Genomic DNA, 55,329 nt, shown 5'->3' on the forward strand with positions numbered 1-55,329 from the left:
GGGCAGCAACCACGAGTGCGCCCAGTCCGACCGGGCGAGCGCACGACAACAAAGGTTTGAACATGTGGGCGGTGCGGATGAAGGAAACCACCGGTGCGCACAACCGCACACCGTACTATGATGCAAGCCATTGTAGCCCTAGCCACCCAAGGCAGCCCACCCGCAGCATTCGCATGAGCAACATCGACGAACTCAAAAGCACCGGCCTCAAAGCCACCCTGCCACGGCTCAAGATTCTAGAGATCTTTCAAACCGGCCGCCAGCGCCACATGACGGCCGAAGACGTGTTCCGGGTGCTGCTGGCCGACCACGCCGACATCGGCTTGGCCACCGTCTATCGGGTGCTGACGCAGTTCGAGCAGGCCGGCTTGCTGGTGCGCAGCAACTTCGAGTCCGGCAAAGCCGTGTTCGAGCTCAACGAAGGCCAGCACCACGACCACCTGGTCTGCCTCGACTGCGGCCGGGTAGAGGAGTTTTACGACGCCGAGATCGAGCAGCGCCAGCACGCAGTGGCCGAGCAGCGCGGCTATACGCTGCAAGAGCACGCTTTGTCGTTGTACGCGAATTGCGTCAAAGACGCGTGCGAGCACCGCAGCAAGCTCAAACGCGGCGCCTGAGACTCAATCCCCGCGCTGCATCGCCGCACGCTGGCGCTGCGCGAATTCTTGGTAGGTGTCGATGCCGCGCAACTGCAAGATGGTGTTGCGCACGGCGGCCTCCACCAGCACCGCCATGTTGCGCCCGGCCACCACCTGGATCACCACCTTGCGCACCGCCACATCCAGCACTTGCTGGTACAGCGGCTCGTGGGGCAGGCGTTCGTAGTCGCGCTCCAGCGTTTCCTTGCGCACCAGATGCACGATCAGGCGCAGCCGCATCTTGCGCCGCACCGCGGTTTCGCCAAAAATGGCCTTGACATCGAGCAGCCCGATGCCGCGCACTTCCAACAGGTTTTGCAGCAACTCGGGGCAGCGCCCCTCGAGCACGGTCTGGTTGATGCGGTCGATATCGACCGCGTCGTCGGCCACCAGCCCGTGCCCGCGCGAGACCAGCTCCAGCCCCAGTTCGCTCTTGCCCAGGCCCGATTCGCCGGTGATCAGCACCCCAAGGCCGAAGATGTCGAGAAACACCCCGTGCAGGGTGTGGCGGTCGGCAAACAGGCGCGACAGGTGCGCGCGCAGCACGTCGATCACGAAAGCGGCCGAACAGTCGGTGGCAAAGAGCGGAATGTGGGCGCGCTCGCACATCGCCACCAGCTCGGCCGGCGGAGGCGCGGCGTCGGCCAGCACCAGCGCCGGCGGCTCCAGTTCCACGATGCGCGCCACGCGGCGGCGGCAGTCTTCGGTGGTGGCGTTGAGCAGGTAGTCGATCTCGCGCCGACCCAGTATCTGCACCCGGTAGGGGTGGATGTAGTTCAGGTAGCCGACCAAGTCCGCCCCGGAACGTGCCGCACTGACGGCTTGTTCAAGAAAACGGCGCTCGGAGGCGCTCAGCCCGGCCACCCACTGCCATTTCAGGGTTTCGCGGTGCTCCTCGAACAGCGCGTCGGCGCTAATCGCAACGGGTTTCATGGGCAGCGCGAAGCGGCTGAAGGCGCCTTAGGCCAGCGCGTGCGCCGACTGCCAGCTGTGGATCAAGCGGTGCAGGTCGGCGGCCGCCGTGCTGGCCTTCATCTGCTCGCGCAGCGTGGCGTCGCTGAGCAGTTCGGCGATGTCGGACAAAATTTCAAGGTGCTTTTGCGTTGCCGCTTCGGGCACCAGCAAGAAAAACATCAGCCGCACGGGCTGCTCGTCCGGGGCGTCAAAGCCGATCGGCGCCGCCAACTGGAGCACCGCGGCCAGCGGTTGCTTGAGGCCCTTGATGCGCCCGTGCGGGATCGCCACCCCGTGCCCGAGGCCGGTCGAGCCCAAGCGCTCGCGCGCAAACAGGCTGTCGGTGATGAGGGCGCGGTTGAGCCCGTGCAGGGCCTCAAACAGCAACCCCGCTTCTTCGAAAGCGCGCTTCTTGCTGGTGGCATCGAGTGCGACCAACACGTGTTCGGCAGGCAAAATGGCAGACAGACGGTTCATAGAGACCTCACAGAGCGCGGATTATGCGCTTGTGTGGAAATTTGGCTAGTGCAGAAAAAAAACAAGCCGCTTGACAAAATGGGCGGCTTGTTGCAGTGCAGCACGCAGGCTGCCGTTGCGGCTGGGCGCGTGGCCGGTTCAGGAGTGTTCGCGCTTGGCCGTTTCGTGGTGGTGGTCTTTGACTTTGGTCTTGTGGCGCAGCACCTGACGGTCCAGTTTGTCGGCCAGTTCATCGACCGCAGCGTAGAGGTCGGCGTGGCTGCTCTCGGCAAAAATATTCTTGCCCTTGATGTGGATATTGCACTCGGCCTTCTGGCGCAGGTCTTTCTCGGTTTGGTTGTCCACCGTCAAGAGCACCCGAATATCGACCACCTGATCGAAGTGCCGTGAAATCCGGTCGAGTTTGCTCGTCACGTAGGTGCGCAGGGCGGGGGTGACTTCAAGGTGGTGACCGCTGATCGACAGGTTCATGGAGAGCCTCCTAAAGCTCGGGTTGAAAGAGCCGACCCAAGTGGGCCGGCCAGCGAAAATTCGTCGCTGCCGTGCGTCTACTATGCCGCTTTCGGCGCCTTTGGGCAAGTGTGCCACGAATGCAGGCGCCATATCCTTGAGCAGGCGCAAGGAGACGCTGAGTCAGCCGCTGGAGTGTCATATTTTGCGGCCATAATATTGGGTTGGATCAACAACTGAAAGCAACGATTGGACAGTAGCCCTAGTCGCGCGCTTTCGGTCTCCTCAGCGCACCGCTGACGGCGTGCCCCACCGGGGCTGCGGCGCAAGGGTGGACGGGAGCCGAAGGCGCATCGCTCCCACCTTGCCGCCTCGGGCAACTGCATGGCTGCCCGAAAACCACCTTTACCCCAAGGAGCCCGCCCCATGCTCAACGTATTTACCTTGGCCAATGGCCGCCTGTTTCAGGAAGAAATCGAATCCCTCGAAGACTTGGCCCGCTTCACGCCGGTGTGGGTCGATCTGGAGTCGCCCACGCCCGAGGAGCGGCGCTGGGTGCGCCAGCACTTTGGCCTGTCCATCCCCGAAGACGCGATGGACGAGGACATCGAGGAGTCGGCGCGTTTTTTTCAGGAAGACAACGGCGAGCTGCATGTGCGCAGCGACTTTCTGATCGCCGACGACGACGACCCGCGCACGGTGCGCGTGGCCTTCATCCTGAACGAACAAAACGACGCGCTGAAAAGCCACCGGGTGCTGTTTTCCATCCACGACGAAGACGTGCCCGTGTTTCGCCTGCTGCGCTTGCGCGCGCGCCGCATGCCGGGCCTGATCGAAGACGCCAAAGACGTGCTGCTCAGCCTGTTTGACACCGACGCCGAATACTGCGCCGACACGGTCGAGGGCATTTACGACGACCTGGAAAAGGTCAGCCGCCAGGTGCTGGCCGGCGACGTGACCGACCACAAAGCGGGCGAGGTGCTGGCGGCGATTGCGCGCCACGAGGACATGTCGGGCCGCATTCGGCGCAACATGATGGACACGCGGCGCGCGGTGAGTTTCATGATGCGCACGCGCTTGCTCAGCACCGCCCAGCACGAGGATGCGCGCCAGATTCTGCGCGACCTCGATTCGCTTGACAGCCACACCGGCTTCATGTTCGAGAAGATCAACTTTCTGATGGACGCCACCATCGGCTTCATCAACATCAACCAGAACAAGATCATCAAGATCTTTTCGGTGGCGGCGGTCTCGCTGCTGCCACCCACGCTGGTGGCCAGCAGCTACGGCATGAACTTCGAGCACATGCCCGAGCTGCAATGGGAGTGGGGCTACCCGATGGCGATCGGCATGATGGTGCTGGCGGCGGTGATCCCGATGGTCTATTTCCGCAAGCGCGGCTGGCTCAGGTAGGCCAGCCCGGGTTCAGAGCAGGTTGAGCGCCTTGCGCACGATGCGCGCGCTGTAGTGGCGGGCCACCTCGCGCAAAAAGAGCGGGAAATCCACGTGGGCCTGGTTGTCGGCGCGGTCCGAAATGGTGCGCACCACCGCAAACGGCAGGCCGCAATCGTGGCACACCTGCGCCACGGCAGCGCTTTCCATGTCCACCGCCAAAGCCTCGGGCAGGGCCGCGCGCAGGGCGGCGCTGTCGGCTTCAGAGGCCACAAAGCGGTCGCCGGTGGCGATCTCGCCTTGGTGCACGCTGGGCGAATGCAAGCCCATGGCGCGCAGCACCTCGGGGTCGAGCAGCTTGGGCAGCCAAGTGACGGCGTCTTTGGCGGCAGCGTGCAGCACCTGGCTGAGGGCCAAGTCGGGCTGGAAGCGGCTGCGGCCATAGCCGGGCACCTCAAAGCGGGCAAACAGCGGCGAGGCGTCGAGGTCGTGTTGCACCAAGGCGCTGCCCACCACGATGTCGCCCACCTCCACGCCCGGCAGCAGCCCGCCGGCGACGCCGGTGAAAATCACCTGCTCCGGCGCAAAGCGCTCGATCAGCAGCGCGGTGGTGGTCGCGGCCGCCACCTTGCCTATGCCGCTGAGCACCGCCACCACCTCGTGCCCCTGCAAGTGGCCCCGCCAGTAGCTGCGGCCGCCCAAGCGGATCGGCTGCTCATCGGGCATGAGCTGCAAAATTTCGGCCAGCTCCTCGTGGACGGCGCTCAGGATGGCGATGCGTTGACCCATAAAAACTCCGGTTTAACTGGCTTGACGCAACTGGCGCCGCAATATTTTGCCGACCGGGGTTTTGGGCAGTTCGCTGCGGAACTCGATCAGCTTCGGGTTTTTGTAGCCGGTCAGGCGCTCACGGCAGTAGTCTCGCAGATCCTGCTCGCTCAAAGTCGGGTCTTTTTTGACCACGATCAGCTTGACCGCTTCGCCCGAGTGCTCGTCGGGGATGCCCACCACGGCACATTCGAGCACCCGGCCCATGCCCATGACCACGTCTTCGACTTCGTTCGGATAGACGTTGAAGCCGCTCACCAAAATCATGTCCTTCTTGCGATCGACGATGCGAAAGTAGCCGCGCTCGTCCATCACGCCGATGTCGCCGCTGCGAAACCAGCCGTCGGCGCTGATCACCTTGGCGGTTTCGTCGGGGCGCTGCCAGTAGCCGGCCATGACCTGCGGGCCCTTGATGGCGATCTCGCCCGGCTGGCCCAGTGGCACCTCGTGGCCTTCGTCATCGAGGCAGCGCATCAGCGTGCCCGGCAGCGGCACCCCGATGCTGCCGCTAAAGGCCGTGACCGTGACCGGGTTGCAACTGGCCGAGGGGCTGGTCTCGGACAGGCCGTAGCCCTCACAGATCGGGCAGCCGGTGCGCTCCAGCCACAGCTTGGCCACGGCGGCCTGCACCGCCATGCCGCCGCCGATCGAGACTTTGAGGTGGCTCCAGTTCACGCTGTCAAACTCCGGGTGGTGCAGCAGGCCGTTGAAGAGCGTATTCACGGCCGGGAAGCTGTGAAAAGTCTGGCCCTTGAGCGCCTTGAACACCGCTGGCAAGTCGCGCGGGTTCGGGATCAGGATGTTTTTGCCGCCGCTGCGCAGGCTCAGCATCATGTTCACTGTGAAGGCAAAGATGTGATAGAGCGGCAGCGCGCAGACGGCGGTGGGTTGCTCGCCCGCCGGGATGCGGTGCATCACCGGTGCGTCCCAGGCTTCGGACTGCAACACATTGGCCAGCACGTTGCGGTGCAGCAGCACGGCGCCCTTGCTCACCCCGGTGGTGCCGCCGGTGTATTGCAGCACCGCCATGTCCTCGGGGCCGATCTCGACCCGCTGCAAGCTCAGCGCCTGGCCCTTGTGCACCGCGTCGGCAAAGCGCACCGCGCTGGGCAGCTCGAAGGGCGGCACCAGCTTCTTGACGTTGCGCACCACGTAATTGACCAACCAGCGCTTGGGCCACGGCAGCAGTTCGCCCATGGAGGCCAGAACGATGTGCTGGATTGGCGTTTTGCTCAGACAGGCGGCCAAGGTGGCGGCAAAGTTTTCGATGATCACGATCGCCTTGGCCCCCGAGTCGTTCAACTGGTGCTCGAGCTCGCGCGCGGTGTAGAGCGGGTTGACGTTGACCACCACCAGCCCAGCGCGCAAAATTGCCGCCACCGCCACCGGGTACTGCAGCACATTGGGCATCATCACGGCCACCCGGTCGCCTTTGACCAAGCCCTTGCTCTGCCAATAAGCCGCCAAGGCGCGCGCTTGCCGGTCCACCTCGGCGTAGGCCATGTCGTGGCCCATGTAGTGGTAGGCGCTGCGCTCGGCGTACTTGGCCAGGCTCTCGTCGAGCAAGGCGACCAGCGAGCGGTACTGCGAAAGGTCGATGTCGGCGGGCACGCCTTCGGGGTAGGCGCTCAGCCAGGGGCGGTCGGCGGCAGTGGGGGGGGTGGACAAAGTGTGCTCCTGCTGGTTATAGGTAGGCGCAGCGTGCAGGGGCCAAACCCGCGCCTGCGCTGCACCGCCATTATGCAAGCAGAAATCAACGTGCTCAATAATTCCGAACCCTGACCAGCGGCTGACAGAAGTAAAAAAGGCTGCAGCGGTTGCGTTGCGCCGCCTGATAACCTGTTCCTATAGGGCGCTCCACAAAAATATAGGACGGTTCACATCCACTGGATGTCAATGCCTTCCGGTTTCAACTATTTGACTCCTGCTGCTGCTTTTGATCCGTGCCTGACTACCTCGACGACCTAGACGACCTTCAAGCTGGCATACCCGGTGCCGACGCGCTTTCTAGGCGATTGCGCATACGGTTTTTGAGCCCTCCCAGTTGCTGAGCGGGCCACTCAGGTCGATGCCCCGCCGCAGTGCGGTCATTTCGGCCACGATGCTCATGGCGATCTCGGGCGGCGTCAACGCGCCCAAGTTCAGACCCACTGGCCCATGCAGTCTGGCGATCTCCTCAGGGCTGACGTCGAATTCAAGAAGGCGTTCGCGGCGCTTTGCGTTGTTGTGCAACGAGCCCAGCGCCCCGACGTAGAAGGCGGGTGTGCGAAGCGCCTCCATAAGCGCCAAGTCATCTAGCTTGGGGTCGTGTGTAGCTGCAACCACCGCGCTGTTGTGGTCCAGGTGCATGGAAAGCACCAAATCGTCGGGCATGAGGGTCGACAGAGTAACGCCGGCCATGTTGCCCAAGCCCTCGTGGTACTCCTCACGCGGTTCACACACCGTGACCTGGTAGTCCAGCATCACAGCCATGCTGGCTAGGTAGCGAGCGAGTTGCCCGCCGCCGATGACCAGCAGGCGCAGGCGTGGTCCGTGCACGGTGCACAGCGACCGGCCGTCAAACTTGATGCGGTCGGCTTCGGTGGTGTCCTCCAACTGAACCAGGCCGGTGGTTATGTCTAGGCGGCGGGACACGAGGCGGTGCGACTCGATGGCGAACAGCAGTTCGCGCAGGCCGGAACCCACCGACAGGGGTTCGAGCACGATTTGCACGGTGCCGCCACAGGGCAGGCCGAAACGGTGAGCCTCTTCGGCGTTTTGACCGTACGTGGTGATTTCAGGCTGGTGCAAGGCCAGTTCGCCTTCGCCCACGCGCCGGATCAAGTCGTCTTCGATGCAGCCGCCCGAGACAGAGCCGGCGACTTGGCCGTCATCGCGAATGATCATGAGCGAGCCGGGTGGGCGCGGGGCCGAGCCCCAAGTGCGGACCACCGTGCCCATGACCACCCGGTGGCCTCGGGATAGCCAATTGAGGGCGGTGCGGATGACGTCGATGTCAAGGCTGTTCATGAGGCATCACTTAAGCAGTGGGTGAAATCAGGACCCTAGCCAACTAAGGCAAAGGCAGGGAGGCATCGGAAATCACCGAGCAGCTAAAGCCTAGGTCCAGCCAAGCCGGCAGCATCCGGGCAGCCAGCGTATCCGCCTGTCGCAGTAGGGCGCGCCGGTTGACTGGGCCGGTTTCAGACATGGCTGTATCGGTGAAGCTGGTCGGTGCTATCGGCAGCATGCACGCTGGCGTTGAAGGAGACGATGATGCGCTCAGCCTCACCGTGGTAGGGCATGGCTTGGTGCGCCAGCCAAGCCGGGAACACCACCAACCGGCCCGGCGCTGGCGCGATGTCTAGGTGAGCCGACTGCAGGTAAGCGTTGCCGAAGTCCATGTGCGCGCCGCCTAGGTGGTTGAAGTGGGGGCCGTAGAAGCGCGTTACGCCATTGGCCTCGCCCAGCACCGGGTGGGAGCGCCGTTGGCCGTCCACATCGACCTGCACGCAGTACACGCCCGACCAAGAGCAGTTGCCGTGCGTGTGCACGTCGTGGTGTGCGCCCTGCGCGCTGATCTGGAACCAGATGCCGCGCAGCGCGATCTTCAGGCCCGGTGTTGCCGCAGACCAGACCCCCTCGTTGGCCGCCACCACCGTCTGGCGCAGACTGTCAACGAGGAAGCGCACCAGCTGCTCCCACTCGGGTAGGTGGATGCGCTGCAGCAGGTCGTCCTCACTCGCATAGAAGGGAGCGCCGGGTGTAGCGCGTTCGTCGGTGGCACGCAAGGTGCGGAACACGCGCACCAGCAGCGGGTTAATCTCGGCTGCCTGCGCGAAGCAGTGCACGCCCAGCGGCGTGGACCAAAGGCGGTGCAGGGCCGAGGGCGTCATGTGGCGCTTCAAGCGGATGTGGTCGGGGCGGCTCCGGCAGTGGCCATGTCGGCCGGCCAGCGCAGCCGGTGACCGGTGCGCGCAGCCAGCGCCTCGATGTCCTCTGGGCTGTCCACGTCGATGCGGTAGCGCAGGTTAACCGTGGCCCAGCGGTGCACGGCTTCGGGGTGGCTGGCCTGCCATTGCCTGCAGCCGATTTTGGCTTCACCCGCAAGGATCTGCTCGCTCACCCCGGCGCTAAACATGACCGGGTTGCCCGGTTCGCCATCCACCTCAGGTTGCACCACCAGCGTGCCTTCGGGGCGCTTCTTGTAGGCGCCGATCAGGTCGTTGATGTCCTGTGAGTTGATGAGCGGCTGGTCGGCCAGTGCCACCAGCACAGCGTCGATCTTGCCGGAGAGCGCCTGCAGGCCAAGCCGCAGCGACGAGACCTGGCCGGCATCCGGGTCGGGGTTGTGCACCAGCGTGACCGGGAAATCGCGCAACACCGGTTCGATGCGTGTGGCGTGGTGGCCGAGCACCACTACCAGTTCGTCCACGCCTGCACCCGAAAGTGCGATGAGCTGGCGCCGGATCAGCGGCACGCCGCCGAGCTCCAGCAGACATTTGGGCCGGTGGCCCATGCGCGAACCAGAGCCGGCGGCCAGCAGCACCGCACCCACCACCAGCCGGCTGTACAAGCCTCCACCGCCTTTGAGAATGCAGCCCATGGTGTTCAGCCTCCGCAGCAGGATTTTTTGACCGGTGCGGCGGTCGCAGTTTCGGGCACGGCCACCGGCGTTTCGACCTGCGCCGCGGCCGTCGCTGCCCCACCGCAGCAACTGCCCATCTCCAGCGGCGGGAGATCAAGCTTGGAGTTTGGTGCCGATTTTTTTGTCACCGTGGCGGCGGTGGCCCGAGTCAGCCGCCCGCGCCGCGTCGCGACCACGGTTGCCAGCACCGCCAGCGCAATCTCTTCGGGGGTCTGCGCCCCGATAGGCTCGCCCGCCGGCGCGACGATAGCCGCCACTTGGGCCGGTTCTTCACCGGCCCCGATCAGGCTCTCGCGCAGCACCGTGGCCTTGCGCTCGCTGGCCACGAACCACAGCGTCTGCGGCTTCAGCGCCAGCGCGGCACGCAGCGCCTGCAGGTCGCGCCTGCCCTGCGTGGCGACGACGACGAGGCCACCGAGCGGCAGGGCCTGCACCACCGCATCGCTGCGGTCGCTGCCGATCACACGCGCAGCCTCGGGGAAGTCGCCCGCCTGCGCGCCCTCGGCCACCAGCACCGTCTGCAGGCCGATGCGCGGCGCCAGTCCGGTCAGCGCGCGCGCCACGGGTGAATCGCCGAACACCACCAGTTGCGGGGCTGGCAGCACCGGGTCGATCAAGAGTTCGAGCGTTCCGCCGGAGTGGCATGCCATGCCGAACTCGAGTACATCACCCAAGGTGCGTTCCGCGGTTTCATCGGTTGGCGCGATGCGGATAGTTTGTAGCTGACCGCTGATTAGGGCTTGTCGCACGGTCTTGACCACCGCCGGTTGGGCGCAACCGCCGCCGATCCAGCCGTGGATCTGACCATCGGCGGTGACCAAGGCCTTGTCGCCAGCCTTGGCTGAGGTGGGCGCTTGGGCGCGCAGCACCGTCACGAGCGCAAACGCGCAGTCATTTGTATGCAGCTGGGCGGCGTGGGTAATCCAGTCATTGCGGTCCATGGTGTCTCTCCTTCAGTAAAAATCAATGCAGAAACAGACGCGCCGCCGCCAGATCGGCGAGGCTGGCCAGCGGAACGAAGCGGTGGATGTGTTCGCGGGCATTCTGCACCGCGAAGGCAGCGGGCACGCGGCGCGTGGGGTGGAACCAGGTGATGCGGGCGCCGCGCGCGCGCAACGCTTGCAGCGCGTCGGCCAGCTGTTCGGGAGCGTCGGTGTCGAAGCCGTCGGACATGACCCACACGCGCGCGCCGCGCCGCAGCTGGGCGCGGGCATGCACGCGGGCAAAGTCCTGCAGGCTGCTGGCGATGCGGGTGCCGGCGCCAAAGCCGGCACTCACGGCGTTGATCTTTTCCTGCACCGTGGCCGAGTCGCGCTGCATCAGCGGCGTCACTTCGGCCAGCCGGGTGTGAAACACGAACACGCGGGCCTGCGCCTCCAGCGCGAAGGCGCGCGCGATCCGCAGGAACAGCGCGGCGTGCGACTCCATCGAGCGGCTCACATCGGCCAGGATGAACAAGCGGGGGGGGGTCCAGGCGCCGGACCTGCCAGGCCGGCGCCAGTGGCTCGCCGCCCAAAGCCACGCTGCGGCGCAGGGTCTGGCGCAGGTCCAGCCGGTGGCCGGGGGGCGCGTGGCACCAGCGGCGAGTCGGCAGCGGGCGAAGTTGCGCAGTGATCTGGCGCGCCAAGCGCTGCAGCGCGCCCAGCTCCTGAGGCAGCCACATCTGGCCGTCGCGCCGGTGCAGGGCTTCCAGCTGGGGCTCGCTGCGGCTGGCGCCGCTCATGCCACGTGGTGTGCCGGCATCGCTGTTGCCCGCGCCCGCATGTGGCGCGTCGGCGGCGGCGGTCTGGGGCGCGGATTTGGCGGCGGTGGGTAGCTGTTGCGCGGCGTCCATCTGCTCGTGCAGCTGCTGCACGGCTTGCCGCAGGTCGCGCTGCGGTCGTGTCTGGCCGCTCACACGCACCGTGCCGCGCAGGCGTTCGGGGTGCCAGTAGCGGTCGAACAGATCAGGCCAGAGCCGCCATTCGCGCGCACTGTGGCAGGCGATGGCACGCCAGGCGGCGTTCAGGCGCGACCCGTTCAGACCCCCAACGATCAGCGCCGCCTGCAGCATGGCCCGCTGCTCGGCCACGCCCACGCTCAACCCGTGGTCGCGCAGCAGCGCCGCGAAACCGGCGAGGGTCTCGCTGGGGGCGAGCGCGGGCGAGAGGTTCATGATGTGGCCGCGTTGGCCTGCGCTTTTTCGGCCACGCCGACCTTGCGCCGGCCTTCGATCAGCTGGCGCGCGCGGTCCGCGCCGAGGCCGAAGCGGTCTTCGCGCGTTTTGAGTAGGCAGCCCAGCGTGGTCAGCAGCACTGCCATGTCGTCAGGCAGGGTGTGGTGGCTCATGCGGTGCAGCGCGTTGACCCAGTCCAGCGTCTCGGCGATGCCCGGGATCTTGGTGAGGTCTTCGCTGCGCAGGCGCTGCACGAACTGCACCGCTTCCTCAACCAGCCGGGTGTCTGCATCGGGCAGGGCGGTTTTGACGATGGCGATCTCGCGCGCCAGCGTGGGGTAGTCCAGATGGTGGTACAGGCAGCGGCGGCGCAGCGCGTCGGAGAGCTCGCGCGTGGCGTTGCTGGTGAGAACCACGCGCGGGATGTGGCGCGCGCGCAGCGTGCCGATCTCGGGCACGGTGATCTGGTAGTCGGCCAGCACCTCTAGGAGAAAGGCCTCAAAGGCCTCGTCGGCACGATCGATCTCGTCGATCAGCAGCACGCAGGGGCCGTCTTGGCTGATCGCCTTGAGCAGCGGCCGCTCCAGCAAAAACTCGCGGCTGAATAGGTCAGACTCTTTGACTGTTCCCAGTTGCCCATCGTGCAGGCGGATCGCCATCAGCTGGCGGCCGTAGTTCCATTCGTAGGCAGCCTGTGCCAAGTCCAGCCCCTCGAAGCACTGCAGCCGCACCAGCACCGCGCCTTGGGCCTGCGCCAGCGCGGTGGCCAGCGCCGTCTTGCCCACGCCAGCGTCACCTTCGAGCAGCAGCGGCCGCTGCAGCTCGCCCGCCAGCCACACCGTGGTGGCTAGGTCGGCGTCGGCGAGGTAGCCCGCCCGCTGCAGCGACTCGCGCAGCAGGCGGTTCGCAGGGGAGACGGTGGGTGACATGTTCAGGTTCGCTTGCCAAAGAGACCCAGCCACCAGTTCTTGATCAGCGCCCAGACGATGGCTAGGCCGTTGATCTCCTTGGCCACGGGGGGTGCGGACCGGGGGGCCGCGTCAACGCTGCCACCGAACGCGACAGCAGCGCCGTCCGCCACCACCAACGAGGCGGGGGCAGGGATGGCCAGCGCGGCTTGGCGGAAGTTCTCGACGAACTGCGCCAAAATCATGTCAGAGACCTGCACCATCATGCGGCCGCCGAACTGCGCGAACTTGCCGTTGACAATCACGGCGGCGTCGCCATGCAGCACGCTGTGCGCCGGGTTGGCCGGGTCGACTTCAATCACCGCGCTCAGATCCATCGTGGCAGATGAACCGCCCTTATCGGCGCCCTTGCCGCGCAACACCATACGGCGCACCACTTCGTCTTTCTCCAGCACGTCAACTTGGCCGCCGAAATTTGCTGCAGCTGGGCCAACCTTGACTTTGACGCTGCCCTTGTACGAGGAGTCGGAGAGCTGTTCGGTCAGTTCGGCACCTGGCATGCAGCTTGCCATGGCCTTGAGGTCGCACATGATGGCCCAAGCGCGGGCCGGGTCCACGTCTAGTGGATAGCGTTTTTCGAGTTTGACTTCCATCTGGGGTGCCGATCAAAGGTTGAGCCCGCGGGCCTTGAGTTCTTTCCAGACGCGGAACGCGTTGTGCGGCATGTCCATGTGTGTCATGCCCTTATGCGAAAACGCGTCTACGATGGCTGAGGTGAACGTGGGAATGGAACCCACGTGCGGCGATTCGGCCACACCCTTGGCCCCCAGTGGGTGGTGCGGGCTGGGGGTGACGGTGTGGTCGGTTTCCCACCTCGGCGTTTCCACTGCGGTAGGCAGGAAGTAGTCCATCAGCGTATTGCCCAGCAGGTTGCCTTGAGCGTCAAACGGCATTTGCTGACCCATCGCGACGGCATACCCTTCGGTCAGGCCGCCGTGGATCTGGCCTTCGATGATCATCGGGTTTATGCGGGTGCCGCAGTCGTCGAGGGCGTAGAAGCGGCGGATCTTGGTCTCGCCGGTGGCGCGGTCGATATCCACGACGCAGAGGTAGATGCCGAACGGGAAAGTGAAGTTCGGTGGATCGTAGTAATGCACCGCTTCCAAGCCCGGTTCCAGACCAGCGGGTGGCTGATGGTAGGCTTGCCAAGCCACGTCGGCCATGGTCTTGAACTTGCTGTCGTCGCCCTTGACCTTGAAGCGGTCCACTTCCCAGTCGAGATCGTTCTCGTGGACTTCAAGCATGTGGGCCGCGATCTTGCGCGCTTTGGCGTGGATCTTGCGCGCCGCCAGCGCGATGGCGGCGCCGGCTACCGGCGTGGAGCGCGAGCCGTAGGTGCCTAGGCCGTAGGGTGCGGTGGAGGTGTCGCCTTCTTCCACCTGGATCACCTCGGACGGGATGCCCAGTTCTGTGGCGATAATCTGCGCGTAGGTAGTCTGGTGGCCCTGCCCCTGCGTGATGGTGCCCATGCGCGCAATCGCGCTGCCAGTGGGGTGGATGCGGATTTCGCACGAGTCGAACATGCCCACCCCTAGGATGTCGCAGATCTTGCTGGGGCCGGCGCCCACCACCTCGGTGAAGGTCACTAGGCCAATGCCCATCAGCGTGGGGCTATTGGGGTCGGAGCGTTTGGCGGCCTGCTCGGCGCGCAGCGCAGGATAGTCCACTGCGGCCAGTACCTTTTTGAGGGCTGTGTGGTAGTCGCCCGAGTCGTACTCGAAGCCGAAGGCGCTGGTGTAGGGAAACTGCTCCCTGCGGATGAAGTTCTTTTCCCGGATCTCGGCCTTGTCCATGCCCAGCTTCTGCGCCAGCACGTCCACCATGCGCTCAACCAGGTACACTGCTTCGGTCACGCGGAAGCTGCAGCGGTAGGCCACGCCACCGGGTGCCTTGTTGGTGTAGACGCCCTTGACCGAGCAGTGTGCGGCCGGAATGTCGTAGCTGCCGGAGACGATGTGGAACATGCCGGCCGGGAACTTGGTCGGGTCGGCGCAGGCGTCGAAGGCACCGTGGTCAGCCACCACGTTCACGCGCAGGGCGGTGATCTTGCCATCGGGCGTGGCGGCGATTTCTCCGTCCATGTGGTAGTCCCGCGCGAAGCCGGTGGACGAGATGTTCTCGATCCGGTCTTCGACCCATTTCACCGGCTTGCCCAGCACGATGCTGCTAACGATGGCGCATACATAGCCGGGGTAGATGGGCACCTTGTTGCCAAAGCCGCCGCCGATGTCGGGGCTGACGATGCGCACCTTGGACTCGGGGATGCCGGAGAGCAGCGACACCACCGTGCGCACCACGTGCGGCGCCTGGCTGGTGATATAGGTGGTCAGTTCACCGCGGACGGGGTCGAAACTGGCCACACAGCCGCAGGTCTCCAGCGGGCAGGGGTGCACGCGCGGGTAATACATGTGCTGGCTCAACTTCACCGGCGCGGCGTCGAAGGCGGCGTCGGTGGCGGCCTTGTCACCCGCGTCCCAGGTGAAGATGTGGTTGTGGTGCTCGCGCGGGCCGTGAGCGCCGCTGGTCTTGCCGGCCAAGTCTTCGCGCAGCACGGGCGCGTCGGGCTTGAGCGCCTCGTAGGGGTTGATCACCACAGGCAGCTCTTCGTATTCGACCTCGACGGCCTCCACCGCGTCGGCTGCGATGTAGCGGTCGTCGGCGATCACGATGGCCACTTCCTGCATCTGGAAGTGCACTTTTTCGTCGGCCAGCACAGCGGCCACGTCGCCGGCCAGCGTGGGCATCCAGTGCAGCTTTAGGGGCTTGAGGTCGTCGGCCGTCAGCACGGCATGCACGCCAGGGATGGCGAGTGCGGCCTCCTTGTTGATCTTCTTGATGCGGGCGTGGGCCAGCGGTGAGCGCACGATGTCCATGTGCAGCATGCCGGGCATCTTGATGTCATCGACGTAGTTGCCCTTGCCCTGGATGAAGCGGGCGTCTTCCTTGCGCAGGCGCGAGACGCCTATGCCAGCCAAGGCGATTTCACGTGCTTCGGCGGTTTGTACCGGTGCGTTCATGGGGTTTTCTCCGTGGGTGGGGCTCAGGCCGTGGCGGGTTCTTGCAACTTCTTGGCGGCGTACTGCACTGCCTTGACAATGTTCTGGTAGCCCGTGCAGCGGCACAGATTGCCGCTCAACCCCGAGCGGATTTCCTCTTCGCTGGGGTTGGGGTTGTCGTGCAGAAAGCGGTAGGCCCGCATCAGCATGCCGGGCGTGCAGAAGCCGCACTGCAGGCCGTGTTCCTTGTAGAAGCCCTCTTGCACCGCGTGCAGCACGCCTTTGTTGGCCAGCCCTTCGACGGTCAACACCTCGGAGCCGTCGCACTGCACCGCCAAGTGGGTGCAGCTCTTGACTGACTGGCCGTCGATGTCTACGGTGCAGGCGCCGCAGTGGCTGGTTTCGCAGCCGATGTGGGCACCAGTGAGGTTCAGTTCCTCCCGCAGGAAATGGATCAGCAGGGTGCGCGGCTCGACTGCTTTTTCTTCAGCCTTGCCGTTCACATGGACGGTGATGAGTTTCTTTGCCATGGGGGTGTCTCCAAGAATTTATACGCAGCGGGACCAAGCCTTGGTCAAGGCGCGTTTGACCATTTCGCCGGCCATGGCGGTCTTGTATTCAATGTCGCCGCGCAGGTCTTCGGCTGGGTCGCAGATGGCGATGGCCGCGTCGGCGGCGGCCTGCAGCGTGGCGGGGTTGAGCGGCTGGCCGAGCAATGCCGCTTCGGCGGCTTCGACCCGCAGCGCAGTGGGGGCGACGTTGGTCAGGGCAATGCGCACGTGGCTGACGGAGTTGCCGCCCTTGCGCATGACCACCGCGCAGCCGGCGGTTGCCCAGTCACCGGTCTTGCGTTTGAGTTTTTCGTAGGCCCAGCCGGTCCCTTGGGCAAAGGCCGGGGCATGGATCTCGCACATCACTTCGTTCTCTTCCAGCAGCGTCATGTAGGTGCCGAGGAAGAAACCGTCGGCGGCGACGGTGCGGCGGCCGTTCGGGCCTTCGAGTACGAACGAGGCTTCGATGGCGATGGACAGGGCGGGGTGGTCGTTGCCGGGGTCACCGTGGGCGATGTCGCCGCCGATGGTGCCGCGATTACGTACCTGCGGGTCGGCGATCAGCTGGGCGGCCTCGGCCAGCAACGGCAACCTGGCGTGCACGATGGGCGAGCGGATCAGCTCGTTTTCGGAAGTCATGGCACCAATCACCACCGTGCCGCCCTCCTCACGGATGCCACGCAGCTCGGGAATGCGGTTGAGGTCGATCAGGTGGGTCGGCTGCGCAAACCGCAGCTTCATCATCGGCAGCAGGCTGTGGCCGCCGGCCAGCAGCTTGGCCTCGGAGCCGAGTTGGCCCAGCAAATCCACGGCCTCGCCAACGCTGCGTGGCACGTGGTATTCAAAACGCGGTGGAATCATGGTTTGTCTCCTATTTTTCTGGGCGGTTGAAAATTTATTAACACCCGCCCAGTTTGCAGGAGATACTGATTCCGATACAACTTGCGGGTCTTAGGTCTGGACGAGCATCAAATGTGGATTTTTCTGCATGAGGCGCATTTTTGTCTGCACGAACTGCTGAGATCAGGCGCGCGTGACTTGGCAATAGGGGAATATCCTGGGGTTTGCTTTGCGCAACTCCGGCACAAGGTGCGGTTTGCTTAGTGCGTACCCGGCGCCAAGCCGGCGCGGCCTCAGCGCTTGGTCAGAAGCCCCAAGGCTTGGCGCAGGCGCACCACCTCGCCACGCGCCACCGGGATCGGCTCTCGGTGCTTGCCCTGTAGCAGCACATGCGTCTTGCTGCCCTCGCGTCCGAGCTCGACCACGGCACGCAGATTGACGATGAAGCATCGGTGCACGCGCATGAACTGCGCAGGGTCGAGCCGTGCCTGCAGGTCGCCGATGCTCAGGCTACAAAAATGGAAGCCATTGCGAGTAAGCGCCCGGGTGTGGTGGGCCTGTGACTCCAAGGAAAATACTTCATTTGTGTCCACAAACGCCACCTTATGGTTGGCCACCAGCGGGATGCGGGTCAAGCGCAGGTTGACTGCAGGAACACCGGTCACCGGAGCTTCCTGACTGAGCGCCTGGGTGACGTCGTAGAAGACCAGCACAAATCCAGTGGTTTGGCCTAGGTGGTCGCCAAGGCGCGTTACTTTGATCAGCAGCACCTGTTCGGGGATGTTGATGATCATGGTCATCGGTACGGCGTTTACCGCCGGGCAGCTGGAGGCTTGGTCCAGCATGAATCTGACCTTGGATTTTGAGCGCTCTGGATGGAACGAGGTCACCAGTTTGTCGAACGGCTGCTTTTCGCTCACGGGAAGTACTTTGCGGGCGAAATCATTCATCGCCAGCACGGTCCGCCGGGCGTCTAGGTGGATCACGCCTACCTCGAATTTCTCAAGCAGGTACAGGGTCGAGTTGTTCGCGACCTGTGCATCCATGGGTTGTCTCCGGGTCGTTCTGACAGGGGCCGTCTGTTGCCATGTGTAAACAAAAAACCCCAACCAGAACAAGTCTTGCTGGGGTTTTGTTTGCGAATAAGAATTTGCTCTGCTTCTAGAAGGGGATATCGTCTTCCATGCCGTCAAAGTCGGTCGAGGCGGCGGCCGGCTTGGCGGGGGGGGCCGGGCGGCTAGAGGCCGGGGCGGGTCGGCCGCTGGCCGGTGGTGCGGCGCGCGCGGCGCCGGAGTCGTCTGAGGAGGGTGCGCCCATGCCCTCGCGGCTGCCCAGCAGCTGCAGTTCGGTGGCGATGATGTCGACCGTGTTGCGCTCGACGCCGGATTGGTCGGTGTATTTGCCGTATTTGAGGCGCCCTTCAACGTAAATCGGGCGCCCTTTTTTGACGTATTCACCGGCGATCTCGGCCATACGCTCGTAGAAGGTGATGCGGTGCCACTGGGTGTCTTCGACCAGCTCGCCGCTGGTGCGGTCTTTGCGGCGGCTGGTGGTGGCCAGGGTGACGTTGGCCACTGCCTGGCCCGAGGGCAGGTAGCGAATTTCGGCGTCGCGGCCGCAGTTGCCGACCAAGATGACTTTGTTGACGGATGCCATGGCGCGTGGGTTCCTCTCTTGGGGTGAGTAAATTGATCCGGTAGATTGTGCAGCAATTCTAGTGGCGGACCGCAGCCAACTTGCAACCGGCGCCGGCTGCAGGTCGGCGCAGCCTAGCGCAGACTATCGCGGTTGCCCCTAAGGCCAGCCCTTGTTTGCTGCTTGCCTACAATGGGCTGTGCGCATGCATTTTTTTCCAACAGGCTTAGCTCCTTGACTTCGATACCCTTGCCCCGCCATCCTGAGCCCGCCGTGCTGGTGGTCGATGACGAGTTGCGTTCGCAAGAGGCGATGCGCCGCACCTTGGACGAAGATTTTCGGGTACTCACCGCCAGCAGCGCCGAGCAGGCGCTGGCTGTGCTGGAGCGCGAGCCGGTGGCGGTGGTGTTGTGCGACCAGCGCATGCCGGGTACCACCGGCGTGGTCTTTCTCAAGCAGGTGCGCCAGCGCTGGCCCGAGACGGTGCGCATCATCGTTTCGGGTTACACCGAGAGCGAAGACATTGTGGCCGGCATCAACGAAGCCGGTATCTACCAGTTCATCCTCAAGCCCTGGGCCCCCGAGCACCTGATGGAGGCGGTGCGCAATGCTGCCGAGGCGCACCAGTTGCAGCGCCAGACCGCACGCCTCGACTTGGAGCTGCGCACCAGCACCCCGGTGCTGCGCCAGCGCGCCAGCCAGCGCTTGCAGCAGGTGCAGCAGGTGTTTGGCTTCGAGCGCATCGTGCGCGCGCCCGGCAGCCCCCTCGATGGCGTGTGCGCCGTGGCGGCGCGGGTGGCGCGCTACGGTTTGTCGGTGCTGGTGCTGGGCGAATCGGGCAGCGGCAAGGAGCTGCTGGCGCGCGCCATCCACTACGCCTCGCCGCGCGCGGGTGGTCCGTTCGTGGTGGAAAACTGCGCCGCCATTCCCGACACGCTGCTGGAGTCGGAGCTGTTTGGCCACAAACGCGGCGCTTTCACCGGGGCCTACGACGACCACGTCGGGCTGTTTCAGCGCGCCCACGGCGGCACCGTGTTGCTGGACGAGATCGGCGAGACCTCGGCCGCCTTCCAGGTCAAGCTGCTGCGTGTGCTGCAAGAGGGCGAGGTGCGGCCGGTCGGGGCGGCGCGCCCTCTGCCGGTCGATGTGCGCGTGCTCGCCGCCACCCACCGCGAGCTCGAGCAGCGCGTGCATGAGGGTCTGTTTCGCCAAGATTTGTACTACCGCCTGGCGCCCGTGACGCTGACCGTGCCGCCGCTGCGCGAGCGCGTGGCCGACATTGGGCCGATCGCGCAGCACCTGCTGCAGCAAGTGGCGCTCGAACTGGGCCGCCCGGTCCCCGATTTGCCCGACGCCACCCTGGCCTGCCTGCTCGCCTACCCCTGGCCAGGCAACATCCGCGAGCTGCGCAACGAGCTTGCGCGGGCGCTGGCCTTGCACGACGGCCAGCGCTTGCTGCCCGAGGCCTTCTCGCCGCGCGTGCTGCAAGGCCAGCGCGCGGGCAGCGCGGCGGCCCAACTGGCGGCGCTGATGCCTAGCAGCGGCACCTTGGTGCAGCGGCTCGAAGTGATCGAGGCCATGCTGCTGCGCGAAACGCTGCTGCGCCAGCGCTGGAACAAAACCCGTGCGGCGCAGGAGCTGGGGCTGTCGCGCGTGGGCCTGCGCAGCAAAATCCAACGCTTTGGGCTGGAGCCCAGCCCATGAACGTGCTCTGGCTGCAAGCGGGCGGTTGTGGCGGCTGCAGCATGTCGCTGCTGTGCGCCGACACCCCCGACTTTCATGCGCACCTGCGCGCCGCCGGGATCGAGCTGCTCTGGCACCCCTCGCTCTCGCTGGCCAGCGGCTCCGAGGTGCTGGAGCTGCTGCAGCGCTGCGCCGACGGCCGCCAGCCGCTCGATGCGCTGTGCATCGAAGGTTCGCTGCTGCGCGGGCCCAACGGTACGGGGCGTTTTCATGTGCTGGCGGGCACAGGGGTGCCGATGATCGATTGGGTGCGCCGCTTGGCCGCACGCGCGCGCCATGTGGTGGCGGTGGGCAGTTGCGCGGCCTGGGGTGGCGTCACGGCGGCGGGCGACAACCCCACCGATGCCTGCGGGCTGCAATACGAGGACGAGCGCCCCGGCGGCCTGCTGGGGGCCGAATTTCGCAGCGCCAGCGGCCTGCCGGTGATCAACATCGCCGGCTGCCCGACGCACCCGAGCTGGGTGCTCGACACGCTGGCGGCGCTGGCGGCCGACGAACTCACCGCCGCCGACCTCGACACGCTGGCGCGGCCGCGCTTTTATGCCGACCAACTGGTGCACCACGGCTGCACCCGCAACGAATACTACGAGTTCAAGGCCAGCGCCGAAAAACCCTCCGACCTTGGCTGCCTGATGGAGCACATGGGCTGCAAAGGCACCCAGGTGCACGCCGATTGCAACATCCGGCTCTGGAACGGCGAGGGCAGTTGCACCCGCGGCGGCTACGCCTGCATCGCCTGCACCGAGCCGGGCTTCCAAGAGCCCGGCCACGCCTTTGACCAAACGCCCAAGTTCGCCGGCATCCCGATCGGGCTGCCGACCGACATGCCCAAGGCCTGGTTCATTGCGCTGGCCTCGCTGTCCAAGAGCGCCACGCCCAAGCGCGTGCGCGACAACGCCGTGGCCGACCACCTCGTGCAAAAGCCGGCGCTGCGGCGCACGCGCACAAAATGAATGCCCCCACGCTCGCTGCGCTCGCTGCCCCCCGGGGGGGTGCTCCAGTGGCTTCGGGCGGCCGGGCGCCACTGGAGAACGCCCCCACGCTGGGTAACATATGAGCCGCTTGATCGTAGGCCCGTTCAACCGCGTCGAGGGCGACCTCGAGGTCACGCTCGACTGCGCCGACGGGGTGGTGCGCGCCGCGCACGTGAACGCGCCCATGTACCGCGGTTTCGAGCAGATTTTGCAGGGCAAGCTGGCGCACGATGCGCTGGTGTTGGTGCCGCGCATCTGTGGCATCTGTTCGGTGTCGCAGTCGGTGGCGGGTGCGCGCGCCTTGGCCGACCTGGCTCGGGTGGTGCCGCCGCCCAACGGCCAGCACGCCATCAATCTGATGCTGGCGACCGAAAATCTGGCCGACCACCTGACGCATTTTTACGCCTTCTTCATGCCCGACTTCTGCCGGCCGGTGTACGCCGACCAGCCCTGGCACAGCGAGGCGCAGCGCCGCTTCTTGCCCGGGCACGGCGAGCAAACGCGCGTGGCGCTGGCGGCGCGCCAGCGCGCCTTCACCTTGCTGGGCACTTTGGGCGGCAAATGGCCGCACACCCAGGCCATCGAACCCGGTGGCAGCACGCGCGCCATCGACGCCGCCGAGCGGGTGCGCTTGCGCGCCAAATTGCGCGAGTGGCGCGCCTTTTTGGAGCAGCACCTGTTTGCCGACACCTTGGAGCGGGTCAACGCCATCGACCGCCTCGATGCGCTGTGGCGCTGGCACGCCCAGCAACCCGAGGCGGGCGACCTGCGCTTTTTCCTCACGCTGGCGCGCGCCACCGGGCTGGCTGGTTTGGGGGCCGGCCCAGGGCGCTGCCTGAGCTATGGCACCTACCCGCAGCCCGATGGCACGCTGGCGCTGCCGGCTGGGGTCTGGCAGATGCAGCCCGGGGGCGCGCAAGTGCTGCCCTTGCAAACCGATTGCATCAGCGAAGACGCCAGCCGCAGCTGGCTCGAATCTGGCCGGGCCGGCGAACCGGTGGCGCGCCACCCTTGGAGCGGGCTGACGCGCCCGGCACCCGACAAGGCCGATGCCTACACATGGAACAAGGCGCCACGCTGGGCCGGGCAGGTGGTGGAGACGGGGGCCTTGGCGCGCCAGTTGGTGGCTGGCCAGCCCCTGCTGTCCGAGGCGGTGGCGCAACACGGCTGCACGGTGCTGACGCGGGTGCTGGCGCGCGCGCTCGAGCTGGCGCAGGTGTTGCCGCAAATGGAGCAGTGGCTGCGCGCCATACGCCCCGGCGAGCCGTTTTGCATCCCGGCCCCGCTGCCCGAGTCCGGACAAGGGATGGGCCTGACCGAGGCCGCGCGTGGCAGCTTGGGGCACTGGGTGGTGCTGCAGCAAGGCCGCATCGCCAATTACCAGATCGTGGCCCCCACGAGCTGGAACTTCTCCCCGCGCGACGCCGCCGGTGTGCCCGGGGCCTTGGAGCAGGCGCTGGTCGGCGCACCGGTGCGGCCGGGCGAAGACACGCCGGTGGCGGTGCAGCACATCGTGCGCTCGTTCGACCCGTGCATGGTCTGCACGGTACACTGATTTTCGAGCCCGCTCATGGCATCGCGCCAATCCCTGCCCGCCCGCCCGCTGCCCGACCCCTGCAGCAGCCTCGATCGCATCGAGCCGCTGGAGGGCATCGACGAAACGGCGTGGCTGGACGTGATCCAGAAAATGGAGCAGGTCTATACCCAGTTGATCGACGACGAGGTCAAGCTGGAGCAGAAAAACGCCGAACTGGAGCTGCAGCAGCAGTTCATCGCCAGCGTCATGTCCTCGATGTCGGATGTGCTGCTGGTGTGCGACCGCAATGGGCGCATCGAGCAAGTCAACCGCGCCTTGTGCGAGCTGGTGGGGCGCAGCGAAGCCGAGTTGATCGGCCAGCCGGTGGCGCTGTGGCTGGCCGATGCGGCCAGCCAGGAGCGGGCGCAATGGGCGATGCAAGATAGCGCCGGACAGGGGCTGGTGATCGAACTCAACCTGCTCGATCGGCACGGGCAGCCGCTGTCGGTCGATGCCAGTTGCACCCCGCGCCTGGGTGGTGCGCGGCGCCGCCTGGGCACGGTCTGGGTGGGGCGCCCGACGGGCGAACTCAAGCGCGCCTACCACGAGCTGCAAGCGGCGCATGCGGCGCTCAAGAGCGCGCAGCAGCAGCTGCTGCACTCCGAAAAAATGGCTTCGCTGGGGCAATTGGTGGCCGGGGTGGCGCACGAACTCAACAACCCGATCAGCTTCGTGCTGGGCAACACCCACGCCTTGCAAAAATACTGCAAGCGCCTGCAAAGCTACCTGGACGCGCTGCACCAGCGCCAGTCCGAGGCCGAACTGGCCGACTTGCGCCAGCGCTTGCGCATCGACCACCTGTTGAGCGACCTGCCCGAGTTGATGGCGGGCACGCTCGAGGGCGCGCAGCGCACCGCCGACATCGTGCAGGGGCTGAAACGCTTTTCGGCCATGGACCGCCAGCAGCGCGTGCGCCTCGATCTGGCCGAGGTACTCGAGCGCGCGCTGCTGTGGGTGCAAAAAGGACAGGCGCAGGCGCCGCGCATAGACTGGGTGCGCCCGCCCCAGCCCTTGCCGGTGCTGGGCAGCGACGGGCCCTTGCAGCAGGTGCTAACGAACCTGCTGCAAAACGCCTGCGACGCCGTGGCGGATCAGATCGGCGCGCGGCGTTGGGTGCGCATCGAGGCCGATGCGGACGCCTTGGCGGTGCGGGTGCGGGTGTGCGACGGCGGGGCCGGCATCGCGCCCGAGCACTTATCGCGCATTTTTGACCCGTTTTTCACCACCAAGCCGGTCGGGCAGGGGACCGGGCTGGGGCTGTCGATCAGTTATGGCATCGTCGAAGAACACGGTGGCCACTTGAGCGCGCGCAACAGCGCCGACGCCGGGGCCGAGTTCGAGCTCAGCCTGCCGCGTGCTGACGCACCTTGATGCGCAGCGAAGCCACCGGCTGCCCACTGCTTTGCAAGGCCTGGAGCAAGGTGGGGGCGAGCTGGCGCAGCTTGCTGCTTGCGGCCGGGTTGTTGACCAGCACACACCAGACGCCGTCGTCGAGCGGGCCGGCGGCCACCTGATCGCGCAGCGTCGGCGGCAACAAGGGCAGCGTCAGTTGCAGCAACTGCTGCGACTGCGCCACGCGCTGCGTGATGGCCGACAACACAGTGGAGGCGCGCACGGCCTGTTCGAGCGGGATCATGGCGCAAGTATCGCCGGTTTTGGCTGCCCGCCCCGCAGTCGATCAATCGAGCCAGCGCCGCAGGTAGGCATCGATCAGCGCGCGCACCGCGCTGGCCTTGATCACCAGCCCGAGGTCGATCATCTCGCTGCCCAGCACCGTGCCGCCTTGGCTGGCGGGCACCGGCAGCGGCACCAGGCGGCTGGCCTCCTCGCGGAAAAACACCGCCGCCACCACGCCCACGAACCAAGGCGCTTCCTGGCTCAGGTTGCCGCGGCGCACGAACACCGGCGAGCCGCTGGAGCCGGGATAGACCGCGGCGTCGATCAGGAACTCGGGCCGGCCCTCGAAGTCGAGCTCGGCGGCGGTGGCGGTGCTGCCCCGGCGCAGGATCGGCAGCGCGTTGAACTGGTCCCAGACCCCGCTCGGGTAGCCGACGAACAGCACCTCTTCGAGCGCATCGAAGGCGGTGCATTCAGCAGCACTTGGGATGTGGCGGGTGTCTATGGCCTGCACGTAGAGCTGCGCCCCGCGCGCCTCGGCCGCTTCCAGCAGCGGGCGCAGCGGCACCAGCGCCAGATCGACCGATTCGTCGGGGTGCAGAAACCAAGCTTGCGGGAACTGCTCGATGTCGATCTGGAAGCGCTGCCCGATCGCCGGCTGGCCGTCCTGCGCCAGCGTAAACACCAGCGCGCCGCGCTGCACCCCCTCGACCAGGTGCCGGTTGGTGACGACAAAGCGCGCCCGCCCCTTGGGGTGCGGGTGCTCGATCACGAAAGCGGTGCCCGAACCCAAGCTGCCATCGGCCAGCACGGTATCGACGCGCACGGTGTGAAACAAGAGCCGCTTGGCGGCGGTATCGACTTGCATGGCTTTAGGCCTCCCCGGTGGCGGCGCAGCGTTGGTTGAGGGCCTCGACCGCGCGCTCGGCCGCCTCCAGCGCCTGCTGCGCCTCGGCTTCGCTGCCCATCATGGTCAGGCGGCCAAAGGAGCCAAAGGGGCGCACGTCGATGAGCGTGATGTTGGCGGCTTTTTCGGCCTGGTTGGCGGCATAGACCACGTAGCCTGCCGGTTCGACCTCAAAAATGAACATGCTCTTGCCCGGCAGCAGCATCGAGCCTTTGCGGAACTGGCGGTTGATCAGGGTGGCGTGGTCGGGCGTGACGGCGCGTATCACCTCGCTCCAGGCGATGCGGCACGGCAGCCGATCGGCCTCGCGCGTGTCCAGCCGGTTCAAGATGAGCTGGCCGGCCTGCGCCACCTCGCTCTGGTTGCGGTAGTGGATTTCCATGGAGCCAAAGGCGCGCTCCACCACCTGCTCGCCCATGTGCACGTTGCTGCCCTTGAGCGCGATGTCGGACAAGCGGTGCACCGCCATGCCGGGCGCCACTTCGACCCACAGGCAGGCGTCGCCCGGCACCGGCAAAAAACCTTGCGAAGAAGTGGCCAGGTAGGAGGCCAGTTGCGGCTGCAAGGAGTCGATCATGACGTAGGTGCGCAGCGACACCGCAGGGGCGACGCGGCTCATCGGGTCAGGCCCAGGTAGAGCTGCGGCAGGCGCTCGGGCAGGTGCTCGATGCGGTCGATCACGGCGTAGTGGCGGGCACCAAAGATGCGCTCGACGTAGGTGTCGGCGCGCGGGTCGAGCGAGAGCCCAAAGGTCTGGATGCCTTCGCGCTGCAGCTCTTCGACGGCGCGGCGCGCGTCGTGGCGCAGGTACTGGGGGTCGCGCACGTCGCGGTCGGCCGGCTCGCCGTCGGTGATCACCAGCAGCAGGCGTTTTTTCTGCGGCCGCTGGCTCAACTGCGCGCCGGCGTGGCGCAGCGCCGCGCCCATGCGGGTCGAGAAGCGCGCCTGCAGGCCCCCCAGACGCGCGCGCACCCCGGCGTCGAAGGGCTGGTCGAAGTCTTTGCAGCGCAGGTAGTGCACGTCGTGGCGGCCGTCGGAGCAAAACCCGTGCAGGGCAAAGGGGTCGCCGATGCGCGTCAGCGTCTCGGCCAAAATGGCGCTGGCGGCGCGCATGAGTTCGAGCACGGTCTGCTCCTGGCCGTGCACCTTTTCGTTGGCCGATTCCGACAGATCGAGCAGCACCAGCAGCGCCAGATCGCGCTGGTGTACCTGGCGCCGCATCATGATGCGCGGGTCGGGCTGCTGGCCCAGGCGCAGATCGATCAGGGCCTGGATGGCGGGGTCGAGGTCGATCTCGTCGCCGTCTTGCAGGCGCCGGATGCGCTGCAGGCCCTGCGGCGACATGGCCTCGATCAGGTACTTGAGCCGCCCCAGCAAGGGCCGGTGCTGCTCCAGCACGGCATCGACCGGAGCCGGGTCGGAGCCACTCACGGGCCGCTCCTGCAAGGTGACCCAGGCCGGGCGGCTGAGCTGGATGGTGTAGTCCCACTCGGGGTAGTGCACCGGGTCGGGCAGCGCGGTTTGCCCGATCAGGGAGTTGATGCTCACGCCTTCTTGGTCGAGCATGAATTCGGTCGGCAGGGTCCAGATTTCCTGCGCGTCGTCGCCCGCGTATTCGTTGTTGACTTCGTTGACCATCTCCATCACGCTGACTTTGCGCCGCACCTGCTGGCGCGCGTCCCAAGCCGCCTGCAAGGCCTGCGTTTCATCGTAGCGCGCGGCTTGCCAGAGGTAGCGGTTGTCGTCGCGGTAGGGCGCGCGTTGGCCGTCGAGGCGGGCGGTAAAGGGGGCCCAGCCGGCCATGGCCATCCATTCGGCCAAGCTGGCAGCCAGCGCAATGCCGCTGGCGCGGCTGTGTTGCGCATCGTGCAGATCGGGCCATTGCGCCAGCAGCGCCACGCCCTGCTGCACCCAGGGGTGGAGGTCGGCGGCCACCGTGGGCGCGCCGGGTTCGGCTTGCAGCCAGGCGCGCGCCAGCCGGTTGATCAGGTCGCCGGCGCTCTGGGGGGGCTCGGGCGTGCTCGGGTGCAGGCTCAGCCAGAGCTGGCGCAGCCGGGGAAAGCGCTGCATCGCCAGCGCCTCGATGCGTGCGTCTTCTACCGCTTCGATCAGGGCGCGCTCGAGCGCAGTCAGCCCCTGCTCATCGAAGGCGGCCCCGCCCAGCACCAGGTGTGCGGCGCAGTGCGCGGCACCGGCCCGGTACAGTTCCATGGCGCTTGCAGCCGGGTCGGTGCCGCTGGCGGGCAGGTCGTCGTAGGCGTCGGCGAGGTGGATCACCATCTGGTCGATGAAGGGGCGCTGGCCGATGCGCTGCTCGTAGTCGCCGGCGGTGGGGCGCAGCACGAAGTCACGGCCCCAGAGCGCGCGCAGGTAGCGGTTCAGGCGCCGCTGCACATCCACCAGCAGCGTGCCTTTGCGCTCTTGTTGCAGCAGCGCCAGCGCATCCGGGCTGTCGAGCCCGAAATAGCGCACCTGCGCTTCGATGTCGCCGCGGTGCGCCTTGGCCCCCCACTGCACCCAGCGCCGCAAGCCGCCCAGCGTGAGCTGCGCCAGCAGGCGTTCGATCTGGCCCAACAGCGGCCGCAAGCCGTGCGGGGCCTGCGCCAGCAGCAGTTCGAGCACGTTCAGGTATAGTCGAAACAGCGTGGCGTCGCCCAAGCGCTGCGCCACCGTGGCGGCGCTGGCGGCGATCAGCGCCAGCACCTGGCCGGAGGTCTTGGAGGCCATGGCCAGCAGGAAGTTGACCACCCCCGGCACTTCGTCTTCGCCCACGGCGCGTGCCAGTTGCGGCATCTGCTGCAAGAAATTGAGCACCAGTTCTTCGCCACGGCCCAACTGGTGCAGCGCCAGCGCGCCTTTGAGGTAGTTGTCGAGGCCGCGCGGCGACATGGCGCGCGCCGCTTCCTGCCAGGCCCCTTGCAGCACCTCGTGCGCGGCGCTGGGCAGCTCGGCCAGCAGCTCGTGGTGTTGGTGCAGGTGGACGGTCATGGCGGGGCGCAGCAGGGGTCAGAAATAGGTGCTCACGGCGGCGTCGAGCACGTCGCGCATGTCGGCGTCGTCGGTGAGCGGGCGCACCAAGGCCATGCGGCACGCGGTCAACGGCGCCACCGAGCGCGCGATCAGGCTGCCGGCGTGGATCAGCATGCGCGTGGACATGCCCTCGACCAGGCCGTGGCCTTTGAGGTTGCGGGCGCGCGCGCCGATGTGCACCAGCTTGGCTGCGGTGTCGCGATCGACGCCGGATTCGTGCGCCACGATCTCGACCTCGACCTCGTGCTCGGGGTAGTCGAAGTCGAGCGCGGCAAAGCGCTGTTTGGTGGACTGCTTCAAGTCTTTGAGCAGCGACTGGTAGCCCGGGTTGTAGGAGATCACGAGCTGGAAATCCGGGTGCGCGTGCAGCACCTCACCCTTTTTTTCCAGCATCAGCATGCGCCGGGCGTCGCTCAAGGGGTGGATGACGACGGTGGTGTCCTGGCGCGCTTCCACCACTTCGTCGAGGTAGCAAATGGCGCCCAGCCGCGCCGCCAGCGCCAGCGGGCCGTCGTGCCAGCGCGTGCCCTGGGCGTCGAGCAGGAAGCGCCCGACGAGGTCGGAGGCGGTCAGGTCTTCGTGGCAGGCCACGGTGACGAGCGGCTTGCCCAAGCGCCACGCCATGTGTTCGATGAAGCGGGTTTTGCCGCAGCCGGTGGGGCCTTTGATCATCACCGGCATGCGCACCGCGTAGGCGGCCTCGAACAGCTCGAGCTCGTCGGACACTTGGCGGTAGTAGGGTTCGCGTGCGATGCGGTAGTCGGCCAAGGCGTCGCCGGCCGGGGCTGGTGCGCTGGGGGAAGAACCGGGTGGGGCGCTGTGCAGCGTGGGGCGCAGCCCGGCCGCAGGGCGCTCGCCGTTTGGGGGCATGGCATAGGGTGCCGGATGATGGCCCATGCCGGCCAAATCGAGGTGGCGGGCGGGGTAGTGGCGCGCGGGGGTGCTCATGGGGTGTTGCTCCTGGGTGACGCGGTTCAGTCGGGCCAGACCCGGCGCGGAAACAGTTCGCGCGCGCTGGGGCTTGGTTCGCTGGCTGGGCGGGGGGGCGGGGTGGGTGCCGCAAGCTCCACCGGCTCCACGGCCGGGGCCGGGGCCGGGGCCGGTTGGGTGCGGGCAGCCCGAGATGGGGCCGCCGCACGGCGCGCAGGGCTGGCCTTGGGTGCGACCGATGCTTCAGGGGCGGAATCGGCAGGCTGGAGCTCGGTGGCGGTTTCAGCCCGGCTGCGCCGCACGCTGGCGCTGAGTTGTTCTTTTAGGCTGCTCATTTCAGTATCTCCTCGATCAAGGCTTCCAATTCCGCTGTGGCGGCGGCACCGCGGCGGCCCAGCATCTGCACCGCTTGCCCGCCCAAGGCCGCGCTGCGGTAGATGGCGCGGCGCCGCACCACGGTAGTCAACACCGGCAGGCCAAACTCGCGCAGCGCCTGGTGCATGGCGGCGGTCAGGGCGCTGTCGGGCTCGGCCTGGTTGATCACGAAAGCCGCGCGCAAACCCGGGTTGCCGCTGCTGGCCTGCTGCAGCAAGCGCACCAGGTGCCAACTGGCCCACAGATCGACCGGGGACGGCAACACCGGCACCAGCACCCAATCCAGACGCGCCAGCAGCGCCAGCACCTGGGGCGAATCAATCGCCGGCGGGCAGTCCCAGACCACGAAAGCCGTTGGCTCGGCGGCGTCGGCCGCAGGTGGCAGCGGATGGGCCGCCTGCACCCGCATCGGCAAGGGCTCCCCGCCTTGGGCCGCCCACTGCAGCGCCGAACCTTGGGCGTCCAGATCGACCAACAAGGTCGAATCCCGCTGCGCCAAGGCGGCCGCCAAGTTGAAGGCCAGCGTGGTCTTGCCAGTGCCACCCTTGTGGTTGAGCAAGGCGAGCTGGAACGGAGCAGGGCGGTCGGGCATACCCGCTCAGGCCGTTGCCAGCCGACCCAGTTCGGCCGCCAAGCGGCATTCGCTCTCGCTCAAGTTTGGCCCGCTGGCGCTGATGGTCACGTTCACGTAGGTGGTGCCGAAGTTGATGTTCTGCGGCTGCACCCCGAGCGCGTCCGACTGCTCGGCCAGCCGGTCCAGAAACTGGCGCGTTTGGCCATAGCTGCCAAACTGGAAGCGCCGAAACAAGCTGGGCGGGCGCTCGCTCCACTGCCAGCCCGGGGCGGCGCTCAAGGCCGCGTCTCTGGCGGATTCCTTGCTGGATTCCAAGGCGGTGGGTTCCATCATCTGCGTCTCCTCAGACGGGTGGCTGCAGGGGCGAGCGCGCTAGACTCAGCACGCCTCAACTGCGGGTGGAGGTGATTTCCAGATCGCGGCCGCCGCTGTCGGCTTGCGGGCGCAGGGGCAAAATCCCCTCCACCTCGCTGTGTACGCGGGCGATGATGTGCGCCGCCACCAGACCGTCGCCCACGCGCTCGCAGGCATCGGCCCCGGCGCGCACGGCGGCGTTGACGGCGCCGGTTTCACCGCGCACCAGCACCGTGACGTAGCCGCCACCGACGAACTGGCGCCCGATCAGGCGCACTTCAGCGGCTTTGGTCATGGCGTCGGCGGCTTCGATGGCCGGCACCAGACCGCGTGTTTCGATCATCCCGAGGGCGATCCCTGTTGCTTGGCTCATCGCGTACCCCTTTGCAAAAAAATTTCAAATCAGGCCGATGGGGTCGTGGGCAGGATGCCCTCGACTTCGCTGTGCACGCGCGCGATGATGTGCGCCGCCACCAGTCCGTCACCGACGCGCTCGCAGGCATCGGCCCCGGCGCGCACCGCCGCGTTGACGGCGCCGGTTTCACCGCGCACCAGCACCGTGACGTAGCCTCCGCCCACGAACTGGCGCCCGATCAGGCGCACTTCGGCGGCTTTGGTCATGGCGTCGGCGGCCTCGATGGCCGGCACCAGACCGCGTGTTTCGATCATTCCCAGGGCAATACCCGTTGCTGCAGACATTTCACTTCTCCTTCAGTTAGAAACAAAAACCGGGCCGTTCGCGCTTGAACCCAACCCACCCATGCCACACCGGGCTGGCACCATGCCGGCCCTACTTGCATCTTTAAGGCATCCTTGGCCGCCACCTTCATGGTGCCGGCTCCCAGTGATCGACGATGCCGCAGATCGCCAGATCGGTCATCGTCAGCGGGTCCGGCATCGCCAGCCGCGCCGCCGTGCCGGTGGCGACCAGCACCCACTTGCCCACTGGCGCCCCGACCGGGTCGCTGGCCACCGAAACCACCCCCTGCTCGCTTTGCAGCACGCGCAGCGACACCGCGCCGAGCCCGGGTACGCGCCGGGTGCAGACCAGATCGTCGATCACTTGCAGCACTTCCATCAGGCACTGCCTTCCGCCGTCCAGCGGTCGATGATGCCGACGATGGTCAAGTCGGACGGGAAATCCCGGCTGCCGGCGGCTTCGCGCGCGGCCGATGAACCCACACAAATCACCCAGTCGCCCGGTATGCAACCCACCGCATCCACGGCCACACTGCGGATGCCGCCGGCGCGCTCTTGCACCACCAACAAGGGCCGGTGGCCAAAGGCCTCGATCCGGTTGGTCGAAACCAAGGTTTTTTCTACGCGCATGATCTTCATGGTGCCGGTCCTTGCCTGTTCAGTGCGCTGCCGCGCTCACGGCGTGCTCGGCCCATTCCAGCACCGAACCGGCCTGGCGCTCGCTCACCGCCACCCGGCAGTGCAGCAGGCCGCGCTCGGCCAGATCGGAAAAGCGCGCACGGATGGCTTGCGCCACGCGCAGACCGCGCTGCACGGCGCGCTCGCGTGCCCCAGGCACGCGTGCGTTGTAAGTGAAATGCACCAGCACCGGCAGCGCCAGACCGCGCTGCACATTCAGGCCCTGGAAGATGCGCGCGCCCACGTCGAGGTCGGCCGCCCCTTCTTCCACCGTATCGAGGTGGGCAAAGTAAAACTGGTTGCGCAGGTGCAGCAGCGGCACCGCCTCGCCGGCGCAGACGAAGGCCTCGTCGTGGCCGATCACGGCGTAGCGCCCGGCGTGGTGCCGATTCACGTACTCGATCTGCGAAAAATTGGCGATCAGCCACGCTTGCACCAGCGCCAGCAGGCCGGCCTCATTGCCCTTGGCTGCCAGGCCGCCGAGTTCGGTGACGTGGCGTTGCAGCGCCTGCTGCACGGCCTGCTGCGCCGCCGCTGCGGGCATACCGAAGCTGCTGCGATACAGCGTGGCGCTGTCGAGGAAGCGCGTGCGGTGGATTTGTCCGCTGGCGTCGGGCAGGTGGATGCGGATGGCGTCGCAGTCGGTATCGACGCCGATCAGCAGCACCTGCGGCGCGGCACCCAGCCCAAAGGTGTTGTCCACTGCCATTTGCAATGCGACAAGGCGCTCGATGGCGGCTTGCACCGCTTGCTCGTCTAGGCTGCCGTGGGCGGCGCAGCCCTGCTCGCACGGGGCCGACGAGCTGTAGTGGTAGACCGCCACTTTCAGGTAGTCGAGCTGCGCCCCGCCTTCGATGGCCCCGGTGAGGCGCTCGAGTTCGCGCTGCGTCCAGTCGGCCACGTCGTGCTCGACGTCGAACAGCGCCCCGGCGTAGGCTTTGACCCACACATGGGGGGCGGGCGTGGTGCGCAGAATGAAGGGCAGCAGCGCCTGCAGGCGGCCGTCGGCGCAAGGGCTGAAGTCCAGCGTGTGGTAGCCCCAGTCGCGCCACTGCTGCGGCCCGATCGGCATGCGCGCGCGCCAGCAGCTTTGGTCGAAACCGGCCTGCTGCACCGATTGCGCCACGGTCTGGAACAGGCAGTGCGCGTGCAAGGCCGCCATATCGACCCCGGCCACCCAGGCGTTGGCGAGCCAGTCGGTGGGCAGTTCGAAGCCCAGCTTTTGCAGCGCCAGCGTCTGCGCCTGCGCCGCAAAGTCGCGCTCGTGCTGGCAGCTCGAGAGGGTGCGCAGCACATCGAGCACGGCGGCAAAGCGGCCGCGCACGCGCTGCTCGTAGGTGTGCAGGCAGTCGTTGAGGTCGGCATCGACCAGGGCGTGGCCGGGCTGAGGCGTGGAGTGCGTGCGGGCCGCGGGTGCTGCCTGCACCGCCCTTGTGGCCGGGGCAGCCCGAGCTGGGGACTTGGCCGTGGCCTTCTGGGCTGCAGCGGCACGGTAACGGGCCGCGCGCTGCAACGCCAAGGCTGGGCTGCGCGGGGCCACAGCGGCCTCAACGACGCGCGCATCAGGCGCAGCGGCCAGCCCAGCGCGCACTGGCGTGGCTTGGGCTTGTCGGCGTTTGAGCGTGTTCATGGTCGAGCGCTTGCGGTGGCTGCGTAGGCTGGCGTGGGGCTGCGCTTAGCCGCGCGCACCGCCAGAAATGGTGACCATGGCGCCACGCCCGGTGTTGCCCGACGACCCGGTGACCGGGCTGGGTGGCACCTCGGCGCGTGCCTGCTCGCGCACGCTGCGCGCATCCATGCCCATGCCCATGGCACGCGGCTGCCCGCGCTGGGTCGGGTTGCGCGATTGCGCCGAAACCCCGTCGGTGCCGCTGATGTGGCGGCTGCTGCTCCAGGAGTCGCCGGTTAGGCGCGAGCCTTGCTGGCGCCCCTCACCCGAGAGGCGCTCGCTGGCTGGCGGCTGCACAGCGGGCGGGCTGGCCGGGGTCGCTGGTCTGGCCGAGCTGCGCCGCGAATCGAGGCTCTGGCCGCCGTGGCGGAATTCGGGTGTGCCGGTGATCACCCCTTGGGCCTTGAAACCCGGCCCGGTAATGCGCTCGCTGTTGCCATAAGCCACCCCGGTGACTTGGTTGCGCGGCGCTGCCGACTGGGGCGTCGTGGCGCGTCCGGCCGGTTGGCCGCGCTGCGGGCGAGCGATGCTAAAGCCCTTGGGCGCGGCGGGCGGTGTTTCCACGGCCAGTTCGGGGTGGCGCGTCAACCAAGCGCTGTCGATGGTGCAGGCGGCGTACTGATTGTCCGGCCCGATGAAGGGAGTTCCAGTGATCGGCTCACACGCGCCGCGCTCGTCGCCGGTAACGCCGCCGCCGCCGATGCCGGGGCGGTCGCCGGTGAGCGACTGGGTGCGCCAACTGGCGCTCTGGCGTTGCACCTGCACCGGCTCTGGCAGCGCGTGCCTGGCTTCAGATGCGGGCATTCTGCTGGGTGCGGCTTGCAACGCACGGGCGTATTGCGTGCCTGTGATCGGGCGCTGCATGCCGGCTTCGTTGCCTGTCACCTTGCTGCCGCCGTTGACCACGACCCCGGTCACGGTTTGCTGGCCCCGGCTCGACATCACGCTCACCTTGTGCGGCCCTTGCAGCGGCTGTTCTTGGCACAGGCGGGTGGTCAGGTCCGACAGGTATTGGGTGCCGGTGATGCCCAGGCACACCCCGGTTTGGTTGCCGGTCACGCGCGGCTGCGGGTCCACTTCGGTGCCGCTGATGCTTTGCTGCTGGCCGGTGGTTTGCGACAGCCCAACCTTGGGTGGGCGCGGCTGCGGCTTGGACTCGCACCAAGCCTGGTACTGCTCCATGCCGATGTATTCGGTTCCGGTGACGTTGCGGCAGGTGCCCGGCTCTTGGCCGGTGACCTTGCTGCTGCGCTCGACCTGAATGCCGCTCACTTCTTGCCCAGACAGCGTGTGCCCGACCTCGGTGCGCTCGGCCACAGGGCGGCTGCGGCTGCGCGCCACGCTGCGGTTGCCGCTGCTGTGCTGGGCTTCGGTGCGCCCAGCGAGCGACTGCACGATGCGTTTTTGCATCGCCAACTGGCGCCCCGTCACGCCCTGCACCAAGGCGGTTTGCCAATCGGCGCGATCCGGCATGGTGGCGGCGATGCGGCTGGCGTTGGCGACTTTTTGGATGCCCACCTTGCCTTCTTGGGCCAAGGTCTGGCGCCGGGCCCGGGCCAAGGTGCGGCCGTTGGGCAAAGCGCAGGCGGCCTTGGTCTGGCTGGCTGGCGCAGACACCGCAGCGGCCACGTCGCACTGACACGCCGCATCGGCGGCACCCGAGCAACCGCACTGCGCCTCATCGCGCCGTGCCGCTGCTTGCACCGCCTGCGCCGCAGCTTGGCTGGCACGCACGGCCGCTGCGACGCGGTTGGCTGCCCCGACCTTGCCCTCGGTGGCCATGGCGAGTCGGCGCATGCGCGCCAGCTCGCGCCCGGAAAGGGTTAGGTTTGCGTGGTTCAGTGCGGGTTCCATGGCGGTCTCCTCGGTCGTCGGGTGGCGCACCCGGTGGGTGCGCGCGGGCTAAGCTGGGGGCAGGGCAGTTCGTGGTGGCTGAAAACTCAGCGATAGACCACGAAGCACTGGCCTTGGCTTTGCGAGTAGTTGTCGTAGGCCACGAAGCGCACCATGTGCTCGGGGAACTCGCGGTGGCAGGCTTCGATTTCGGCCAGCACGGCGTCGATGTTTTGCTCGCCAAACAGCGGCAGCTTCCACATGTACCAAAAGCTGGTTTTGGCGGTGGTGCCGCGTTCGGTGTGCTCGACCGCCGGGTTCCAGCCCTGCGAAATGGCGTAGCCGATCTGGCGGCGCACCTGCTCGGGCTTCATGGGTGGCAGGTAGGAAAAGGTCTCGTACTTGAGCGACTGCTCGTAAGCTTGCACGGCCATGATGGGGCTCCTTGGAATGCAAAAAAGAGGGTTCAGGTGAAGGATGGGGCTCTAAGGCAGCGGCTTACTTGTGCGCCACGTCGAGCTTGTCAACCGTGTCGAACTCGAACTTGATCTCTTTCCAAGTTTCCATCGCGATCTTGAGCTCTGGGCTGTGCGCGGCTGCTGCGGTGAGGATTTCCTTGCCCTCTTTTTCCAGTGGGCGCCCTTCGTTGCGCGCTTGCACACAGGCCTCCAGCGCAACCCGGTTGGCGTGCGCGCCGGCCGCGTTGCCCCATGGGTGGCCGAGCGTGCCGCCGCCGAACTGCAGCACCGAGTCGTCGCCAAAAATGTTCACCAGCGCTGGCATGTGCCAAACGTGGATGCCGCCCGAAGCCACGGCGAACACGCCCGGCATCGAACCCCAGTCTTGGTCGAAGAAGATGCCGCGCGAGCGGTTTTCTGGCACGTAGGATTCGCGCAGCAGGTCGATCCAGCCCAGGGTGGACTCGCGGTCGCCTTCGAGCTTGCCCACCACGGTGCCGGTGTGCAGGTGGTCGCCGCCCGAGAGGCGCAGGATTTTGGTGAGCACGCGAAAGTGGATGCCGTGGTGCGGGTTGCGGTCGATCACGGCGTGCATGGCGCGGTGGATGTGCAGCAGCATGCCGTTGTCGCGGCACCAGTTGGCCAAGCCCGTGTTGGCGCAGAAACCGGCCGTGATGTAGTCGTGCATGATGATCGGCGCACCGATCTCTTTGGCGTACTCGGCGCGCTTGTACATTTCCTCGGGCGTCGGTGCCGTGACGTTGAGGTAGTGGCCCTTGCGCTCGCCGGTCTCGGCCTCGGCTTTGAGCGTGGCTTCTTGCACAAAGTCAAAGCGCTGGCGCCAGCGCATGAACGGTTGGCTGTTGACGTTTTCGTCGTCCTTGGTGAAATCGAGCCCGCCGCGCAGGCACTCATAGACGGCGCGGCCGTAGTTCTTGGCGCTCAAGCCGAGTTTGGGCTTGATGGTGCAACCCAGCATCGGGCGCCCGTACTTGTTCAAGATGTCGCGCTCGACCTGAATGCCGTGCGGTGGCCCGCCGCAGGTTTTCACGTAGGCGATCGGGAAGCGCACGTCTTCGAGCCGCAGCGCACGCACCGCTTTGAAGCCAAACACGTTGCCCACCAGCGAGGTGAAGACGTTGACCACCGAACCCTCTTCGAACAGGTCGATCGGGTAGGCGATGAAGGCGTAGTAGCAGGTGTCGTCGCCGGGCACGTCTTCGATGCGGTAGGCGCGGCCCTTGTAGTAGTCCATGTCGGTGAGCAAGTCGGTCCAGACCGTGGTCCAGGTGCCGGTAGAAGATTCGGCCGCCACCGCTGCCGCCGCCTCCTCACGGTCCACCCCGGCTTGTGGGGTGATCTTGAACACCGCCAACAGGTCGGTGTCGAGCGGGATGTAATCCGGCATCCAGTAGGTTTGGCGGTATTCTTTGACACCGGCGCTGTAAGACTTGACGGCCATGCTTGCTCCTGATTGGTAACGGGTTGAACCGGGGCACCGGCATCCGGGCAAACCCCAGATGCGTGGCGATGGGGTGAATTCTTTGGCAAAAACCTATTTGACGCAAGTAAAATGTTTAGACTGTAATCTTTTACCAAAGTAAACCTATGAACCTGCGTCACCTCACCTTGCACCAGTTGCGCATTTTTTTGGCCGTGGCGCGCCACGCCAGCTTCACCCGCGCCGCCGAGGCGCTGCACCTGTCACCGCCGACGCTGTCGCTGCAAGTCAAGCAACTGGCCGAAACCATCGGGCAGCCTTTGTTCGAGCAATTGGGCAAAAAGATTTACCTCACGGCCACCGGCCAAACGCTGGCCGAGGCCTGCCAAGACCTCGAAACCCGCATGGAGCGGCTGACGCAGGACTTGGCCGCGCTGCAAGGGGTCGAGCGCGGCAGCCTCAAGCTGGCAATCCTGACCACGGTGCAATACACCGTGCCCAAGCTGCTGGGCCGCTTTTGCAGCGCGCACCCCGGCATCGAAGTGAGCATGCAGGTGGGCAACCGCGAGATGCTGCTGCACAGGTTGGCGCACAACCTAGACGACCTCACCATCATGGGCCAGCCGCCTGAGCAACTGGCGCTGGTGAGCGAGGTCTTTGCCGAGAACCCGCTGGTGCTGCTGGCCCCGCCGGGGCACCCGCTGGTGGGCCAGCGCGCCATCGATCCGCAGCGCTTGCAAGACCAGCCGTTCGTGCTGCGCGAGCCTGGCTCCGGCACCCGCTTGACGAGCGAAAAGTTTTTTGCCCAGCAAGGCATACGCATCAAAAACCGGCTCGAAGTGGGCAGCAACGAGGCCATCAAGCAGACTGTGGCCGGCGGGCTCGGGCTGGCGGTGCTGTCGGCGCACGCCGTGGCGGCCGAACTGGCACTGGGCGAACTGGTGCAGCTCGACGTGCAGGGCTTTCCCCTGATGCGGCATTGGCACCTGGTTTACCCCTTGGGCAAGCGTCTCTCGCCAGCGGCGCTGGCCTTCAAAGCCTGGTTGGGGCAGGCGGCATCAGCGATGGCTGAAGCGCCGCTGCAAAAGATCTGAAGCGCTGCGTGCGCAACCAGGGTGCCCGTGCCGCGATTTGTCTTGGCCCGGTCGGGGCGATCTGAAATAATGTTGCAACCCTCCCCCACACCGTTGCAAGGCACTCCATGAACCCACGCGCCACCAAGATCGTCGCCACCCTCGGGCCGGCTTCCAACACGCCCGAGATTTTGTACGCCATGATCGAGGCCGGCGTGAACGTGGTGCGGCTCAATTTCTCGCACGGCACGGCCGACGAGCACCGCCAGCGCGCCGCCATGGTGCGTGCCGCCGCGCAGCGCGCCGGGCGCGAAGTGGCGATCATGGCCGACCTGCAGGGGCCCAAAATCCGCGTCGGCAAGTTTGCCCAAGGACGCGTGCTGCTGCAAGCGGGCCAAGCGTTCGTGCTCGACGCCGCGCGCACCCAGCCGGGCGACGAAGCAGCCGTGGGGCTGGACTACAAAAACCTGCCCGACGAGGTGCAAGCGGGCGACGTGCTGCTGCTCAACGACGGCCTGATCGTGCTGCAGGTGCTGCGCCTCGAAGGCGCGGCGGTGCACACCCAGGTGGTGCAAGGCGGCGAGTTGTCCAACCACAAGGGCATCAACAAGCGCGGTGGCGGCCTCACCGCCCCGGCCCTGACCGCCAAAGATATGGAAGACCTCAAGGTGGCGATCGCGCTGGAGGTGGACTTTGTGGCAGTGAGCTTTCCCAAAGACGCCGCCGACATGGAGCTGGCGCGCCAACTGTGCCTGCTGGCCAACCCCTACGGCGCGCAGCCGGCCCTGATCGCCAAGATCGAGCGCGCCGAGGCCATTCCGGTGCTGGAGAGCATCGTGCTGGCCAGCGACGGCATCATGGTGGCGCGCGGCGATCTGGCGGTCGAGGTGGGCAACGCGGCCGTGCCGGCGCTGCAAAAGCGCATGATCCGGCTGGCGCACACGCACGACCGCTTCGTCATCACCGCCACCCAGATGATGGAGAGCATGATCCACGCCCCCATGCCCACGCGCGCCGAAGTGAGCGACGTGGCCAACGCGGTGCTCGACGGCAGCGATGCCGTGATGCTCAGCGCCGAAACCGCCGCCGGCAAGTTCCCGCTCGAAACCGTGCGCGAAATGGCGCTGATCTGCGAGGCCGCCGAACGCGCCGACCAGCACGACCTGGAGTCCGACTTCAGCGGCAAAGCCTTCACCCGCATCGACCAATCCATCGCCATGGGTGCGCTCTTTACCGCCTCGCACCTGGGCGCCAAAGCCATCGTGGCCCTGACCGAATCGGGCTCGACCGCACTGTGGATGAGCCGCCACAAGGTGCGCATTCCCATCTACGCCCTGACGCCGCGCCTGCGTGCGCAGCGGCGCATGGCGGTCTATCGCAACGTGCACCCGCTGCTGGTGGACTCCAGCACCGACCGCGACACCGCGCTGGCCCAGGCCGAGCAACACCTCATCGGGCGCGGCATCGTGCAGTCCGGCGATGTCTATGCCATCACCTGCGGCGAGCCCATGGGCACCCCGGGCGGCACCAACATGCTCAGGATTTCGCGGGTGGAGTAGCAAAGGGCATCAATTGCCCGAAGCGCTCAGCCAAAAAGCCTTCGCCGCGCTCCAGGATGAAGTAGCGAAAAGCCTCCGCCGCCGGTGAGAGCACTTTGGAGAGGGTGTGGACCAGGTTCCATGCCCGCACCACCGGGGTGCCCTCCACGTCGAGCCGCGCAATCAGGCCGTGTTGCAGTTCCAGCCCAATCGTGTGCAGCGACAAAAAACTCAGGCCCATGCCGGCCATCACGGCCTGCTTGATGGCCTCGTTGCTCGACATCTCCATCACCACCCGGGGCTGCAAGCGGGTGTTTTGCAAAAACTTCTCCATCGCGGCCCGGGTGCCGGAGCCGCGCTCGCGCACGATGAAGCCATAGGGCTCCAGCGCCGACGGCGTGGGATGGCCAATGTTGAGCAAGGGGTGATCGGTCGCGGCCACGAACACCAGCGGGTTGGCGGCAAAGGGTTCGGTGCGCGTGGCCAGCTCCTTGGGCGGCATGCCCATGACGGCGATATCGACCTCACCGCCTTGCAGCATGCGCAGCAACTGGTCGTGGTTGCCCAGCACCAGGCGCGTTTCCACACCCGCGTATTCCTGTCGAAACTGGCCGATCAGGTGCGGCAAAAAATACTGCGCCGTGCCCACCATGCCGATCGTCAGCTGCCCGACCTCGACGCGCTTGAGGCGCGCCGCGGCATCTTGGGCGTCTTTCAGCGTCGCCAAAATTTTGCGCGCATAGACCAACATGTACTCGCCCGCGGTGGTCAACGACACCTTGCGCCCGCTGCGTTCAAACAAGGGCAGCCCCACATTGTCTTCCAACTCTTTGATCTGCATGGTGACTGCGGGCGGTGTGAGGTGCAGCGACTCGGCCGCGCGGGCAAAACTCAGGTGGCGCGCGACCTCAGTGAAAACCCTAAGCTGGCGAAAGGTGGTGTTCTTCAATAAGTTTCTCCTGAAGTGATTGTGAATTAATCGTAAATTTACCTTACTCAGCTTAGAAACTATATTGCGGTTTCCACTTATATTTTTGGCCGCCGCACCCATGCTCACTGCCCTGATCTTCGACGTCGACGGCACTCTGGCCGACACCGAGAGCGTGCACCTGGAGGCGTTCAACCACGCCTTCGCACAAGAGGGGCTGGATTGGCACTGGGACGTGCCGCTCTACACCCGGCTGCTCGAAATCTCGGGTGGCAAGGAGCGCCTGCTGCACCACTGGCGCATGGTGCAACCGAATCTGAAAGAGGTCGATGGCGGCGCCGTGCGCGACACCGTGGCCCGGCTGCACGAGATCAAGACCGCCTACTACGAGCAGGTGGTGGGTGCCGGTGCCCTGTCTTTGCGGCCCGGGGTGCTGGCGCTGATGCAGGCGGCCTACGACGAGGGGGTGCAGTTGGCGATTGCCACCACCACGTCCCCGGTCAACATCGCCGCTTTGCTGCGCAGCGCCATCGGGCCGGATTGGCGCAGCTTTTTTCTGGCCATCGGCGACGCCAGCAACGCCCCGATCAAAAAACCGCATCCGCAGGTGTACCTGAAGGTGCTGGCCGACATGCGCCTCGACCCGGCGCACTGCGTGGCCTTCGAAGACTCGGCCAATGGCCTGCAGGCCGCCACCGCCGCCGGTTTGGCCACCGTGATCACCCCCACCAGCTACACCGCGCAGCACGACTTTGGCGCCGCGCTGCGCGTGCTGCCCGACCTGAGCCACCTCAACTTGGCGCAGTTGCGCCAGTGGCTGAGCGAACAGCAGGCCGCGCGCACCAGGCCGCGTGGCGCAGCCGGGCGCTAAGACTGCCGCCTAGCTGGCCACACGCTGCTTTTCGCAGCAATCATTAACCAAAACAACCACCGAGACAAGCCCATGCTCCAAACCAACCGCTCCACGCTGACCCAATTCCTGATTGAAGAGCGGCGCCGCTTCCCCGGGGCCACCGGCGACTTCAACGCCCTCATCCTCGATGTGACGTTGGCCTGCAAGGCCATCGCCAGTGCCGTGGCCTACGGCGAGCTCGGGGGTGCCATGGGCAACCACGCGCCCGAGGCCGGCGGCTCGGTGAATGTGCAGGGCGAAACGCAGAAAAAACTCGACGTGCTCAGCAACGAGGTTTTCATGCAGCGCACCGAGTGGTCGGGCCACTTGGCCGGCATGGCATCGGAAGAGATGGACTTGCCGCACCAGATTCCGGCGCAGTACCCGCGCGGCCACTATCTGCTGGTGTTCGACCCACTGGATGGCTCCAGCAACATCGACGTCAACGTCTCGGTGGGCAGCATCTTCTCGGTGCTGCGCGCCCCGCAAGCGGTGATCGACAGCGGTCGCGATGTGGTCGAGGCCGACTTCCTGCAGCCCGGCGCCACCCAAATGGCCGCTGGCTACGCGCTCTACGGCCCCACCACCATGCTGATCCTCACCGTGGGCCGTGGCGTCAACGGCTTTACGCTGGACCCGAATCTGGGCGAATTCATGCTCACCCACCCCGACATGAAAATCCCGCCCGACACGCAAGAATTTGCCATCAACGCCTCCAACGCGCGCTTCTGGGAAGCGCCGGTCAAGCGCTACGTGGACGAGTGCCTAGCCGGCAAGACCGGCCCACGCGGCAAAGACTTCAACATGCGCTGGATCGCCTCCATGGTGGCCGAGGCGCATCGCATCCTGATGCGCGGCGGCGTATTTCTGTATCCGCGCGACACCAAAGACCCGCTTAAACCGGGCCGCCTGCGCCTGCTCTACGAAGCCAACCCGGTCGGCATGATCATGGAGCAGGCCGGGGGCCGCGCCAGCACCGGCCGCGAGCCGATGATGGGCGTGGTGCCCACCTCGCTGCACCAGCGCATCGGGCTGGTGTTTGGCAGCAAAAACGAAGTCGAGCGCATCGAGCGCTACCACCGCGAGCCGGCGCAAGCCAAGGAAGGCGAGCCGCTGTTTGCCACGCGCTCGCTGTTTCGTGACTAAGCAGACGCAGCACCCGGCCCCAGCGTACAAAATTTAGGAGACCCACCACCATGTCCGAACGCCACCCCATCATCGCCATCACCGGCTCCTCCGGTGCCGGCACCTCCACCGTTACGCGCACCTTTCAGAACATCTTTCGCCGTGAGGGCGTGAGCGCCGCCGTGATCGAAGGCGACAGCTTTCACCGCTTCGAGCGCAAAGCCATGAAGCAGCGCATGGCCGAAGAAGAGGCCACAGGCAACCGCCACTTCAGCCACTTCGGGGCCGAGGGCAACCGTTTCGAGGAACTCGAAGCCCTGTTTCGCGACTACGCCGCCAGCGGCACCGGCAAAAGCCGCAAATACCTGCACAACGAGCTCGAAGCCGCCCCCTACGGGCAAGAGCCCGGCACCTTCACGCCCTGGGAGGATTTGCCCCTTGGCACCGACCTGCTGTTCTACGAAGGCCTGCATGGGGCGGTGAAAACCGAAAGCGTCGATGTGGCGCGCTACCCGGATCTGCTGATCGGCGTGGTGCCCACCATCAACTTGGAGTGGATACAAAAACTCATCCGCGACAAAACCCAGCGCGGCTACAGCCAAGACGCGGTGGTGGACACCATCTTGCGCCGCATGCCCGACTACGTGAACTACATCGTGCCGCAGTTTGGCCTCACGCACGTCAACTTCCAGCGCGTGCCGGTGGTGGACACCTCCAACCCCTTCATCACGCGCGACATCCCCACCGCCGACGAAAGCGTGTGCGTGGTGCGTTTTGCCCAGCCCAAGGGCATCGATTTCCAGTACTTGCTGAGTATGATCAGCGGGTCGTGGATGAGCCGCGCCAACACCATCGTGGTGCCTGGGGGCAAGATGGAATTGACCATGCAGCTCATCTTCACCCCCTTCATCTGGCGCATGATGGAGCGCAAAAAGCGTGCGCTCGGCTTGGCCTGAACCCGCCCCCGATCTGGAACACCTCGCATGAAAAACCCTAGCCCCGAACTGGCCCGCCGCATGGCCAACGCGATCCGCATGTTGTCGGTCGATGCCGTGGAAAAAGCCAAGAGCGGCCACCCCGGCGCGCCGATGGGCATGGCCGAAATCGCCGAAGTGCTCTGGAACCGGCACCTCAAGCACAACCCGCTCAACCCGCACTGGCCCGACCGAGACCGCTTCGTGCTCTCCAACGGCCACGGCTCGATGCTGGTCTACTCCCTGCTGCACCTCACCGGCTACGACCTGCCGCTGCGCGAGCTGCAAAACTTTCGCCAGTTGCACAGCAAAACCGCTGGGCACCCCGAAGTCGGCATCACCCCCGGCATCGAGACCACCACCGGTCCGCTCGGGCAGGGGCTGGCCAACGCGGTCGGCATGGCGCTGGCCGAAAAACTGCTGGCGACCGAGTTCAACCGCCCCGGCCACGCCGTGGTGGACCACCACACCTACGTCTTTCTGGGCGACGGCTGCCTGATGGAGGGCATCAGCCACGAAGTCTGCTCGCTCGCCGGCACCCTGCGCCTGCCCAAGCTGATCGCCTTTTACGACGACAACGGCATCTCCATCGACGGCCACGTCGAGGGCTGGTTCACCGACGACACGCCCAAGCGCTTCGAGGCTTATGGCTGGAACGTGATCGCCCGCGTGAATGGGCACGACCCGGCGGCGGTGCAGGCGGCGCTGCTGCAGGCCAAACAGCAGGTCACGGCCGCCGACGGCAAGCCAACCCTGATCTGCTGCCAGACCGTGATCGGCCAGGGTTCACCCAACAAGGCCGGCACGCACGACGTGCACGGCGCCGCGCTTGGGGCCGCCGAAGTCGCGGCCACGCGCGCCGCGCTGGGCTGGGAGCACCCGCCGTTCGAGATTCCGGCCGACCTCACCAGCGCCTGGGACGCACGCGCCAGCGGGGCCGTGGCCGAGGGCGACTGGCACCGGCGCTGGCTGGCCTACCGCAGCGAGTACCCGCAACTGGCGGCCGAGTTCGAGCGCCGCATGGCGGGCCAGTTGCCCGCCGATTTCGCCGCCAAGCTGACGCCGCTGCTCGAAGCCATCGCCGCCAAGCCCGAGGCTATAGCCACCCGCAAAGCCAGCCAGAACGCGCTCGACGCGCTGGCCCCGCTGTTGCCCGAGTTCTTTGGCGGCAGCGCCGACCTCACCGGCTCCAATCTGACCAACTTCAAGGGCTGCGTCAAAGCCGGCCGCGACACCTGGGGCAACCACCTGAGCTACGGCGTGCGCGAGTTCGGCATGGCCGCGATCATGAACGGCATCGCCCTGCACGGCGGCTACCTGCCCTACGGCGGCACCTTCCTCACCTTCAGCGACTACTCGCGCAATGCCATCCGCATGGCGGCGCTGATGAAGCAGCGCGTGATCCACGTATTCACCCACGACAGCATCGGCCTAGGCGAAGACGGCCCCACGCACCAGTCGATCGAGCACGTTCCCTCTCTGCGCCTGATTCCGGGTCTGGACGTTTGGCGCCCGGCCGACGGGCTGGAAACCGCCGTGGCCTGGGCCAGCGCCATCGAGCGCCGCGACGGCCCGGCCGCGCTGTGCCTGTCGCGCCAGAACCTGCCCCGTGTCAGCAGCCTGGCGCAAGCCGAGGCCATCCGCCAAGGCGGCTACGTGCTGGCTGAAGTGGCCGACCCCCAAGCGCTGATCGTCGCCACCGGGTCTGAGGTCGAAATCGCGCTGCAGGCGCAGGCCGCACTGGCGGCCGAGGGCGTGCGCGTGCGCGTGGTCTCCATGCCTTGCACCAACGTGTTTGACCGCCAGCCGCAGGCCTACCAAGACAAGGTGCTGCCGCCCAACCTGCCTGCTGTGGCAATCGAGGCCGCCCAACCGGATTTTTGGCACAAATACGTGGGGCGCAGCGGCACCGTGCTGGGCATGGCAACCTATGGCGAATCGGCCCCGGCCAAAGACCTGTACCGCCATTTTGGCCTCACCGCCGAGCGCGCCGCCGAGGCCGTGCGCGCTTTGTTGAGCCGCGCCCCGGCCAGCCATTGAGTCCCTTGCGGCCCTCGACCCCACCCCATCCATTCAGACCAGCCCCCGCCCCGTGAACCCTGCCCACCCCTACGACCTGATTCTGTTCGACCTCGACGGCACCCTGATCGAGACCGCGCCCGAGATCGCCGACGCCGTCAACGACACCTTGCGCGAGCTCGGGCACGCGCCCGCCAGCGAGCAGCAGATCACCGACTGGATCGGGCACGGCACGCGCGAGCTGCTGTTGCAGGCGCTGGCGCAAGCCAAGCAGAGCGCAGTGGAAGCGGAGCGCCAGAGCAGCGGCTTTGCCGCCATCGAGGCCCGCTTTGGCCAGCACTACCTGCAGCGCTGCGGCAGCCGCAGCCAGCTCTACCCGCAGGTGCGCCAGACGCTGGATGCGCTGCGCGCCGCTGGGGTGCGGCTGGTGCTGATGACCAACAAAGAAACCCGCTACACCGAGGCCGTGCTGCAGGCGCACCAGTTGCACGCGGCTTTCGACCGCGTGGTCTGCGGCGACACGCTGGCGGTGAAAAAGCCCAACCCGGCCGGCATCCAAAGCTGCCTAGAGCAGTTTGGCGTGGCGCCCGAGCGCGCCCTGTTCGTGGGCGATTCCTCCATCGACGTGGCCACCGCGCGCAACGCCGGCCTCGCGGTCTGGGTGCTGCCCTACGGCTACAACATGGGCCAGCCGATCGAGGCCAGCGCGCCCGATCGGGTGATCGACCACATCGGGGCCTTGCTGGCACCCGCCCCAGCCTTACAATTTTAAGTTTTAACCCCGGAGACTTTCCATCATGAGCATCAAGGTCGGCATCAACGGTTTCGGGCGCATTGGGCGCATGGTGTTTCGCGCCGCCATCGCCGAGTTCAAAGACATACAAATCGTCGCCATCAACGACTTGCTCGAGCCCGAGTACCTGGCCTACATGCTGCAATACGACAGCGTGCACGGCCGTTTCAAGGGTGAGGTGGCGGTCGAGGGCAAGGACCTGATCGTCAACGGCCAGCGCATCCGCCTGACGGCCGAAAAAGACCCGTCCAACCTGAAATGGGGCGAAGTCGGGGCCGATGTGGTGATCGAATCCACCGGCATCTTCCTGACCAAAGAAGGCGCGCAAAAACACCTCGACGCCGGGGCCAAAAAAGTCATCATGTCGGCGCCCTCCAAAGACGACACGCCGATGTTCGTCTATGGCGTCAACCACGCTTCCTACGCCGGCCAGGCCATCATCAGCAACGCCAGCTGCACCACCAACTGCCTGGCCCCGGTGGCCAAGGTGTTGAACGACAAATGGGGCATCAAGCGCGGCCTCATGACCACCGTCCACGCCGCCACCGCGACCCAGAAAACCGTGGATTCCCCCTCCAACAAAGACTGGCGCGGCGGCCGTGGCATCCTCGAAAACATCATCCCCAGCAGCACCGGCGCCGCCAAGGCGGTGGGCGTGGTGATCCCGGCCATCAAGGGCAAGCTCACCGGCATGGCGTTTCGGGTGCCGACCTCCGACGTGTCGGTGGTGGACCTCACGGTCGAACTCGAGCGGCCCGCCAGCTACGCCGAGATCTGCGCCGAAATGAAGGCCCAAAGCCAGGGCGCGCTCAAGGGTGTGCTCGGCTACACCGAAGACAAGGTGGTGGCGAGCGACTTCCGCGGCGAGCGCTGCACCAGCGTGTTCGACGCCGATGCCGGCATCGCTCTAGACAGCACCTTCGTCAAGGTCGTGGCTTGGTACGACAACGAGTGGGGCTACTCCTGCAAGTGCCTGGACATGGCGCGCGTGGTCGCCACGGCTGCGAAATAAGAAGGGCGCGCGCGATGAACTTCCTGCGTTTTTCCGATCTCTGCGCCAGTGGCCAAGCCACGGGCAAGCGGGTGTTCATCCGCGCCGACCTCAATGTTCCCCTGGAGGCGAGCCCTCACGCTGCGCTGCCCCCCGAGGGGGCTGACTCCGGCTTGGGGCGGCCCGGCGCCGGAGTCGCAACCTTGCAAATCACCGAAGACACGCGCATCCGCGCCAGCCTGCCTGCCATCCGCATGGCGCTGGCCGCCGGGGCCGCCGTGATGGTGACTTCGCACCTCGGGCGCCCGACTGAAGGCCTGTGGCGCGCCGAAGACTCGCTGGCCCCGGTGGCGGCGCGCCTGAGCGAGCTGCTGGGCCGCCCGGTGCCCTTGATCGCCGACTGGGTCGATGGGGGTTTCGAGGTGCAACCCGGCCAACTGGTGCTGCTGGAAAACTGCCGCCTGAACAAGGGTGAAAAGAAAAACAGCCCCGAACTGGCGGCCAAACTCGGGCGGCTGTGTGACATTTTTGTACACGACGCCTTTGGCACCGCGCACCGCGCCGAGGGCACCACCTACGGCATCGCCGAAACGGCGCCGCTGGCCTGCGCCGGCCCCCTGCTGGCGGCCGAAATGGACGCCATCAGCAATGCGCTTGGCCTGCCCTTCGCCGGGCCGCCCCAAGAAGGGCAGCACCCCCTAGGGGGGCCTGGCGAAGCCAGGGTTGGGGGCACGTTACCGAAGCGCCCGCTGCTGGCGATCGTGGCCGGCTCCAAGGTGTCCACCAAGCTCACCATTTTGCAAAGCCTGGCCGACAAGGTCGATGGGCTGATCGTGGGTGGCGGCATCGCCAACACCTTCATGCTCGCCGCCGGGCTGCCGATTGGCAACAGCCTTGCCGAGCCGGATCTGCTCGAGCAGGCGCGCAGCGTCATGGCTGCGATGAAAGCGCGCGGGGCCGAGGTGCCGATCCCCACCGACGTAGTGGTGGCCAAGCGCTTTGCCGCCGACGCCGAGGCCAGCGTGAAAGCGGTGGCCGACGTGGCCGCCGACGACCTGATCCTGGACATTGGCCCCGAGACCGCCGCCCGCTTGGCGGCCCTGCTCGAAAGCGCAGGCACCATCGTCTGGAACGGCCCCGTGGGGGTGTTCGAGTTCGACGCTTTCGCTGGTGGCACCGAGGCCATCGCGCGCGCCATCGCGGCCAGCCCGGCCTTCAGCATCGCCGGTGGCGGCGACACGCTGGCGGCGATTGCCAAATACGGCATCGAACCGCAGGTGGGCTACATCTCGACCGGCGGCGGGGCCTTCCTCGAAGTGCTCGAAGGCCGCACCCTGCCCGCCTTCGAGGTGCTGGCGCGGCGCGCCGCAGCCTGATTCTTTTTACAGCAACGGAGACTTTCATGGCCCTCATTTCCCTGCGTCAACTGCTGGACCACGCCGCCGAACACGGCTACGGTCTGCCCGCATTCAACGTCAACAACCTGGAGCAGGTGCAAGCCATCATGCAGGCCGCCGCGGCGGTCAACAGCCCGGTGATTTTGCAAGGCTCGGCCGGGGCGCGCTCCTACGCCGGCGAGCCCTTTTTGCGCCATCTGATCGCTGCCGCCATCGAGATGTACCCGCACATCCCGGTCTGTATGCACCAAGATCATGGCGCCACGCCGGGGATTTGCTTTCGCTCCATCCAGTCGGGCTTTAGCTCGGTGATGATGGACGGCAGCCTGCGCGAAGACGGCAAAACCCCGGCCAGCTACGAGTACAACGTCGAGGTCACGCGCAAAGTGGTCGAGCTCGCGCACGCCTGCGGCGTCTCGGTCGAGGGCGAGCTGGGCTGCTTGGGCTCGCTCGAAACCGGCAAAGCCGGCGAGGAAGACGGCCACGGCGCCGAAGGCGAGCTCGACCACTCGATGCTGCTCACCGACCCCGACGAAGCCGCCGACTTCGTGCAAAAAACCCAAGTCGATGCGCTGGCCATCGCCATTGGCACCAGCCACGGTGCCTACAAGTTCAGCAGCAAGCCCACCGGCAAGGTGCTGCGCATCGACCGCGTGAAGGAAATCCACCAGCGCATCCCCAATGTGCACCTAGTCATGCACGGCTCCTCCAGCGTGCCCGAAGACTGGCTGGCGGTCATCAACCAGCACGGCGGCGACATGGGCCAGACCTACGGCGTGCCGGTGGAAGAAATCGTCGAAGGCATCAAAAACGGCGTGCGCAAGGTCAATATCGACACCGATTTGCGCATGGCCAGCACCGGCGCCATCCGCCGCCACTTGGCCGCCGATCGCAAAAACTTCGACCCGCGCAAATTCCTCAAAGAAGCCACCAAAGCCATGCAAGCGATCTGCGAAGACCGCTACCGCGCCTTTGGCTCGGCCGGCATGGCGTCCAAAATCGGCGCCATCTACTCGCTGGAAGCGATGCAAAAGCGCTACGACAAGGGCGAGCTCAAGCCGCTGATCGGCTAAGCCAAAACATCGGCTAAGCCAAAACCCCGCCTGCGCAGCGGGGTTTTTTTACACCTTGGCGGCGGCGGCGTCCGGGGTCTTGCGCGGCAAAATCTGGATGTCTTGCACGATTGCCTTGATGCGGTAGCCGCGCTCCATCAGGGCGTCGATGTCTTCCAGCACTCCCATCAGCCGCCGCTCCGACAAGATGATGTGGATCATCACATTGCTGTCGCTGGGCAGGGTGCCGGTGTTGAGCCCGGAAGTGCCGGCCCCGGTGACGGCAGCCACGGTGTAGCCGCCGATGCCGCGCGGGGCAAGGGTTTCGATCACCATGCGCTGCAAGGGCTTGGCGGTGATCAAGATGAGCATCTTTTTCTGTTCGAGTTCGCGTTTCATGGCAGTTCTCTAGGGTGGGCAATGGGGGCAGTGGACTTAAGAAAGGCTGCTTGGACACAAGGATCGGGCGTCTTGCATTTGAACTGCAATGGGCCTGGCGCGGGGCCGTGAGGCGGGCTTGGGCTCAAATAAAGATGCGCTCCGAGCCCATCACCGGGCCTCAAATCACCTTGTATAGCCACACCGCGTAGCTGTAGTACAGCGGCAGCCCGAGCAGCAGATTGAAAGGCAAGGTGATGCCCAGCGCCGAAGTCAGGTAAATGCCAGGGTTGGCCTGTGGCAGCGAAGCGCGGCAAGCCGCCGGGGCGTCGATGAAAGAGGCGCTGGCGCACAAGGCCCCAAACACAAAGGAGCCGCCCACACCGAGGCCGATGGCCTGCCCCAGCGATACCCCGACGATGCCATTAAAAACCGGCATCAGCGTGCCAAAGCCGAGCATGAACCAGCCCACGTCGCGAAAGGCGCGGATGTGGCGCGCCGCCGTCATGCCCATCTCAAGCAGGAACAGCATCAACATGCCGCGGAACAGGTCGTCGTAAAAGGGCGAAATCTGCTGCCACTGGGCGTCGGTGGTGAGAAAGCCGATCATCATGCCGCCACCCAGCAACACGATGCCGCGCCCGCGCAGGGTGTCGAGCAGCAGCTCGCCGATGCGAATCTGGTTCGGGTTGGCCTGGTTGCTGGCGGCCAGTTCGCGCGCCATCGCCACCCGCGCAATCAAGAGCGAGAAGATGACGGCAAACTCCATCAGCGCCACCATCGCCACCATGTAGCCACCGGCCGGGGTGCCCATGGCGGTGGCCAGTGTGAGCGATGAGAAAAAGGTGGCGGTCGAGACCGAGCCATAGTGCGCCGCCAGCGCGGCCGCGTTGCTGATGTCAAAGCGCCCCAGCAGCCGCGTCACCGAATAGACCAACAGCGGAATGGCCACGACCATGAACAGCGTCAGGCCCAGCAGCGGCAGCAGCCCGCCCAAGTCGGCCTGCGCCAGTTCGCGCCCGCCCTCGAGGCCAATGGAGAACAGCAGGTAGATCGCCAGCAGGCTGATCACCGCCGCCGGCAGTTCGAGTTCGCTGCGCAAAAAACCCGCAATCGCCCCCAAAATGAAGGCGAGGATAATGGGTTGGATCAGGTTGGCGATCAGCAGGTCGAAGCCGGGCATGGTGTCTCTCTCGCTTGTTGCTAAGGGTCAGTGGCGGATTAGACCGATGATGATCATTCAGGTAAAGTCACAAATAATTTACAGTCAACTAAGGTTATTATTAACTTGGCTCCGGTTTTGAGTCGGCGCCTCTCTGGCGCCTTGGGTTTCTGCGTGTCTGCGCTGGCCCATGCCCCGGCTCACACCTTGCTGCACTGACCTCGGGCGGGCTTAGAATGGCTAGGAGCAACTTAGGAAGCCCCACACCATGGCCCGCACCCCCTCGACCATGCGCACGCTCGGCAGCGCTGCCCCCGACTTCACCTTGCCCGAGCCGCTCAGCGGGCGCCAGGTGGGTTTGGCCGATTTCAGCGGTCAACCGTTGCTGGTGCTGTTTACTTGCAACCACTGCCCGTTCGTGCTGCACATCCTCGACGAACTGGTGCGGGTGCTGAACCACGCCCAAGCCCAAGGTTTGGCGGTGGTGGCGATCAACGCCAACGACGTGGTGCGCTACCCCGACGACGCGCCCGACCAAATGGCGCAACTGGCGCAGCAGCGAGGCTTTGCCTTTCCCTATCTGTTCGATGAAAGCCAGGCGGTGGCGCAGGCCTACCAAGCAGCTTGCACGCCCGATTTCTTCCTCTATGACGCAGCGCACCGTCTGGTCTATCGCGGCCAGTTCGACGACGCCCGCCCCGGCAATGGGGTGCCGGTCACAGGCGCAGACCTACGCCCCGCCATCGAGGCCGTGCTGGCCGGACGCGCCCCGGCGGCCGAGCAACGCCCCAGCCTGGGTTGCAACATCAAGTGGAAGCCGGGCCACGAGCCGCTTTGACGCCCCGCCGTGCCTGGCCGTCCAAAATTTAAACCGTTGCGGGGCTCGCGCCTGCTCAGTCTGGCGCTGAATCTGCCCGGGCCAGCGGCCGTGCAGCGCCTGCACGCCATGGGCGCGCGCTGCATCCAGGTGCTGCCACCCAGCGGCGACCCGATGGCGCAGTACAGCCCGCAGGCGCAGCAGCAGCTTGGCCTAGGCATCTGGCAGACCACACTGGATTTGAAAAGCGCGACCGGGCAGCGGCGCCTGCACGCCTTGCTGGGGCGCGTCGACGTGTTGCTGACATCCTTTAGGCCCGCCGCCCTGCGTCGGCTCGGGCTCGATGCCGAGTCCTTGCGCACACGCTACCCGACCTTGTGCAGCGTGGCCATCGTGGGGGCGCCGGGTCCGCGGGCCGACGAACCCGGCCACGATTTGAGCTATCAGGCCGAGGCCGGCTTGGTGCCCGGTTTGCAGATGCCGGTGAGCCTGCTGGCCGACATGGCCGGGGCCCTGTTGGCCAGCGAGGCGGTGCTGCAGGTGCTGGCACAGCGCCAGCGCAGCGGAAGCGGCGCGCACCGCGAGGTGGCGCTGACCGAGGCCGCGCACTGGTTGGCCTTGCCGCGCCAGTGGGGCTTGACCTCTGAGGGTGCCTTGCTGGGAGGCGGCCACGCCGGTTACCGGATCTACCCCTGCCTCGATGGGCGGGTGGCGCTGGCGGCGCTGGAGCTGCACTTTGCCGCCGCGCTGGCGCAGTTGGTGGGGCTGGGTGCGCAGCCCATGCCCGACTGGGGCAGCACAGAGGCGCACCAAGCCGTGGCGGCTTTCATGGCGGCACGCAGCTGCGAGCAATTGGAGCAACTGGCCGCGGCGCACGATCTGCCCTTGCACACCTTGCCCGCGGGCTGATGCGCCTGCCTGCGCCGATGGCTTGCCACCCATCGCATCAATGCGGCTTTGCTTGCGGTTGGGTTTGGTACCATAAGGGGTAAGCGCATTCTTGATCTGTCCTGCATTCCGCATCCACACAAGCCCTCAGCCGCCATGAATAATCCTTCGCAGCAAGTGTCCGGTTTGCCGGCCCAGCACCGTTTAGGCGACGCCATTTTGCTGGTGGCGCTGGGCCTGTACGTGCTGGGTGCGGTGGTGTTGGGCTGGTGGTTCAACCGGCCCGAGTTGTCAACCACCACCACCGTGCTGCTGGCCGTGGGGCTGGCGCTGCCCGGTGTGCTGGGTTTCGTGGCCTTGCGCGGCCATTTGGCGGCGCGCCTGCTCATCACCTTTTCGCTGGTGGCGCTGGTGGCCTTGCACATCCACACCGCCATGGGCATGCTCGAATTTCACTTTGGTGTGTTCGTCACGCTGGCCTTGCTGTTGGTCTACCTTGATTGGCGCCCGATCGTCTTTGCGGCGGCCCTGTTTGCCGTGCACCATATGGGGTTCGACCGCTTGCAGGCCATGGGGGTGGGGGTCTATTGTTTAAGCGAGCCCAACTTTGGCATCATCTTGCTGCACGCGCTGTACGTGGTGGTGCAAACGGCGTTGCAGGTTTTTCTGGTGCTGCGCTTGGCCGCTAGCGTGCGCGACAACGCCGAGGTGGCGGTGCTGGCCAGTGGCATCCGCCAAGGCGAGCAGATTTCGCTCGATACCCGTCAGGCGCAGGTGCGGGCACCGCTGGCGCTGCAGTTGCGCGACAACCTCGATCGGATGGCGCAGGCGGTGGCGACAGTGCGCAACGCCGTCGACAGTGTGCTGTCGGCCAGTCAAGAAATTGCCGGTGGCAACCGCGATCTGAGCCAGCGCACCGAGCAAGCCGCCAGCAGTTTGCAGCAGACGGCGGCCAGCCTAGAGCAGCTCACGGCGGGGGTGCAGCACTCTGCCGATGCGGCGGCCCAAGCGCGCGAAATGGTGGCGCAAGCCGCCAGCCAGGCGCAGCGCGGGGGGCAGGAGGTGGGGCAGTTGAGCGGCTCGATGGCTCAAATCCACCAAAGCAGCGAGCGCATCCGCGAGATCATCGGGGTGATCGACGGCATTGCGTTCCAAACCAATATCTTGGCCCTCAATGCCTCGGTCGAGGCGGCGCGTGCTGGCGAACAGGGGCGCGGCTTTGCAGTGGTGGCCGCCGAAGTGCGCACGCTGGCGCAACGCAGTGCCCAAGCGGCGCGCGAAATCAAAGACCTCATCAACGTCAGCGTGGAGCGGGTGCACACGGGCAACGAGCTGGCCGGACGCGCGGCCCTCACCATGCAGTCCTTGGTGGACAGCGTGCAGCGCGTCAACGGCATCATGGCCGAAATCGCTGCGGCGGCGCAGGAGCAAAGCGCGGGCATTGGGCAAGTCAACGTCGCCGTTTCGCACCTGGACGCGGTGACGCAGCAAAACGCGGCCTTGGTCGAGCAAAGCACCGCAGCCACCGAGAGCCTGAGCCAGCAAGCCCAGCGACTGGAGCAGGCGGTGTCGGTGTTTTTGCTCGGCGAAGCGGCCAAAGCGGTTGCGGGGCGATCCGAGCCGCCTAGGCAGCGGCCAGCGGCCTTGCGCGACCACTCACCCAAGGCCCTGACCTTGCGCCAGCGATGACCACGCAGGGTCGCCGCGCAAGCGGGTCCTGCTGCGGGGCTGGAAAAGCCGGGCGGTGACTGGGGCGGTCTGTGCGCCCTACAATGCCAGTCAGCCGCAGCGCCAGCGGCGCCACCGTGTCATTGCCCCTGCACCAGCCGGAGACCGCAACCATGCTCAGCCCACCCGAAGACCAGCGCGCCGAATTGCGCCGCGCGGCCCTTAAGTATCACGAATTCCCGACCCCTGGCAAGGTGGCCATTCG

The 55,329-nt window shown here is 66.2% G+C and carries 57 protein-coding genes (2 of these 57 only partly in view); 20 read left to right on the plus strand and 37 right to left on the minus strand.

Annotation, left to right across the window (positions count from 1 at the left end; genetic code table 11):
• Positions 1-64, minus strand: the beginning of a protein-coding gene (locus SRAA_RS11435; RefSeq protein ID WP_034111124.1) for an outer membrane protein assembly factor BamE. The gene continues 497 nt to the left of window position 1, outside the view; the window shows 64 of its 561 coding nt (coding positions 1-64); its start codon is at positions 62-64; its stop codon lies off the left edge, out of view.
• 109 nt (positions 65-173) lie between these two features.
• On the opposite strand from SRAA_RS11435, the gene fur reads away from it, so the two are divergent.
• Entirely contained in the window at positions 174-617 is a 444-nt protein-coding gene (gene fur / locus SRAA_RS11440) for a ferric iron uptake transcriptional regulator (protein ID WP_045532821.1), read from the plus strand.
• 3 nt (positions 618-620) lie between these two features.
• Here fur and hprK read toward each other — a convergent pair whose 3' ends face one another.
• The 3 genes from hprK to hpf all read right to left on the minus strand — a co-directional run bounded on the left by hprK (position 621) and on the right by hpf (position 2,540).
• Entirely contained in the window at positions 621-1,571 is a 951-nt protein-coding gene (gene hprK / locus SRAA_RS11445; protein ID WP_045532822.1) for an HPr(Ser) kinase/phosphatase, read from the minus strand.
• 27 nt (positions 1,572-1,598) lie between these two features.
• Complete coding sequence (locus SRAA_RS11450; RefSeq protein WP_045532823.1) at positions 1,599-2,069, minus strand: PTS sugar transporter subunit IIA; 471 nt, start codon at positions 2,067-2,069, stop codon at positions 1,599-1,601.
• Between the two features lie 138 nt (positions 2,070-2,207).
• Positions 2,208-2,540, minus strand: coding sequence for a ribosome hibernation-promoting factor, HPF/YfiA family (gene hpf / locus SRAA_RS11455; RefSeq protein WP_045532824.1), 333 nt, complete (start codon positions 2,538-2,540; stop codon positions 2,208-2,210).
• Positions 2,541-2,945: 405 nt separating this feature from the next.
• Between hpf and corA the strand changes: the two genes are divergently transcribed.
• Entirely contained in the window at positions 2,946-3,932 is a 987-nt protein-coding gene (gene corA / locus SRAA_RS11460; protein WP_045532825.1) for a magnesium/cobalt transporter CorA, read from the plus strand.
• A 12-nt stretch (positions 3,933-3,944) separates the two neighbouring features.
• Here the strand turns inward: corA and SRAA_RS11465 are convergent, their stop codons facing one another.
• The 14 genes from SRAA_RS11465 to SRAA_RS11535 form a co-directional block, all read right to left on the minus strand.
• A complete protein-coding gene (locus tag SRAA_RS11465) occupies positions 3,945-4,700 on the minus strand; it encodes a 5'-methylthioadenosine/adenosylhomocysteine nucleosidase (protein WP_045532826.1) in 756 nt (251 codons plus the stop codon).
• A 12-nt stretch (positions 4,701-4,712) separates the two neighbouring features.
• Complete coding sequence (locus SRAA_RS11470; RefSeq protein WP_045532827.1) at positions 4,713-6,407, minus strand: long-chain-fatty-acid--CoA ligase; 1,695 nt, start codon at positions 6,405-6,407, stop codon at positions 4,713-4,715.
• Between the two features lie 339 nt (positions 6,408-6,746).
• On the minus strand, positions 6,747-7,748 hold the full coding sequence (locus tag SRAA_RS11475; protein WP_045532829.1) for an XdhC family protein: 1,002 nt from the start codon (positions 7,746-7,748) through the stop codon (positions 6,747-6,749).
• 173 nt (positions 7,749-7,921) lie between these two features.
• Entirely contained in the window at positions 7,922-8,614 is a 693-nt protein-coding gene (locus SRAA_RS11480; RefSeq protein ID WP_045532830.1) for a TIGR02466 family protein, read from the minus strand.
• 8 nt (positions 8,615-8,622) lie between these two features.
• The gene (locus SRAA_RS11485; protein ID WP_045532833.1) at positions 8,623-9,324 is read right to left on the minus strand and encodes a nucleotidyltransferase family protein; all 702 of its coding nucleotides are present in this window, start codon (positions 9,322-9,324) and stop codon (positions 8,623-8,625) included.
• 5 nt (positions 9,325-9,329) lie between these two features.
• On the minus strand, positions 9,330-10,307 hold the full coding sequence (locus tag SRAA_RS11490) for an XdhC family protein (protein WP_052467573.1): 978 nt from the start codon (positions 10,305-10,307) through the stop codon (positions 9,330-9,332).
• Positions 10,308-10,329: 22 nt separating this feature from the next.
• The gene (locus SRAA_RS11495; RefSeq protein WP_171820246.1) at positions 10,330-10,824 is read right to left on the minus strand and encodes a VWA domain-containing protein; all 495 of its coding nucleotides are present in this window, start codon (positions 10,822-10,824) and stop codon (positions 10,330-10,332) included.
• Positions 10,825-11,517: 693 nt separating this feature from the next.
• A complete protein-coding gene (locus SRAA_RS11505) occupies positions 11,518-12,450 on the minus strand; it encodes an AAA family ATPase (RefSeq protein ID WP_045532839.1) in 933 nt (310 codons plus the stop codon).
• 2 nt (positions 12,451-12,452) lie between these two features.
• On the minus strand, positions 12,453-13,082 hold the full coding sequence (locus SRAA_RS11510) for an SRPBCC family protein (RefSeq protein WP_045532840.1): 630 nt from the start codon (positions 13,080-13,082) through the stop codon (positions 12,453-12,455).
• Positions 13,083-13,094: 12 nt separating this feature from the next.
• Positions 13,095-15,506, minus strand: coding sequence for an aerobic carbon-monoxide dehydrogenase large subunit (locus SRAA_RS11515; RefSeq protein ID WP_045532842.1), 2,412 nt, complete (start codon positions 15,504-15,506; stop codon positions 13,095-13,097).
• Positions 15,507-15,529: 23 nt separating this feature from the next.
• Positions 15,530-16,015, minus strand: coding sequence for a (2Fe-2S)-binding protein (locus SRAA_RS11520; protein ID WP_045532843.1), 486 nt, complete (start codon positions 16,013-16,015; stop codon positions 15,530-15,532).
• 18 nt (positions 16,016-16,033) lie between these two features.
• Complete coding sequence (locus SRAA_RS11525; protein WP_045532845.1) at positions 16,034-16,897, minus strand: FAD binding domain-containing protein; 864 nt, start codon at positions 16,895-16,897, stop codon at positions 16,034-16,036.
• Positions 16,898-17,169: 272 nt separating this feature from the next.
• A complete protein-coding gene (locus SRAA_RS11530) occupies positions 17,170-17,922 on the minus strand; it encodes a LytTR family transcriptional regulator (RefSeq protein ID WP_045532847.1) in 753 nt (250 codons plus the stop codon).
• A gap of 115 nt (positions 17,923-18,037) precedes the next feature.
• Complete coding sequence (locus tag SRAA_RS11535; RefSeq protein WP_045532849.1) at positions 18,038-18,532, minus strand: single-stranded DNA-binding protein; 495 nt, start codon at positions 18,530-18,532, stop codon at positions 18,038-18,040.
• Between the two features lie 171 nt (positions 18,533-18,703).
• Between SRAA_RS11535 and SRAA_RS11540 the strand changes: the two genes are divergently transcribed.
• From SRAA_RS11540 to SRAA_RS11555, 4 genes are all read left to right on the plus strand, one after another.
• Positions 18,704-20,215, plus strand: coding sequence for a sigma-54-dependent transcriptional regulator (locus tag SRAA_RS11540; RefSeq protein WP_082040055.1), 1,512 nt, complete (start codon positions 18,704-18,706; stop codon positions 20,213-20,215).
• Positions 20,212-21,207: an NADH-quinone oxidoreductase subunit B family protein gene (locus SRAA_RS11545; protein ID WP_045532853.1), complete on the plus strand. Its 996-nt coding sequence runs from the start codon at positions 20,212-20,214 to the stop codon at positions 21,205-21,207. The genes SRAA_RS11540 and SRAA_RS11545 overlap by 4 nt, the downstream gene beginning before the upstream one ends.
• A 100-nt stretch (positions 21,208-21,307) precedes the next feature.
• Positions 21,308-22,783: a nickel-dependent hydrogenase large subunit gene (locus SRAA_RS11550; RefSeq protein WP_045532855.1), complete on the plus strand. Its 1,476-nt coding sequence runs from the start codon at positions 21,308-21,310 to the stop codon at positions 22,781-22,783.
• Positions 22,784-22,798: 15 nt separating this feature from the next.
• Complete coding sequence (locus SRAA_RS11555) at positions 22,799-24,175, plus strand: sensor histidine kinase (RefSeq protein ID WP_082040056.1); 1,377 nt, start codon at positions 22,799-22,801, stop codon at positions 24,173-24,175.
• Here the strand turns inward: SRAA_RS11555 and SRAA_RS11560 are convergent.
• The 16 genes from SRAA_RS11560 to SRAA_RS11635 form a co-directional block, all read right to left on the minus strand.
• A complete protein-coding gene (locus SRAA_RS11560) occupies positions 24,147-24,440 on the minus strand; it encodes a DciA family protein (protein ID WP_045532856.1) in 294 nt (97 codons plus the stop codon). The genes SRAA_RS11555 and SRAA_RS11560 overlap by 29 nt on opposite strands.
• Before the next feature lie 42 nt (positions 24,441-24,482).
• Positions 24,483-25,289 (minus strand): S1 family peptidase, encoded by an 807-nt coding sequence (locus SRAA_RS11565; RefSeq protein WP_045532858.1) that lies wholly within the window; start codon positions 25,287-25,289, stop codon positions 24,483-24,485.
• Positions 25,290-25,293: 4 nt separating this feature from the next.
• A complete protein-coding gene (locus SRAA_RS11570) occupies positions 25,294-25,947 on the minus strand; it encodes a BMC domain-containing protein (protein ID WP_045532860.1) in 654 nt (217 codons plus the stop codon).
• The gene (locus tag SRAA_RS11575; RefSeq protein ID WP_045532862.1) at positions 25,944-28,316 is read right to left on the minus strand and encodes a nitric oxide reductase activation protein NorD; all 2,373 of its coding nucleotides are present in this window, start codon (positions 28,314-28,316) and stop codon (positions 25,944-25,946) included. Before SRAA_RS11575 ends, SRAA_RS11570 begins: the two co-directional genes overlap by 4 nt.
• Positions 28,317-28,334: 18 nt before the next feature.
• On the minus strand, positions 28,335-29,306 hold the full coding sequence (locus tag SRAA_RS11580; protein ID WP_231849288.1) for a CbbQ/NirQ/NorQ/GpvN family protein: 972 nt from the start codon (positions 29,304-29,306) through the stop codon (positions 28,335-28,337).
• 26 nt (positions 29,307-29,332) lie between these two features.
• Entirely contained in the window at positions 29,333-29,623 is a 291-nt protein-coding gene (locus tag SRAA_RS11585) for a hypothetical protein (RefSeq protein WP_045532863.1), read from the minus strand.
• Positions 29,620-30,255: a nucleotide-binding protein gene (locus SRAA_RS11590; RefSeq protein ID WP_045532865.1), complete on the minus strand. Its 636-nt coding sequence runs from the start codon at positions 30,253-30,255 to the stop codon at positions 29,620-29,622. Before SRAA_RS11590 ends, SRAA_RS11585 begins: the two co-directional genes overlap by 4 nt.
• Before the next feature lie 6 nt (positions 30,256-30,261).
• Positions 30,262-30,570 (minus strand): 4a-hydroxytetrahydrobiopterin dehydratase, encoded by a 309-nt coding sequence (locus SRAA_RS11595; protein WP_231849289.1) that lies wholly within the window; start codon positions 30,568-30,570, stop codon positions 30,262-30,264.
• A gap of 55 nt (positions 30,571-30,625) precedes the next feature.
• The gene (locus SRAA_RS11600) at positions 30,626-30,964 is read right to left on the minus strand and encodes an alpha-carboxysome major shell protein CsoS1 (RefSeq protein ID WP_029462001.1); all 339 of its coding nucleotides are present in this window, start codon (positions 30,962-30,964) and stop codon (positions 30,626-30,628) included.
• Between the two features lie 29 nt (positions 30,965-30,993).
• Entirely contained in the window at positions 30,994-31,290 is a 297-nt protein-coding gene (locus SRAA_RS11605; protein ID WP_045476069.1) for an alpha-carboxysome major shell protein CsoS1, read from the minus strand.
• Between the two features lie 127 nt (positions 31,291-31,417).
• The gene (locus tag SRAA_RS11610) at positions 31,418-31,669 is read right to left on the minus strand and encodes a carboxysome peptide B (RefSeq protein WP_045532866.1); all 252 of its coding nucleotides are present in this window, start codon (positions 31,667-31,669) and stop codon (positions 31,418-31,420) included.
• Complete coding sequence (locus SRAA_RS11615) at positions 31,669-31,929, minus strand: alpha-carboxysome shell vertex protein CsoS4 (protein WP_045532868.1); 261 nt, start codon at positions 31,927-31,929, stop codon at positions 31,669-31,671. The genes SRAA_RS11610 and SRAA_RS11615 overlap by 1 nt, the downstream gene beginning before the upstream one ends.
• Before the next feature lie 19 nt (positions 31,930-31,948).
• Entirely contained in the window at positions 31,949-33,598 is a 1,650-nt protein-coding gene (locus tag SRAA_RS11620) for a carboxysome shell carbonic anhydrase (protein ID WP_052467574.1), read from the minus strand.
• A 45-nt stretch (positions 33,599-33,643) separates the two neighbouring features.
• Positions 33,644-35,491, minus strand: a complete 1,848-nt coding sequence (locus SRAA_RS11625) for an alpha-carboxysome scaffolding protein CsoS2 (protein WP_082040116.1) — start codon at positions 35,489-35,491, stop codon at positions 33,644-33,646.
• A gap of 86 nt (positions 35,492-35,577) precedes the next feature.
• Positions 35,578-35,904, minus strand: a complete 327-nt coding sequence (locus SRAA_RS11630; RefSeq protein WP_045532872.1) for a ribulose bisphosphate carboxylase small subunit — start codon at positions 35,902-35,904, stop codon at positions 35,578-35,580.
• A gap of 64 nt (positions 35,905-35,968) precedes the next feature.
• A complete protein-coding gene (locus SRAA_RS11635; RefSeq protein WP_045532873.1) occupies positions 35,969-37,390 on the minus strand; it encodes a form I ribulose bisphosphate carboxylase large subunit in 1,422 nt (473 codons plus the stop codon).
• A gap of 146 nt (positions 37,391-37,536) precedes the next feature.
• On the opposite strand from SRAA_RS11635, the gene SRAA_RS11640 reads away from it, so the two are divergent.
• Together SRAA_RS11640 and pyk are read left to right on the plus strand one after the other, a co-directional pair.
• Entirely contained in the window at positions 37,537-38,463 is a 927-nt protein-coding gene (locus tag SRAA_RS11640) for a LysR family transcriptional regulator (protein WP_045532875.1), read from the plus strand.
• A gap of 107 nt (positions 38,464-38,570) precedes the next feature.
• Complete coding sequence (gene pyk / locus SRAA_RS11645; protein ID WP_045532877.1) at positions 38,571-40,001, plus strand: pyruvate kinase; 1,431 nt, start codon at positions 38,571-38,573, stop codon at positions 39,999-40,001.
• Here the strand turns inward: pyk and SRAA_RS11650 are convergent.
• Complete coding sequence (locus SRAA_RS11650) at positions 39,979-40,929, minus strand: LysR family transcriptional regulator (RefSeq protein ID WP_045532879.1); 951 nt, start codon at positions 40,927-40,929, stop codon at positions 39,979-39,981. The genes pyk and SRAA_RS11650 overlap by 23 nt on opposite strands.
• A gap of 100 nt (positions 40,930-41,029) precedes the next feature.
• On the opposite strand from SRAA_RS11650, the gene SRAA_RS11655 reads away from it, so the two are divergent.
• The 8 genes from SRAA_RS11655 to fba all read left to right on the plus strand — a co-directional run bounded on the left by SRAA_RS11655 (position 41,030) and on the right by fba (position 50,172).
• A complete protein-coding gene (locus SRAA_RS11655; RefSeq protein ID WP_045532881.1) occupies positions 41,030-41,779 on the plus strand; it encodes an HAD family hydrolase in 750 nt (249 codons plus the stop codon).
• 72 nt (positions 41,780-41,851) lie between these two features.
• Complete coding sequence (locus SRAA_RS11660; RefSeq protein ID WP_045532882.1) at positions 41,852-42,946, plus strand: class 1 fructose-bisphosphatase; 1,095 nt, start codon at positions 41,852-41,854, stop codon at positions 42,944-42,946.
• Between the two features lie 50 nt (positions 42,947-42,996).
• A complete protein-coding gene (locus SRAA_RS11665) occupies positions 42,997-43,881 on the plus strand; it encodes a phosphoribulokinase (protein ID WP_045532883.1) in 885 nt (294 codons plus the stop codon).
• Between the two features lie 27 nt (positions 43,882-43,908).
• On the plus strand, positions 43,909-45,939 hold the full coding sequence (gene tkt, locus SRAA_RS11670; protein WP_045532884.1) for a transketolase: 2,031 nt from the start codon (positions 43,909-43,911) through the stop codon (positions 45,937-45,939).
• Positions 45,940-45,991: 52 nt separating this feature from the next.
• Positions 45,992-46,690, plus strand: a complete 699-nt coding sequence (locus tag SRAA_RS11675; RefSeq protein ID WP_045532886.1) for a phosphoglycolate phosphatase — start codon at positions 45,992-45,994, stop codon at positions 46,688-46,690.
• 25 nt (positions 46,691-46,715) lie between these two features.
• Positions 46,716-47,723, plus strand: a complete 1,008-nt coding sequence (gene gap, locus SRAA_RS11680; protein WP_045532888.1) for a type I glyceraldehyde-3-phosphate dehydrogenase — start codon at positions 46,716-46,718, stop codon at positions 47,721-47,723.
• 14 nt (positions 47,724-47,737) lie between these two features.
• The gene (locus tag SRAA_RS11685; RefSeq protein WP_045532889.1) at positions 47,738-49,078 is read left to right on the plus strand and encodes a phosphoglycerate kinase; all 1,341 of its coding nucleotides are present in this window, start codon (positions 47,738-47,740) and stop codon (positions 49,076-49,078) included.
• A gap of 26 nt (positions 49,079-49,104) precedes the next feature.
• Positions 49,105-50,172 carry a class II fructose-bisphosphate aldolase gene (fba, locus tag SRAA_RS11690; RefSeq protein WP_045532891.1) on the plus strand — a complete coding sequence of 356 codons (1,068 nt, stop codon included), beginning with the start codon at positions 49,105-49,107 and terminating at the stop codon, positions 50,170-50,172.
• Between the two features lie 48 nt (positions 50,173-50,220).
• Here the strand turns inward: fba and SRAA_RS11695 are convergent, their stop codons facing one another.
• A complete protein-coding gene (locus SRAA_RS11695) occupies positions 50,221-50,550 on the minus strand; it encodes a P-II family nitrogen regulator (protein ID WP_045532893.1) in 330 nt (109 codons plus the stop codon).
• A gap of 160 nt (positions 50,551-50,710) precedes the next feature.
• Positions 50,711-51,712, minus strand: a complete 1,002-nt coding sequence (locus SRAA_RS11700) for a sodium-dependent bicarbonate transport family permease (protein WP_045532895.1) — start codon at positions 51,710-51,712, stop codon at positions 50,711-50,713.
• 247 nt (positions 51,713-51,959) lie between these two features.
• Between SRAA_RS11700 and SRAA_RS11705 the strand changes: the two genes are divergently transcribed.
• From SRAA_RS11705 to SRAA_RS11720, 4 genes are all read left to right on the plus strand, one after another.
• Positions 51,960-52,529, plus strand: coding sequence for a thioredoxin family protein (locus SRAA_RS11705; protein WP_045532897.1), 570 nt, complete (start codon positions 51,960-51,962; stop codon positions 52,527-52,529).
• Between the two features lie 36 nt (positions 52,530-52,565).
• Positions 52,566-53,417, plus strand: coding sequence for a CoA transferase (locus SRAA_RS11710; protein WP_231849290.1), 852 nt, complete (start codon positions 52,566-52,568; stop codon positions 53,415-53,417).
• Between the two features lie 135 nt (positions 53,418-53,552).
• On the plus strand, positions 53,553-55,085 hold the full coding sequence (locus SRAA_RS11715; RefSeq protein WP_082040058.1) for a methyl-accepting chemotaxis protein: 1,533 nt from the start codon (positions 53,553-53,555) through the stop codon (positions 55,083-55,085).
• Between the two features lie 152 nt (positions 55,086-55,237).
• Positions 55,238-55,329 carry the start of an NADP-dependent malic enzyme gene (locus SRAA_RS11720; RefSeq protein ID WP_045533848.1) on the plus strand. 2,236 nt of this gene lie beyond the right edge of the window, so only the first 92 of its 2,328 coding nucleotides appear in the window; it begins with the start codon at positions 55,238-55,240; its stop codon lies off the right edge, out of view.

The sequence above is a fragment of the Serpentinimonas raichei genome (genome assembly GCF_000828895.1).
GTDB classification, from domain to species: Bacteria; Pseudomonadota; Gammaproteobacteria; order Burkholderiales; family Burkholderiaceae_C; genus Serpentinimonas; species Serpentinimonas raichei.

Bases quoted from the DNA above. Each gene is read 5' to 3' on its own strand.
- fur (WP_045532821.1), top strand. From the start codon at position 174: ATGAGCAACATCGACGAACTCAAAAGCACCGGCCTCAAAGCCACCCTG.
- hprK (WP_045532822.1), bottom strand. From the start codon at position 1,571: ATGAAACCCGTTGCGATTAGCGCCGACGCGCTGTTCGAGGAGCACCGC.
- SRAA_RS11450 (WP_045532823.1), bottom strand. From the start codon at position 2,069: ATGAACCGTCTGTCTGCCATTTTGCCTGCCGAACACGTGTTGGTCGCA.
- hpf (WP_045532824.1), bottom strand. From the start codon at position 2,540: ATGAACCTGTCGATCAGCGGTCACCACCTTGAAGTCACCCCCGCCCTG.
- corA (WP_045532825.1), top strand. From the start codon at position 2,946: ATGCTCAACGTATTTACCTTGGCCAATGGCCGCCTGTTTCAGGAAGAA.
- SRAA_RS11465 (WP_045532826.1), bottom strand. From the start codon at position 4,700: ATGGGTCAACGCATCGCCATCCTGAGCGCCGTCCACGAGGAGCTGGCC.
- SRAA_RS11475 (WP_045532829.1), bottom strand. From the start codon at position 7,748: ATGAACAGCCTTGACATCGACGTCATCCGCACCGCCCTCAATTGGCTA.
- SRAA_RS11480 (WP_045532830.1), bottom strand. From the start codon at position 8,614: ATGACGCCCTCGGCCCTGCACCGCCTTTGGTCCACGCCGCTGGGCGTG.
- SRAA_RS11485 (WP_045532833.1), bottom strand. From the start codon at position 9,324: ATGGGCTGCATTCTCAAAGGCGGTGGAGGCTTGTACAGCCGGCTGGTG.
- SRAA_RS11490 (WP_052467573.1), bottom strand. From the start codon at position 10,307: ATGGACCGCAATGACTGGATTACCCACGCCGCCCAGCTGCATACAAAT.
- SRAA_RS11505 (WP_045532839.1), bottom strand. From the start codon at position 12,450: ATGTCACCCACCGTCTCCCCTGCGAACCGCCTGCTGCGCGAGTCGCTG.
- SRAA_RS11510 (WP_045532840.1), bottom strand. From the start codon at position 13,082: ATGGAAGTCAAACTCGAAAAACGCTATCCACTAGACGTGGACCCGGCC.
- SRAA_RS11515 (WP_045532842.1), bottom strand. From the start codon at position 15,506: ATGAACGCACCGGTACAAACCGCCGAAGCACGTGAAATCGCCTTGGCT.
- SRAA_RS11520 (WP_045532843.1), bottom strand. From the start codon at position 16,015: ATGGCAAAGAAACTCATCACCGTCCATGTGAACGGCAAGGCTGAAGAA.
- SRAA_RS11525 (WP_045532845.1), bottom strand. From the start codon at position 16,897: ATGATTCCACCGCGTTTTGAATACCACGTGCCACGCAGCGTTGGCGAG.
- SRAA_RS11530 (WP_045532847.1), bottom strand. From the start codon at position 17,922: ATGGATGCACAGGTCGCGAACAACTCGACCCTGTACCTGCTTGAGAAA.
- SRAA_RS11535 (WP_045532849.1), bottom strand. From the start codon at position 18,532: ATGGCATCCGTCAACAAAGTCATCTTGGTCGGCAACTGCGGCCGCGAC.
- SRAA_RS11540 (WP_082040055.1), top strand. From the start codon at position 18,704: ATGGGCTGTGCGCATGCATTTTTTTCCAACAGGCTTAGCTCCTTGACT.
- SRAA_RS11545 (WP_045532853.1), top strand. From the start codon at position 20,212: ATGAACGTGCTCTGGCTGCAAGCGGGCGGTTGTGGCGGCTGCAGCATG.
- SRAA_RS11550 (WP_045532855.1), top strand. From the start codon at position 21,308: ATGAGCCGCTTGATCGTAGGCCCGTTCAACCGCGTCGAGGGCGACCTC.
- SRAA_RS11555 (WP_082040056.1), top strand. From the start codon at position 22,799: ATGGCATCGCGCCAATCCCTGCCCGCCCGCCCGCTGCCCGACCCCTGC.
- SRAA_RS11560 (WP_045532856.1), bottom strand. From the start codon at position 24,440: ATGATCCCGCTCGAACAGGCCGTGCGCGCCTCCACTGTGTTGTCGGCC.
- SRAA_RS11565 (WP_045532858.1), bottom strand. From the start codon at position 25,289: ATGCAAGTCGATACCGCCGCCAAGCGGCTCTTGTTTCACACCGTGCGC.
- SRAA_RS11570 (WP_045532860.1), bottom strand. From the start codon at position 25,947: ATGAGCCGCGTCGCCCCTGCGGTGTCGCTGCGCACCTACGTCATGATC.
- SRAA_RS11575 (WP_045532862.1), bottom strand. From the start codon at position 28,316: ATGACCGTCCACCTGCACCAACACCACGAGCTGCTGGCCGAGCTGCCC.
- SRAA_RS11580 (WP_231849288.1), bottom strand. From the start codon at position 29,306: ATGAGCACCCCCGCGCGCCACTACCCCGCCCGCCACCTCGATTTGGCC.
- SRAA_RS11585 (WP_045532863.1), bottom strand. From the start codon at position 29,623: ATGAGCAGCCTAAAAGAACAACTCAGCGCCAGCGTGCGGCGCAGCCGG.
- SRAA_RS11590 (WP_045532865.1), bottom strand. From the start codon at position 30,255: ATGCCCGACCGCCCTGCTCCGTTCCAGCTCGCCTTGCTCAACCACAAG.
- SRAA_RS11595 (WP_231849289.1), bottom strand. From the start codon at position 30,570: ATGATGGAACCCACCGCCTTGGAATCCAGCAAGGAATCCGCCAGAGAC.
- SRAA_RS11600 (WP_029462001.1), bottom strand. From the start codon at position 30,964: ATGAGCCAAGCAACAGGGATCGCCCTCGGGATGATCGAAACACGCGGT.
- SRAA_RS11605 (WP_045476069.1), bottom strand. From the start codon at position 31,290: ATGTCTGCAGCAACGGGTATTGCCCTGGGAATGATCGAAACACGCGGT.
- SRAA_RS11610 (WP_045532866.1), bottom strand. From the start codon at position 31,669: ATGGAAGTGCTGCAAGTGATCGACGATCTGGTCTGCACCCGGCGCGTA.
- SRAA_RS11615 (WP_045532868.1), bottom strand. From the start codon at position 31,929: ATGAAGATCATGCGCGTAGAAAAAACCTTGGTTTCGACCAACCGGATC.
- SRAA_RS11620 (WP_052467574.1), bottom strand. From the start codon at position 33,598: ATGAACACGCTCAAACGCCGACAAGCCCAAGCCACGCCAGTGCGCGCT.
- SRAA_RS11625 (WP_082040116.1), bottom strand. From the start codon at position 35,491: ATGGAACCCGCACTGAACCACGCAAACCTAACCCTTTCCGGGCGCGAG.
- SRAA_RS11630 (WP_045532872.1), bottom strand. From the start codon at position 35,904: ATGGCCGTGCAAGCTTACGAGCAGTCGCTCAAGTACGAGACCTTTTCC.
- SRAA_RS11635 (WP_045532873.1), bottom strand. From the start codon at position 37,390: ATGGCCGTCAAGTCTTACAGCGCCGGTGTCAAAGAATACCGCCAAACC.
- SRAA_RS11640 (WP_045532875.1), top strand. From the start codon at position 37,537: ATGAACCTGCGTCACCTCACCTTGCACCAGTTGCGCATTTTTTTGGCC.
- pyk (WP_045532877.1), top strand. From the start codon at position 38,571: ATGAACCCACGCGCCACCAAGATCGTCGCCACCCTCGGGCCGGCTTCC.
- SRAA_RS11655 (WP_045532881.1), top strand. From the start codon at position 41,030: ATGCTCACTGCCCTGATCTTCGACGTCGACGGCACTCTGGCCGACACC.
- SRAA_RS11660 (WP_045532882.1), top strand. From the start codon at position 41,852: ATGCTCCAAACCAACCGCTCCACGCTGACCCAATTCCTGATTGAAGAG.
- SRAA_RS11665 (WP_045532883.1), top strand. From the start codon at position 42,997: ATGTCCGAACGCCACCCCATCATCGCCATCACCGGCTCCTCCGGTGCC.
- tkt (WP_045532884.1), top strand. From the start codon at position 43,909: ATGAAAAACCCTAGCCCCGAACTGGCCCGCCGCATGGCCAACGCGATC.
- gap (WP_045532888.1), top strand. From the start codon at position 46,716: ATGAGCATCAAGGTCGGCATCAACGGTTTCGGGCGCATTGGGCGCATG.
- SRAA_RS11685 (WP_045532889.1), top strand. From the start codon at position 47,738: ATGAACTTCCTGCGTTTTTCCGATCTCTGCGCCAGTGGCCAAGCCACG.
- fba (WP_045532891.1), top strand. From the start codon at position 49,105: ATGGCCCTCATTTCCCTGCGTCAACTGCTGGACCACGCCGCCGAACAC.
- SRAA_RS11695 (WP_045532893.1), bottom strand. From the start codon at position 50,550: ATGAAACGCGAACTCGAACAGAAAAAGATGCTCATCTTGATCACCGCC.
- SRAA_RS11700 (WP_045532895.1), bottom strand. From the start codon at position 51,712: ATGCCCGGCTTCGACCTGCTGATCGCCAACCTGATCCAACCCATTATC.
- SRAA_RS11705 (WP_045532897.1), top strand. From the start codon at position 51,960: ATGGCCCGCACCCCCTCGACCATGCGCACGCTCGGCAGCGCTGCCCCC.
- SRAA_RS11715 (WP_082040058.1), top strand. From the start codon at position 53,553: ATGAATAATCCTTCGCAGCAAGTGTCCGGTTTGCCGGCCCAGCACCGT.